The 53,342-nt window shown below is 37.9% G+C and carries 46 protein-coding genes, 5 tRNA genes and 1 other annotated feature (1 of these 52 only partly in view); of the genes, 40 read left to right on the forward strand and 11 right to left on the reverse strand.

Features of this window, described 5'->3' with window-relative positions; translation table 11 throughout:
• From DK866_RS14320 to nqrM, 8 genes are all read left to right on the forward strand, one after another.
• Positions 1–130, forward strand: partial view of a Na(+)-translocating NADH-quinone reductase subunit A gene (locus tag DK866_RS14320; protein WP_109409448.1) — the 3' end only. It extends 1,211 nt beyond the left edge of the window; 130 of the gene's 1,341 nt are visible here — the last part of the coding sequence; the start codon falls outside the window, past its left edge; it ends in the stop codon at positions 128–130.
• Between the two features lie 3 nt (positions 131–133).
• A complete protein-coding gene (locus DK866_RS14325) occupies positions 134–1,372 on the forward strand; it encodes an NADH:ubiquinone reductase (Na(+)-transporting) subunit B (protein ID WP_109409449.1) in 1,239 nt (412 codons plus the stop codon).
• Positions 1,365–2,153, forward strand: a complete 789-nt coding sequence (locus DK866_RS14330) for a Na(+)-translocating NADH-quinone reductase subunit C (protein WP_109409450.1) — start codon at positions 1,365–1,367, stop codon at positions 2,151–2,153. Before DK866_RS14325 ends, DK866_RS14330 begins: the two co-directional genes overlap by 8 nt.
• A complete protein-coding gene (locus DK866_RS14335) occupies positions 2,146–2,775 on the forward strand; it encodes an NADH:ubiquinone reductase (Na(+)-transporting) subunit D (protein WP_072070899.1) in 630 nt (209 codons plus the stop codon). Before DK866_RS14330 ends, DK866_RS14335 begins: the two co-directional genes overlap by 8 nt.
• A gap of 5 nt (positions 2,776–2,780) precedes the next feature.
• Positions 2,781–3,377 carry an NADH:ubiquinone reductase (Na(+)-transporting) subunit E gene (gene nqrE, locus DK866_RS14340; protein WP_006534792.1) on the forward strand — a complete coding sequence of 199 codons (597 nt, stop codon included), beginning with the start codon at positions 2,781–2,783 and terminating at the stop codon, positions 3,375–3,377.
• A 16-nt stretch (positions 3,378–3,393) separates the two neighbouring features.
• Positions 3,394–4,620, forward strand: a complete 1,227-nt coding sequence (gene nqrF, locus DK866_RS14345; protein ID WP_072070898.1) for an NADH:ubiquinone reductase (Na(+)-transporting) subunit F — start codon at positions 3,394–3,396, stop codon at positions 4,618–4,620.
• A gap of 80 nt (positions 4,621–4,700) precedes the next feature.
• Positions 4,701–5,723 carry an FAD:protein FMN transferase gene (locus DK866_RS14350; RefSeq protein ID WP_109409451.1) on the forward strand — a complete coding sequence of 341 codons (1,023 nt, stop codon included), beginning with the start codon at positions 4,701–4,703 and terminating at the stop codon, positions 5,721–5,723.
• Between the two features lie 19 nt (positions 5,724–5,742).
• Positions 5,743–5,970 (forward strand): (Na+)-NQR maturation NqrM, encoded by a 228-nt coding sequence (gene nqrM, locus DK866_RS14355; RefSeq protein WP_036932601.1) that lies wholly within the window; start codon positions 5,743–5,745, stop codon positions 5,968–5,970.
• Between the two features lie 153 nt (positions 5,971–6,123).
• Here the strand turns inward: nqrM and DK866_RS14360 are convergent, their stop codons facing one another.
• Both DK866_RS14360 and DK866_RS14365 read right to left on the reverse strand, forming a co-directional pair.
• Positions 6,124–6,336 carry a CsbD family protein gene (locus DK866_RS14360; RefSeq protein ID WP_072070896.1) on the reverse strand — a complete coding sequence of 71 codons (213 nt, stop codon included), beginning with the start codon at positions 6,334–6,336 and terminating at the stop codon, positions 6,124–6,126.
• Between the two features lie 92 nt (positions 6,337–6,428).
• Positions 6,429–7,301, reverse strand: coding sequence for a glycerophosphodiester phosphodiesterase family protein (locus DK866_RS14365; protein WP_109409452.1), 873 nt, complete (start codon positions 7,299–7,301; stop codon positions 6,429–6,431).
• A gap of 233 nt (positions 7,302–7,534) precedes the next feature.
• Between DK866_RS14365 and dinB the strand changes: the two genes are divergently transcribed.
• Positions 7,535–8,590 (forward strand): DNA polymerase IV, encoded by a 1,056-nt coding sequence (gene dinB, locus DK866_RS14370; RefSeq protein WP_109409453.1) that lies wholly within the window; start codon positions 7,535–7,537, stop codon positions 8,588–8,590.
• A gap of 67 nt (positions 8,591–8,657) precedes the next feature.
• Here dinB and DK866_RS14375 read toward each other — a convergent pair whose 3' ends face one another.
• Both DK866_RS14375 and pepD read right to left on the reverse strand, forming a co-directional pair.
• Positions 8,658–10,820 carry a TonB-dependent siderophore receptor gene (locus DK866_RS14375; protein WP_109409454.1) on the reverse strand — a complete coding sequence of 721 codons (2,163 nt, stop codon included), beginning with the start codon at positions 10,818–10,820 and terminating at the stop codon, positions 8,658–8,660.
• 295 nt (positions 10,821–11,115) lie between these two features.
• Entirely contained in the window at positions 11,116–12,573 is a 1,458-nt protein-coding gene (gene pepD, locus DK866_RS14380) for a beta-Ala-His dipeptidase (RefSeq protein WP_109409455.1), read from the reverse strand.
• 352 nt (positions 12,574–12,925) lie between these two features.
• Here pepD and gpt point away from each other — a divergent pair, with 352 nt between their 5' ends.
• The 20 genes from gpt (at position 12,926) to DK866_RS14480 (ending at position 32,023) form a co-directional block, all read left to right on the forward strand.
• A complete protein-coding gene (gpt, locus tag DK866_RS14385) occupies positions 12,926–13,387 on the forward strand; it encodes a xanthine phosphoribosyltransferase (RefSeq protein WP_006534780.1) in 462 nt (153 codons plus the stop codon).
• A gap of 201 nt (positions 13,388–13,588) precedes the next feature.
• Positions 13,589–14,839 (forward strand): esterase FrsA, encoded by a 1,251-nt coding sequence (gene frsA, locus DK866_RS14390; RefSeq protein WP_109409456.1) that lies wholly within the window; start codon positions 13,589–13,591, stop codon positions 14,837–14,839.
• 71 nt (positions 14,840–14,910) lie between these two features.
• Positions 14,911–15,312 (forward strand): sigma factor-binding protein Crl, encoded by a 402-nt coding sequence (gene crl / locus DK866_RS14395; protein ID WP_109409457.1) that lies wholly within the window; start codon positions 14,911–14,913, stop codon positions 15,310–15,312.
• A 115-nt stretch (positions 15,313–15,427) separates the two neighbouring features.
• On the forward strand, positions 15,428–16,531 hold the full coding sequence (proB, locus tag DK866_RS14400; RefSeq protein WP_072070889.1) for a glutamate 5-kinase: 1,104 nt from the start codon (positions 15,428–15,430) through the stop codon (positions 16,529–16,531).
• A gap of 10 nt (positions 16,532–16,541) precedes the next feature.
• Positions 16,542–17,795 (forward strand): glutamate-5-semialdehyde dehydrogenase, encoded by a 1,254-nt coding sequence (locus DK866_RS14405; protein ID WP_109409458.1) that lies wholly within the window; start codon positions 16,542–16,544, stop codon positions 17,793–17,795.
• A 142-nt stretch (positions 17,796–17,937) separates the two neighbouring features.
• Positions 17,938–18,450, forward strand: coding sequence for a shikimate kinase AroL (gene aroL, locus DK866_RS14410; RefSeq protein ID WP_109409459.1), 513 nt, complete (start codon positions 17,938–17,940; stop codon positions 18,448–18,450).
• A gap of 103 nt (positions 18,451–18,553) precedes the next feature.
• Positions 18,554–20,713, forward strand: a complete 2,160-nt coding sequence (gene aas, locus DK866_RS14415; protein ID WP_109409460.1) for a bifunctional acyl-ACP--phospholipid O-acyltransferase/long-chain-fatty-acid--ACP ligase — start codon at positions 18,554–18,556, stop codon at positions 20,711–20,713.
• Complete coding sequence (gene lplT / locus DK866_RS14420; protein WP_109409461.1) at positions 20,713–21,912, forward strand: lysophospholipid transporter LplT; 1,200 nt, start codon at positions 20,713–20,715, stop codon at positions 21,910–21,912. The genes aas and lplT overlap by 1 nt, the downstream gene beginning before the upstream one ends.
• A gap of 36 nt (positions 21,913–21,948) precedes the next feature.
• Complete coding sequence (pncC, locus tag DK866_RS14425) at positions 21,949–22,455, forward strand: nicotinamide-nucleotide amidase (protein WP_109409462.1); 507 nt, start codon at positions 21,949–21,951, stop codon at positions 22,453–22,455.
• Positions 22,456–22,562: 107 nt separating this feature from the next.
• A complete protein-coding gene (gene recA / locus DK866_RS14430; RefSeq protein WP_109409463.1) occupies positions 22,563–23,630 on the forward strand; it encodes a recombinase RecA in 1,068 nt (355 codons plus the stop codon).
• A 902-nt stretch (positions 23,631–24,532) separates the two neighbouring features.
• Complete coding sequence (gene alaS / locus DK866_RS14435; RefSeq protein WP_109409464.1) at positions 24,533–27,160, forward strand: alanine--tRNA ligase; 2,628 nt, start codon at positions 24,533–24,535, stop codon at positions 27,158–27,160.
• A gap of 220 nt (positions 27,161–27,380) precedes the next feature.
• Positions 27,381–27,569 carry a carbon storage regulator CsrA gene (csrA, locus tag DK866_RS14440; RefSeq protein ID WP_004244778.1) on the forward strand — a complete coding sequence of 63 codons (189 nt, stop codon included), beginning with the start codon at positions 27,381–27,383 and terminating at the stop codon, positions 27,567–27,569.
• Between the two features lie 465 nt (positions 27,570–28,034).
• Positions 28,035–28,127 (forward strand) — tRNA-Ser (locus DK866_RS14445).
• 8 nt (positions 28,128–28,135) lie between these two features.
• Positions 28,136–28,212 (forward strand) — tRNA-Arg (locus DK866_RS14450).
• A gap of 88 nt (positions 28,213–28,300) precedes the next feature.
• Positions 28,301–28,377 (forward strand) — tRNA-Arg (locus DK866_RS14455).
• A 56-nt stretch (positions 28,378–28,433) separates the two neighbouring features.
• A tRNA-Arg gene (locus DK866_RS14460) sits at positions 28,434–28,510 on the forward strand.
• A 50-nt stretch (positions 28,511–28,560) separates the two neighbouring features.
• Positions 28,561–28,637, forward strand: a tRNA-Arg gene (locus DK866_RS14465).
• Between the two features lie 184 nt (positions 28,638–28,821).
• Positions 28,822–30,405 carry a glutamate--cysteine ligase gene (gene gshA / locus DK866_RS14470; protein WP_109409465.1) on the forward strand — a complete coding sequence of 528 codons (1,584 nt, stop codon included), beginning with the start codon at positions 28,822–28,824 and terminating at the stop codon, positions 30,403–30,405.
• Positions 30,406–30,567: 162 nt separating this feature from the next.
• The gene (gene luxS / locus DK866_RS14475; RefSeq protein ID WP_109409466.1) at positions 30,568–31,083 is read left to right on the forward strand and encodes an S-ribosylhomocysteine lyase; all 516 of its coding nucleotides are present in this window, start codon (positions 30,568–30,570) and stop codon (positions 31,081–31,083) included.
• 190 nt (positions 31,084–31,273) lie between these two features.
• The gene (locus DK866_RS14480) at positions 31,274–32,023 is read left to right on the forward strand and encodes a hypothetical protein (protein WP_109409467.1); all 750 of its coding nucleotides are present in this window, start codon (positions 31,274–31,276) and stop codon (positions 32,021–32,023) included.
• Between the two features lie 45 nt (positions 32,024–32,068).
• On the opposite strand, the gene DK866_RS14485 is transcribed toward DK866_RS14480, so the two are convergent.
• Positions 32,069–33,343, reverse strand: coding sequence for a CNNM domain-containing protein (locus DK866_RS14485; RefSeq protein WP_109409468.1), 1,275 nt, complete (start codon positions 33,341–33,343; stop codon positions 32,069–32,071).
• Positions 33,344–33,376: 33 nt separating this feature from the next.
• A complete protein-coding gene (locus tag DK866_RS14490; protein ID WP_109409469.1) occupies positions 33,377–34,177 on the reverse strand; it encodes a cytochrome C assembly family protein in 801 nt (266 codons plus the stop codon).
• Between the two features lie 172 nt (positions 34,178–34,349).
• On the opposite strand from DK866_RS14490, the gene ffh reads away from it, so the two are divergent.
• The 8 genes from ffh to DK866_RS14530 all read left to right on the forward strand — a co-directional run bounded on the left by ffh (position 34,350) and on the right by DK866_RS14530 (position 42,728).
• Positions 34,350–35,711, forward strand: a complete 1,362-nt coding sequence (ffh, locus tag DK866_RS14495; protein ID WP_109409470.1) for a signal recognition particle protein — start codon at positions 34,350–34,352, stop codon at positions 35,709–35,711.
• A gap of 137 nt (positions 35,712–35,848) precedes the next feature.
• Positions 35,849–36,097 (forward strand): 30S ribosomal protein S16, encoded by a 249-nt coding sequence (gene rpsP, locus DK866_RS14500; RefSeq protein ID WP_004244772.1) that lies wholly within the window; start codon positions 35,849–35,851, stop codon positions 36,095–36,097.
• Positions 36,098–36,115: 18 nt separating this feature from the next.
• Entirely contained in the window at positions 36,116–36,661 is a 546-nt protein-coding gene (gene rimM, locus DK866_RS14505; protein WP_036932577.1) for a ribosome maturation factor RimM, read from the forward strand.
• A 38-nt stretch (positions 36,662–36,699) separates the two neighbouring features.
• Positions 36,700–37,452, forward strand: a complete 753-nt coding sequence (gene trmD, locus DK866_RS14510) for a tRNA (guanosine(37)-N1)-methyltransferase TrmD (protein WP_072070877.1) — start codon at positions 36,700–36,702, stop codon at positions 37,450–37,452.
• Positions 37,453–37,504: 52 nt separating this feature from the next.
• Positions 37,505–37,858: a 50S ribosomal protein L19 gene (gene rplS, locus DK866_RS14515; RefSeq protein ID WP_036932575.1), complete on the forward strand. Its 354-nt coding sequence runs from the start codon at positions 37,505–37,507 to the stop codon at positions 37,856–37,858.
• 388 nt (positions 37,859–38,246) lie between these two features.
• Positions 38,247–39,341 carry a 3-deoxy-7-phosphoheptulonate synthase gene (locus tag DK866_RS14520; RefSeq protein WP_109409471.1) on the forward strand — a complete coding sequence of 365 codons (1,095 nt, stop codon included), beginning with the start codon at positions 38,247–38,249 and terminating at the stop codon, positions 39,339–39,341.
• 35 nt (positions 39,342–39,376) lie between these two features.
• Complete coding sequence (tyrA, locus tag DK866_RS14525) at positions 39,377–40,501, forward strand: bifunctional chorismate mutase/prephenate dehydrogenase (protein WP_109409472.1); 1,125 nt, start codon at positions 39,377–39,379, stop codon at positions 40,499–40,501.
• 886 nt (positions 40,502–41,387) lie between these two features.
• Complete coding sequence (locus DK866_RS14530) at positions 41,388–42,728, forward strand: anaerobic C4-dicarboxylate transporter (RefSeq protein WP_109409473.1); 1,341 nt, start codon at positions 41,388–41,390, stop codon at positions 42,726–42,728.
• Between the two features lie 88 nt (positions 42,729–42,816).
• Here the strand turns inward: DK866_RS14530 and pheA are convergent, their stop codons facing one another.
• From pheA to bamD, 3 genes are all read right to left on the reverse strand, one after another.
• On the reverse strand, positions 42,817–43,974 hold the full coding sequence (gene pheA / locus DK866_RS14535; protein ID WP_109409474.1) for a bifunctional chorismate mutase/prephenate dehydratase: 1,158 nt from the start codon (positions 43,972–43,974) through the stop codon (positions 42,817–42,819).
• A 35-nt stretch (positions 43,975–44,009) separates the two neighbouring features.
• Positions 44,010–44,126, reverse strand: a sequence feature (Phe leader region).
• Positions 44,127–44,281: 155 nt separating this feature from the next.
• Entirely contained in the window at positions 44,282–44,617 is a 336-nt protein-coding gene (gene raiA / locus DK866_RS14540) for a ribosome-associated translation inhibitor RaiA (protein WP_109409475.1), read from the reverse strand.
• 271 nt (positions 44,618–44,888) lie between these two features.
• Entirely contained in the window at positions 44,889–45,623 is a 735-nt protein-coding gene (gene bamD, locus DK866_RS14545) for an outer membrane protein assembly factor BamD (RefSeq protein WP_072070872.1), read from the reverse strand.
• A gap of 135 nt (positions 45,624–45,758) precedes the next feature.
• Between bamD and rluD the strand changes: the two genes are divergently transcribed.
• The 3 genes from rluD to clpB all read left to right on the forward strand — a co-directional run bounded on the left by rluD (position 45,759) and on the right by clpB (position 50,187).
• Positions 45,759–46,736: a 23S rRNA pseudouridine(1911/1915/1917) synthase RluD gene (rluD, locus tag DK866_RS14550; RefSeq protein ID WP_072070871.1), complete on the forward strand. Its 978-nt coding sequence runs from the start codon at positions 45,759–45,761 to the stop codon at positions 46,734–46,736.
• Positions 46,737–47,468, forward strand: a complete 732-nt coding sequence (gene yfiH / locus DK866_RS14555; protein WP_109409476.1) for a purine nucleoside phosphorylase YfiH — start codon at positions 46,737–46,739, stop codon at positions 47,466–47,468.
• 145 nt (positions 47,469–47,613) lie between these two features.
• Positions 47,614–50,187: an ATP-dependent chaperone ClpB gene (clpB, locus tag DK866_RS14560; protein WP_109409477.1), complete on the forward strand. Its 2,574-nt coding sequence runs from the start codon at positions 47,614–47,616 to the stop codon at positions 50,185–50,187.
• 70 nt (positions 50,188–50,257) lie between these two features.
• Here the strand turns inward: clpB and DK866_RS14565 are convergent, their stop codons facing one another.
• Both DK866_RS14565 and DK866_RS14570 read right to left on the reverse strand, forming a co-directional pair.
• Positions 50,258–51,847, reverse strand: coding sequence for an amidohydrolase family protein (locus DK866_RS14565; RefSeq protein WP_109409478.1), 1,590 nt, complete (start codon positions 51,845–51,847; stop codon positions 50,258–50,260).
• A 282-nt stretch (positions 51,848–52,129) separates the two neighbouring features.
• Positions 52,130–52,768, reverse strand: a complete 639-nt coding sequence (locus DK866_RS14570) for a TetR/AcrR family transcriptional regulator (RefSeq protein WP_109409479.1) — start codon at positions 52,766–52,768, stop codon at positions 52,130–52,132.
• Positions 52,769–53,342 lie beyond the last annotated feature (574 nt).

Raw genomic sequence — 53,342 nt, forward strand, 5'->3', positions numbered from 1 at the left:
TTCACAAGCATTAGGTTGTTTGGAATTGGATGAAGAAGATTTGGGATTATGTACTTATGTTTGCCCAAGCAAATATGAGTATGGCCCAGCACTGCGCCAAGTATTGACCAAAATTGAGCAGGAAGGGTAACTCATGGGTTTGAAAAATTTATTTGAAAAAGTAGAGCACCATTTTGAGCCCGGTGGCAAATTAGCAAAATGGTACGTACTTTATGAAGCTGTGACCACGGTATTTTATACACCGGGCACAGTAACGCGTAATGGTGGTCATGTTCGTGACACTATTGACCTAAAACGTATGATGATCTTGGTTTGGTTAGCCGTTTTCCCAGCAATGTTTTGGGGAATGTATAATGTCGGTCACCAAGCGATCCCTGCACTTAATCAGTTATACAGTGGTGCTGAATTACAGCAAATCATTGCTTCAGATTGGCATTATCGCCTTGCTGAATTCCTCGGCGCATCATTAACTACAGATGCTGGATGGGCAAGTAAGATGCTACTTGGTGCAACTTACTTTTTACCTATTTATCTTGTGGTTTTTGCGGTTGGTGGATTTTGGGAAGTTCTTTTTGCCTTTATTCGTGGCCATGAAATTAACGAAGGCTTCTTTGTTACATCAATCTTATTTGCCTTGATCGTACCGCCAACATTACCACTTTGGCAGGCTGCATTAGGTATTACGTTTGGTGTTGTTATCGCAAAAGAAATCTTTGGTGGTACAGGTCGTAACTTCTTGAACCCAGCATTAGCAGGTCGTGCATTCCTGTTCTTTGCTTATCCAGCTCAAATTTCAGGTGATCTGGTTTGGACTGCTGCTGATGGTTTCTCAGGTGCAACACCATTGTCACAATGGTCTGTATCAGGCGAAAGCGCATTATTGAATACAGTTACCCAACAACCTATCTCTTGGATGGATGCTTTCCTGGGATATATTCCAGGTTCGATTGGTGAAGTTTCAACACTGATGATCTTAATTGGTGGTGCTGTCATTCTCTTTGCTCGTATCGCTTCATGGCGTATCGTTGCAGGGGTAATGGTAGGCATGATTGCAATGTCATACCTGTTTAATTTTATCGGTTCAGACACCAATCCTCTCTTCTCAATGCCTTGGCACTGGCACTTAGTATTAGGTGGTTTTGCTTTCGGTATGATGTTTATGGCAACAGATCCAGTATCCGCATCGTTTACTGATAAAGGTAAATGGGCTTACGGTATTTTGATTGGCGTAATGGCTGTGCTTATTCGTGTCGTCAATCCGGCTTACCCTGAAGGTATGATGCTGGCAATCTTATTCGCAAACTTATTTGCACCACTGTTCGATTATGTGGTTGTTCAGGCGAATATTAAGCGGAGAATAGCTCGTGGCTAAAGAGAAAAACAAAGATAGCGTCGCAAGAACGTTCCTCGTTGTATTTATTCTATGTCTAGTGTGTTCCGTGGTAGTAGCAGGAGCGGCTGTTGGACTGAAGTCTAAACAAGAAGAACAAAAGCTTCTTGATAAACAACGTAATATTCTTGATGTTGCGGGTCTGCTCGTACCTAAAATGAGTGCGACAGATGTACTGAAAGTATACAACACTCGTATTAAAGCAAAAATTGTTAATTTCCAGACAGGTGAACTGACTGATAGTAAAGGCAATTTTGATTTAAATACTGCATTACGTAGTGATGATACTTCAATTGCATTATCACCAGCAGATGATTTGGCCAAAATTCGTCGACGTTCAAATACAGCTGAAGTGTATTTTGTCCTTGATGAGCAAGGTAAAACAACAGAAGTCGTACTACCTGTTTATGGTTCAGGTTTATGGTCTGTGATGTATGCCTTTATTGCGGTTGATATTGATGGCGTAACCTCCCAAGGCATTACTTATTATGCTCATGGTGAAACACCAGGCTTAGGTGGTGAGGTTGACAATCCTCAGTGGAAAGCACAATGGAAAGGTAAGCGTCTAATCAATGAAGAAGGCGTACCTGCTATCAAGATTGTGCGTAGTGGCGCTGCTTCTGGCAATCCTTATGGCATTGATGGACTTTCTGGTGCAACACTGACCTCAAATGGCATCCAGCATATGTTCGACTTCTGGTTAGGTGAAAAAGGTTTCGGCCCATTCCTGAAAAAAGTACGTGAAGGAGAAATCAATGGCTGATACAAAAGAAATTAAACGCGTTTTACTTGGGCCATTGTTAGATAACAACCCTATTGCTTTACAGGTATTGGGTGTGTGTTCTGCACTGGCTGTAACAACAAAACTTGAAACTGCATTCGTGATGACAATTGCTGTAACACTGGTTACTGCATTCTCAAGTTTCTTTATTTCACTAATTCGTAATTACATACCAAGTAGCGTTCGTATTATTGTTCAAATGGCGATTATTGCTTCATTAGTTATCGTTGTTGACCAAATTTTGCAAGCTTATGCGTATGAAATCTCTAAGCAACTTTCTGTTTTCGTTGGCCTTATCATTACTAACTGTATTGTTATGGGGCGAGCAGAAGCCTATGCAATGAAATCACCACCGATTGAAAGTTTTATGGATGGTATTGGTAATGGCTTAGGGTATGGCGCTATCTTGATCCTTGTCGGATTTTTACGTGAACTTTTCGGTTCTGGTAAATTATTTGGCATTACCGTGATGGAATCTATCCAGAATGGTGGCTGGTATCAGCCTAACGGTTTATTCCTGTTAGCACCAAGTGCATTCTTTATTATTGGCTTGCTAATTTGGGGATTACGTACATTAAAACCTGCACAGGTTGAAGAGGACTAATCGCCATGGAACATTATATAAGCCTGTTTGTTCGTGCTGTTTTTATTGAGAATATGGCGCTCGCGTTCTTCTTAGGGATGTGTACATTCCTCGCTGTATCTAAAAATGTAAAAACAGCATTTGGATTAGGTATCGCTGTTACCGTTGTTCTAGGTCTTTCTGTGCCATTGAATAACTTGGTTTACAACTATGTGTTACGTGATAATGCGTTAATGGAAGGTGTCGATTTAAGTTTCTTAAACTTTATCACTTTCATTGGCGTGATAGCGGCACTGGTACAAATCCTAGAAATGATTTTAGACCGTTATTTCCCTGCGCTGTATAACGCATTAGGGATCTTCTTGCCTCTTATTACCGTTAACTGCGCCATTTTCGGTGGTGTGTCATTTATGGCACAACGTGACTATAACTTTAGTGAGTCTATTGTTTATGGTTTCGGCTCTGGAATTGGTTGGATGTTAGCCATCGTATTGTTGGCTTCTATCCGTGAGAAAATGAAGTACGCGGATGTACCGGCAGGTATGAAAGGATTAGGCGTTACTTTTGTCACCACAGGGTTGATGGCATTAGGTTTCATGTCCTTCTCTGGTGTTCAGCTATAAAGGGTGAGAAGAACTCATGGATATAATTATTCTAGGTGTCGTGATGTTTACCCTGATTGTATTGGTATTAACAGCATTGATTTTGTTCGCAAAATCAAAACTGGTCAATACAGGGGATATTTCAGTTGAGGTCAATGGAGACCCAGACAAAAGCTTTAATGCACCAGCAGGTGATAAATTACTAAACGTATTATCAAACGAAGGTATTTTTATTTCATCGGCTTGTGGTGGCGGTGGCTCTTGTGGTCAGTGTCGCGTTAAAGTGCTAGAGGGTGGCGGTGATATTCTGCCAACAGAACTTTCGCATATTAACAAGCGTGAAGCTAAAGAGGGTTGTCGTTTAGCCTGTCAGGTCAACGTAAAAAACAACCTGAAATTAGAATTACCAGAAGAAATCTTTGGTGTTAAAAAATGGGAATGTGAAGTTATCTCAAACGATAACAAAGCAACTTTCATTAAAGAATTAGTATTAAAAATTCCTGAAGGTGAAGTTGTACCTTTCCGTGCTGGTGGATTTATTCAGATCGAATGTCCACCTCATACCGTGCGTTATGAAGATTTTGATGTGCCTGAAGAGTATCGTGAAGACTGGGATAAATTTAACTTATTCCGCTACGTTTCTGATGTAAAAGAAACCACAGTACGTGCTTACTCAATGGCAAACTATCCTGAAGAGCATGGCATCATCATGTTAAACGTGCGTATTGCAACACCACCACCACGTAATCCTGATGTACCACCAGGCATAATGTCATCGTACATTTGGTCATTAAAACCAGGTGATAAAGTGACAATTTCAGGGCCATTTGGTGAATTCTTCGCTAAAGAAACTGATGCAGAGATGATCTTCATTGGTGGTGGTGCAGGTATGGCGCCAATGCGCTCACATATTTTTGATCAGTTAAAACGCTTACATTCTAAACGTAAAATCAGCTTCTGGTATGGTGCTCGTTCTGTGCGTGAAATGTTCTACACTGAAGACTTCGATATGCTTGCAAAAGAAAACGAAAACTTCACATGGAATGTCGCACTTTCGGACGCCTTACCTGAAGATAACTGGACAGGATATACAGGATTTATTCACAATGTGTTGTTTGAGAATTACCTCAAAAATCATCCAGCACCAGAAGATTGTGAATTCTATATGTGTGGACCGCCAGTCATGAACGCAGCTGTTATTAAAATGCTCAAAGACTTAGGCGTTGAAGATGAAAACATTATGCTGGATGACTTTGGCGGTTGATCCTAACCTCCCATTAAGCATAAATGAATGAAATGACAAGCGCCCACTTATGTGGGCGCTCATGATCAGAAGAGAGAGTTATGTTAAAAAGAAAGATGATAAATTGGATAGTGATGCTGTCTGCTTTAGTTCTATTGTCTGCATGTGGTGAAAAACAGCAGGTATTAGAAGGCGAAACAATGGGAACTTATTACTCGATTAAATATGTCCCTGATAGTAATTCACCTCCACAAAACGTCTTACAAACAGAGATCGATCGTATTCTTGAAGAAGTGAACGATCAAATGTCAACATATCGTCCTCATTCTGAATTGAGTCGTTTCAATCAAAGTCGTGAAATTAATACACCATTCCCTGTTTCGCCTGCTACCGCTAAAGTAGTGAGTGAAGCCATTCGTATTAATAAAATCACGGACGGTGCTTTAGATGTGACTGTTGGACCGTTAGTAAATTTATGGGGATTTGGCCCAGAAGGTCGATTTACTCACCAGCCTTCTGAAGATGAATTAGAAAAACGTAAACAGTGGATTGGCATTGATTACTTAGCTGTTGAAGGGAATACACTGTTCAAGAAGATCCCTGAGCTTTATGTCGATCTCTCTTCTATTGCTAAAGGCTATGGTGTTGATGCTGTTGCTGAGTATTTAATATCACAGAATATCACTAACTATATGGTTGATATTGGTGGTGAAGTAAGAACACAAGGTGTAAATGGTAATGACAAGCTTTGGCGTATAGCAATTGAGAAACCAGCTAATGATGGTACAAAACAGAGCGTTCAGTTAATTATTGAACCAGGTGATAATTCAATTGCAACCTCTGGTGATTACCGTAACTACTTTGAAGAAGACGGTATCCGCTATTCCCATACTATTGATCCAACTACAGGTCATCCTATTAAACATAACCTCGTTTCTATTACTGTGATTGTCCCCACTTGCATGAGTGCTGATGGCCTTTCTACTGGATTGAATGTTTTAGGGCCTGAAAAGGGGTTAGAAGTAGCAAATAAACTAAATATTCCTGTCTTTATGATAGTGAAAACTGAAAATGGGTTTGAAGAGCGTTATAGTAAAGCGTTCGCCCCGTTCTTGAAAAAATAGAATTTAAGGAGAGAAGGTTATGTTAAAAATATTTCTTTTTGCCTTCATCTTATTCTTGATTGCCTTCTTTGGAATGGCGTTAGGATATATTGTAAAACGTAAAAGCCTTCAAGGCAGTTGTGGTGGTTTAGGGGCTATGGGGATAGAAAAAGAGTGTGATTGCCCTGAACCTTGTGACGCACGTAAAAAACGTATGGCAAAAGAGTCCGCACGAGAAGAGTTACTGAAAAAGAATCGAATTCTTTAATAGTAAAAAAGATATTTAGATAAAAAAAGAGTGATGGCTTTAATTACCATCACTCTTTTTTATTTCATTCATTCTAAAAATATAAGCATTCTAAAAAAAGTTTTTAATAGAATAGAAGTAGGATAATAAAAAGCGTATCCTTGCGTTAAAGATTCACTTCCATGGATAAGGGTTTTGCCCCTCCCACTCTAAAACTTCTTTTTTGGCTTCTTCATAGGAATAGTCATAATGTTCTTGAAGTTTACCAATGAGTTGCTCTCGTGTACCTTCAATAATATCAAGTTCATCATGGGTGATCTTTCCCCATTTTTCTTTTACTTTTCCTTTGAATAAATTCCAATCACCAGAAATTTTATTGTTTAACATTTTATTCCTCCTTACTTATTTCTATCGGATAACACTATTAAGTGTAGAAGAGAATAAAGTGAATATAAAAATGAAAACCTAAATAGAATTATTTACTCTTTCCTAAATACTTTCATTTTAGCTGGAGAGTCAACCATGACGGCATCAGCACCTAATTCTGTAGCTTGAATATAATCTTTTTCGGTGTTGATACCAAAAAGAACAATATGGGCATTGCCACCAGCACGAAAACAGGACATTGCATCCTTATCCCAACTCAGAACGGAAACTGATCGCGCTTCGCCTAAAGTATATTTTTCAACAACTTCTACTTTTCTATGTAATTCAAGCCCATACCAACGAGTAATATCTAAATTTTCAGGCAATAAGCAAACGTGGCTCATAGTAATATTGGCGAGGATATCGCGGGTAATATCACGATTTTCAAAACGCTCTACATTAGTCGGGAGTGCATCAAGAAAGGCGGTATTAGTGGAATAAATACGGGTTCTATCAAGTGCATTATGCTTACTGAGAACTGTAGCTAATGCTTCACCTTGAATAATGGGATCAGCATCAGGTGATTTTAAATCAAGATAAAATTGAGTGGTGGGAAATTGAGTTAAGATTTCATCTAAGGTAGGAATAGTGATCCCTTTATTGCGGTAAGGGTATTGCTGTGCTTCTGCAAATTTATAGCCAGCATCCCATTGTTTAAGTTCCTGTGCAGTAAACTCAGAAATCATGCCTTGCCCATTAGTTAGGTTTTTTAAGTCACTAGGGCGGTAAAGTACAGGAATGTTATCTTTTGATAATTGAATAGTGATCCAAATTGCATCAGCTTGATTAGAGAGTGCTGTTTTTATAGCAATTTCAGTATTTTCTGGGGCATCAGCTGTGCCACCACGATGTGCGATAATTTTAGGGGATGCCATAAGAATTACAGAATAAAAAAAGAGAGAAATAGCAATGAATAATTTGATCATGAAAAATTATTTCCTTGTTTTATATGTAGTTACAAAACAATTGTTAAGGTGAATGTAATTAATCAACAAGCAAAAATAATCTAACATCACTTTGTGACAATTCTATAAATAAACAGACTAATTCAGATTTTTATGAGAAATACACCTCGTTAGAGGGAGCCAAGAGTGAATAAAAATTGTAGTTAATATTTATTTACTGTATATTTAAACAGTGATCTAGATGAGGAAATTGTATGCGTAAAATTATTCATGTTGATATGGATTGTTTTTATGCTGCGATTGAAATGCGTGATAATCCAGCACTAAAAGAGATCCCAATTGCGGTTGGTGGAAATGCCTCTAGCCGAGGAGTTGTCTGTACTGCAAATTATCCTGCACGTCGTTTTGGTGTCCGTAGTGCAATGTCAACCGCGACAGCCTTGAAGCTGTGTCCTCATTTAAAAGTATTGCCTGGCAGAATGGCTCTGTATAAAGAAACTTCAGCGAAGATCAGGCAGATATTTTCTCGATATACTCACCTTATTGAATCTCTTTCACTTGATGAAGCTTATCTTGATGTCTCTGAAAGTAAGCATTGCCATGGCTCTGCAACGCTGATGGCTCAAGAAATTCGCCAACAAATTTTTGATGAATTAAATCTCACTGCATCCGCAGGCATTGCACCAATTAAATTTCTGGCAAAAATTGCTTCTGATATTAATAAGCCTAACGGGCAATTTGTTATTACTCCTGATCAAGTTGATGATTTTATTCTGAAATTACCGCTTAATAAAATACCAGGAGTAGGTAAGGTAACATTTGCTCGTTTGCAAGAAATGGGGCTAGAAACTTGTGCTGATATTCGTCGAACAGATGTTATTTCTTTAGTAAAAGCATTAGGAAAATTTGGACAAAACCTTTGGGAGCGTAGCCATGGTATTGATGAGCGAGAAATTAACCCTGATAGACTTAGAAAATCGGTAGGTGTTGAACGGACGTTTGCCCACGATATTAATTCATGGGATGACTGCTTAGCATTATTAGATGGATTGTATAACGAATTAGAAAAACGACTCACAAAGGTTAAACCCGATCTAAGGATCGCAAGGCAAGGCGTTAAGTTAAAATTTGATGATTTTCAGTTAACGACGCAAGAGCATACACATCCTATTTTAGAAAAAGCTGATTTAATAAATATCGCTTATCAAGCATGGCATGAACGCCGAAATGGCCGAGGTGTGCGATTAATCGGATTTCATGTCACCTTGCAAGATCCACAAATAGAACGGCAACTTCTTTTGGCGTTATAAGAATTAAAAACCATAGCCGATCAATAGATTGGCTATGGTCAATGTAGTTAATTTATTCTATATGATCTTACCAGCGATAATTCATCGTTGCTGTCATTGTTCTACCTATCCCATAAAAGCATGCGGTATCACCAGCACAAGATGCAACATAATGTTTGTTCGCAATATTATTCATATTAAGCTGAATTTCAGCACCTTTTAAAGAAGGTGATAACTCACCTAATGAATAACCAATCATTGCATCATATAAGGTTACCGCAGGAACACTGATTGTATTTTTAGTATCACCTTGAGATACACCTACATATCTCACACCAAAGCCCGCTTTAGCCCCATTAAATAACCCTGAGGTTTCATCATATTGACCCCAAAATGATGCCATATGCTTAGGAACTCTAGGTAACTCTTTTCCTTGTGTTCCTGCAATAATGGTTTTTCTGACCTCTGTATCGGTGTAAGCATAGCTACTAATGAAGGAAATATTTTCAGTTAATTGGCTATTAATTTGAGCTTCAATACCACGGCTTCTAATTTCACCAACAGGCTCAAAATAGGCTTTCTCAGCATTATAGTTAGTAACATTACGTTGTTGTAACTGATAAATAGAGAGCGTTGCTAATGTTTGCTGATTTGGTGTGAGGTATTTAATACCCGCTTCTAATTGGCGTCCTTCACTTGGCTCAAATGGCGCACTACCTGGTGCTCTACGGGTTTGTAAATTAGGCTCAAAAGAGGTGCTGTAACTTAGATAAGGTGAAATACCATTATCAAAAGCATATAAAAGACCAGCACGACCCGTTAGTTTATTATCATCTTGCTGATCATATGTGGTTGCTAAGAAATCATGAGTTCGTACTTGCGCCCAGTCTTGACGTAAACCTGCAAGTAATATCCAATTTTTCCATTGGATCTGATCTTGTAGATACAACCCGATTTGATCGCGTTTTTGTAACTGATCTGTTGCAGGTTTTTGTAAGCTCATATTAATCGGATGATTATAATTAGGATCACGCCAATCCAGATCGTACTCTGAGCCCGTAGCCCGGCGTAAATTGTCTTGATCTTTACTCCACTGATAATCAATACCTGCAATCACTGTATGATTAAGTTTTGAAGTAGTAAAATCAGCTTGTAAACGTGTATCTATTCCTAAAGTATCTGTTTCACGTTGTTCTTGCTGGGCTCTACGTTCAAGCACATAAGGATTGTCTTTTCTTAATGAGCCGAAAACAAGGTATTTGTATTTTTGATTAATATGACTATAACGAGCATTTTGTACTATTTTGAGTGAGTCACTAAATTCATGCTCAAATTCATAGCCTACGCCATATTGTTGACGCCATGATTGGTGATAATCAGGGTTGTTTACGTCAAAATCAAAAGGAATAGTGCCTTCAGGTGTTTTTTTCACCGTACCATAAGCGGGTAAAAAGTTACGATAACCAGCCTCAGGCTCTTGCTGAATAAAGCTTAATAACGTTAAACGTGTTTGTTCATTAGGTAAAAAAGTAATAGCGGGAGCGAGGGCAAAACGCTCTTCTTTATAGTTTTTTATTTGAGTGTGTTGTGTTTTGGCAATACCATTTAGGCGATAAAGAATACGATTGTCATCACTTAATGCACCTGAAAAATCGAATGCAGTTTCTGCCAATTTATCATTACCAGCTCGTACTTGAATGTGGCGAATAGGCGTTGCAGTGGGTCTTTTACTTGTCATTGCAACAAGGCCACCTGGATTTACTTGGCCATAAAGCACAGATGCTGGTCCTCTAACAACCTCAACGCGCTCTAATAACCATGGGTCAAGTGCCCCTGTTGATGATGAAGCTCCCATACCATAGCTTAAACCATCTAAAAAACGAGGTGCATAACTGTATCCACGAATAAAAACCTCGTCATTACGATTAGAACTTCCTCGATATTCGGTGAACACGCCGGGTGTATAACGTAGCGCTTGAGAAACGGAACTGACATCTTGAGCATCCATCTGATCACGAGTAATTACCGTAATAGATTGTGGCGTTTTTTCAATTTCAGTTGGTGTTTTATTTGTTGATAGTGTTTTTGTGGCAATAATGCCTGAAACAGGAGATTGTGGATCTTGTGATGGAGCCGCGGTGACAATTATCTTTTCAGATGTATTTTGATTAACTGCCGCTTGAATTTGAACAGAGAGTAAACTTAAAGGTAAGGCGAGAATGATGCTAGCAACGCAATTTTTGTTAGACACAATAGGACCCTTTGAATTTTTATTTTTTAACTTTAAATGCGGAAGGCATGAAAATATCATCCAATAAACATTAATGCTAATGATAATAATTAGCATTCTATAAATTATTTTCATTAAGATTATTTGTTTATTCCAAAATGGAATAAGGTGGTTTGGTATTTGTTCTGTAAGGAATAAATTATGATACTTAAGAGAAATAGAGCGTATATAGAGGGATAAATTATTTCTTTATGGTAGCGTTAGTAACAAAAAACCCGCCAATTAAGCGGGTTTCATTATGATGTTTAAAGCAAGATTATTTAGCAGGGATGGCTTTTAAAATTGCTGTTAATAATTGCCAGTATTGACCAACACTTTTAATATGAACACGTTCATCTGGTGAGTGAGCACCACGGATTGTTGGTCCAATAGAAACCATATCCATATCTGGATAAGGTTTTTTGAACAGACCACATTCAAGACCTGCGTGGATTACCATGATGTTTGGCACTTTATCAAACAGTTGTTGATAGGTATCACGAACTAAATGCATAACAGGTGAGTCAGCATCAGGTTTCCAACCAGGGTAACCGCCTTTTGTTTCGATATCAGCTTTAGCTAGTTTTGCTAATGCAGTCAGCATACTGACAACATAAGTTTTTCCGCTATCAATCAGAGAACGGATTAGGCAAAGTATTTCCACTTTATCGTCAACAATGCTAACAACACCAACGTTTAATGATGTTTCAACAACACCTTCAACGTCGTCACTCATACGAATAACGCCATTTGGCATTGCATTAAGTAGGTTGATTAAGCGTTCTTGGCAGTCTGCCTCAAATACTTTCTTATCTGTTGTTGTATCAAGTAACTCAATTTTCAGATTTTTTTCAGCAATGGCTAATTCGCTTTTTAATAATGCTTCAAATTTCGCTTTTACTGTTTCTAATTGGCTTACTTTATCTGCTGGAATTGCAAATACGATATTTGCTTCACGAGGAATAGCATTACGCAGTGTACCACCATGGAAATCAATTAATTTCAGTGATAATTCTTCTGCATGACCAGCTAAGAAACGTGCTAATAATTTATTTGCATTACCTAAACCTAAATGGATATCACCACCAGAGTGACCACCATTTAATCCTTTTAGTACTAGTTGCTTAACAACATGACCTGTAGGAATTGCTTCATAGGATAGGCTTACTGTGGTTTTAACATCAATACCACCCGCACAACCCATGTAGATTTCACCTTCTTCTTCAGAGTCTGTGTTGATAAGAATATCAGCTTGTAACCAACCTGGTTGTAAACCAAAAGCACCGTCCATGCCTGTTTCTTCAGTCATGGTTAATAGAACTTCTAATGGGCCATGTTTTACGGTGTCATCAGCTAAAACCGCTAATGCAGACGCCATACCAACACCGTTATCAGCACCTAATGTTGTGCCTTTTGCTTTGATCCATTCTCCGTCAACATAAGGTTGGATAGGATCTTTAGTGAAATCGTGAACCGTGTCGTTATTTTTTTGTGGCACCATATCTAAGTGTGCTTGTAAAACAACTGTTTTACGATCTTCCATGCCTTTAGTTGCTGGCTTGCGAATTAAAATATTGCCGACAGCATCGCGTTGCGCGAAAAGACCTTTTTCACTTGCCCATGAAAGAATGTGAGAAGCTAAGGCTTCTTCATGATGTGATGGATGTGGAATCGAACAAATTTTTGCGAAAATATCCCATAGTGGTTGTGGGGATAGAGTAGATAGTTCAGACACGATGGATCTCCTCTAACAGCATCTGTGTTATTAATAGCCTACCGCTTTTTTAAGGGTTAGCTTTATTATTCTGAGCGTTATACGCCAATATAATTGAGAATATCACTTTCTTCTGATGAATGCGTCATTCTATTCACATCTCTATCTAAGAAAGTAGATCTCTATTTGTATTCATTTTTTTATATGGTTCATTTTTTAATCACAAAAAGAAAATACAGAAAAAAATGAGGATAATCTCATCTCTTTGCATGTTTTCTCTGGTTTTTAGGTGCTCAAATCACTATAATCTCGCGCAACCTTTTTTTCCGCAAAAAAGCTTCTCTCGCATTCAAGTAGCTAGGATCACAATATTATGAGCGAAAAATATGTTGTAACGTGGGATATGTTGCAAATACATGCCCGTCAATTGGCGCAACGTTTACTACCAGTCGAACAATGGACAGGCATTATTGCTGTCAGCCGTGGGGGATTAGTTCCCGCTGCATTACTTGCTCGTGAATTAGGTATCCGTCATGTGGATACAGTCTGCATTTCTAGCTATGACCATGATCATCAGCGTGACCTCAAAATCTTAAAAAAAGCAGAAGGTGATGGTGAAGGCTTTATCGTTGTTGACGATTTAGTTGATACTGGTGGTACTGCTAAAGTTATCCGTGAAATGTATCCAAAAGCTCACTTTGTGACTATTTTCGCAAAACCAGAAGGGCGCCCATTAGTGGATGATTTTGTGGTTGATATTCCACAAAATACTTGGATTGAACAGCCTTGGGATATGGGGGTTGCCTTTATTCCACCAGTTTGCGATCAAAAATAATTTGATAGCATTTATTTGGCTGTTTTAATTGAGATCCTCGCCTTGGCGGGGATTTTTGTTTTTATGCTTTTATTCTTCCTTGGCGTTATACCTTCGTGCTATCACTTGTGGTGATACACACCGTTCATGTTGATTTCATGCTATGATAAAGCCAGACTTTTTAGCCCCTTTTATTCGATATCGACTGATTTGAAGAGTGATATGGCAAATAATACAAACCTTTCTGAAACTCTATTTAAACCTAGAGCAAAACACGCTGAAACCTCAACACTAATTCAGTACACTCATCCAAAATCGAATATTAATACGTATACTGTGCTTAATGGTACAAGTCAGCAAAATTGGTATCGTACTATTCAGCGTTTACTGTGGATTTGGCGTGGTATTTCACCCATCGAAATAGAAGAAGTTTTGAGCCGAATTGCTGTACATGATGCCCCTCGTAGTGATGATAAATTTATTGATACCGTTGTAGGTTACCGTAAAGGTGGCTGGTCATATGAATGGTCACATCAAGCTATGATTTGGCAACAAAAAGCATTGAGAAAAGAGTCAGGAGATGCGGCCGCTGATTGTTGGCTGCGGGCTGCACATCTGTATAGTATTGCTGCCTATCCTTTTATTAATGGCGATTTTTTAGCAGATCAAGCCGTTACTTTGTCGATGAAAGCATTTGAGAATGCGACAAAATTTTCCTCTTTTGAGGTGAAAAAACTCACATTTAAATTAGAAGGAAAGGGAACTACAACTGGTTTTCTGCATTTACCTAAAGATTGTAGAGGCCCATATCCCACAGTATTGTTTTGCGGTGGGTTAGATGGGCTTCAAAGCGATTATGTCAGCTTCTTCAGGGATTATTTATCACCGAAAGGCATTGCAATGTTAACGCTAGATATGCCTTCAATCGGTTATTCGGTAAAACAAAAATTGACTGAAGATACCTGCCAGTTACAAGGCGAAGTCCTCAAGCAACTTTCTGAAGTACCTTGGGTTGATCATACTCGTGTGGGCGTAATGGGCTTTCGTTTTGGGGGAAATATTGCTGTACGTTTAGCTTATATTTATCCTAAATTAATTAAAGGTGTTGTTGCCTTAGGGCCTTTAATTCATACATTCTTCACGCAATCTGAGCTACAGAAAAAAATTCCTGTGATGTATCTTGATGTATTAGCGAGTCGCTTAGGTTTATGGAATATTGATGAAAATAATCTTCGATTATCATTAAGCAGTTATTCACTGAAAAACCAGGGGCTGATTGGACGACGAATTCCAGTTCCTATGATGGGGGTTTACTGGAAAGGTGATGAAATGAGCCCTAAAGAGGATTCTCAGTTAATTGCTCGTTCTTCTATGGATGGCGATATCTTAGCAATCAATGAAAAACCGCTTTATGAAGGCTTGGAGCTAGCGTTACAAAAAAGTGCTGATTGGATCTATGACAAATTAATATAATTAATCATGAACAATAACTTGCTAATTACATTAGATTATATAACAGTAGAGTTTCTAAGGAGACTGAATTTATGACTTCATCTTTGAACCCTACCCGAGGTAAGTTATTAAAGCGTTTTGCTCAAATCGGCCCTTATATCCGAGAGCAACAATGCCAAGAGAACCAGTTCTTTTTTGACTGTTTAGCTGTTTGTGTAAATAAGAAAGTCGTACCAGAAAAACGTGAGTTTTGGGGCTGGTGGATGGAATTAGAACGCAACAATGAACAGCTCATTTATCATTATCAGATTGGGCTATTCGATAAAAATGGTGATTGGATACATCAGAATATAAGTAAAAATGATGTTACTGAATCAATCAATGAAACACTGATCCGTTTTCATCAATTTCTTAAAACGGCAGCGAGTGAATTAGATATGACACTTATGCCAGATGAAAAAATGAACAAATTTCCGCTTCCCATCCAGCCCTAATTTTGTGTTAGGGCAACTTTTCATAGATTTTGCGTTATGTCGGTTGGCATAACGCTTCTCTCCTGATAAAACTGTGTATTATCTTTTTAAATAATCAACAAGAATGGTAAATGTTATGAGTAGCAGCCAAACACTGGTTGTTAAATTAGGGACAAGTGTACTTACTGGTGGTTCACGACGTCTGGATCAGTCTCATATTGTTGAGCTGGTTCGCCAATGCGCTAAACAACACGAAAAAGGTCACCGGATTATTATTGTTACTTCTGGTGCAATTGCAGCAGGGCGTGAATATTTGAATTATCCTGATTTACCCGCAACTATTGCTTCTAAGCAGTTGCTTGCCGCGGTAGGCCAAAGCGCATTAATTCAAGTATGGAAACAATTATTTGCCATCTATGGTATTCATATTGGTCAGATGTTGTTAACTCGAGCGGATATTGAAGATAGAGAACGCTTCCTGAATGCACGCGATACATTACATGCTTTATTAGATAATCGCATTATTCCCGTTATTAATGAAAACGATGCCGTTGCAACCGCAGAAATTAAAGTAGGCGATAACGATAATCTGTCTGCATTAGCCGCTATTTTAGGAAGTGCTGACAAACTGTTATTATTGACTGATATTGAAGGACTGTATACGGCTGATCCTCGTAGTAATCCTGAAGCAAAACTTATCCCAGAAGTCTTTGATATCAATGATGAATTACGTGAAATGGCGGGCGATAGCGTATCTGGCTTAGGTACGGGGGGCATGGCAACAAAATTACAAGCAGCTACTGTTGCTGGGCGCGCAGGTATTGATGTTGTCATTGCCGCCGGTGTACAACCTGAAGTTATTGCTAAAGTTATCAATAATGAACCTGTAGGAACGTTATTCCACGGATTAGAAAGCCCACTTGAAGCACGTAAAAGATGGATTTTTGGTGCACCAATTGCGGGTGTGATTATTGTTGATGAAGGGGCTGAAAAAGCAATTAAAGAAAAAGGTAGCTCCCTCTTACCAAAAGGCATTAAAGAGATAAAAGGCGATTTTTCTCGTGGATGTGTTATTCGCATTCAAAGTTTACAGGGTAAAGATCTCGCTCATGGTGTTGCCCATTATAATAGTGATGCACTGCGTTTAATTGCAGGACACCATTCACAAGAAATTAGTCAAATTTTAGGTTACGAGTATGGCAGTGTTGCTGTGCACCGTGACGATATGATTGTTAGCTAAGGAGCCTTCGATGTTAGAACAAATGGGTAAATCAGCAAGAGAAGCATCTTGGCATTTAGCTCAATTATCGACAGAGCAAAAAAATCGGGCATTACTGGTTATGGCTGATTTATTAGAGCAACAAGAAGCTTCAATTCTTGCAGCCAATGAAAAAGATATGCAAGCAGCTCGTGAAGCCAATATTAATGCTGCTATGCTTGACCGTTTATTACTGACTTCTGAACGTTTAAAAGCTATTGCTGATGATGTTCGACAAGTATGTCGCTTAGAAGATCCAGTGGGACAAGTTATTGATGGCCGTATGTTAGACAGCGGTTTACGTTTAGAACGTCGCCGTGTGCCACTAGGTGTTGTTGGTGTTATTTATGAAGCTCGCCCTAATGTCACGATTGATGTTGCTTCATTATGTTTAAAAACGGGCAATGCAGCCATTCTTCGTGGTGGTAAAGAGACACACCATACCAATCAAGCCGTGGTTGCCGTTATTCAACAAGCTTTAGAAAAATGTGGTATTCCTGCGGGGGCAATTCAGGCGATTGATAAACCTGATCGTGAGTTAGTCGCTAAAATGCTAAAAATGGATGAGTATATTGATATGCTTATTCCTCGTGGCGGAGCTGGATTACATAAATTATGTCGTGAACAATCAACGATCCCTGTTATCACTGGTGGGATTGGTGTTTGCCATACATTTGTTGATGAAAGTGCTGATTTAGAAAAAGCATTAACCGTTATTGTTAATGCTAAAGTACAACGGCCAAGTGCATGTAATTCATTAGAAACACTCTTAGTACATGAAAATATTGCTGATGTATTTTTACCACAGCTAAGTAATGCCATGGCTGCTCAAAAGGTCACTTTGCACTCAAGTGAAAAAGCATTAGCTGGGCTGAAAAAAGGTGGAGCAACTGTTGTTGATGTAAAAGATGCAGATTATTGTGATGAATGGTTATCACTTGATCTAAATGTAGAAGTGGTGGGTGGCTTAACTGAAGCTATTAGCCATATTCGCCGTTATGGCACAGCGCATTCGGATGCTATTTTAACGCAATCTATTTCTAATGCTGATCGTTTTGTTCGTCAAGTTGATTCTGCCGCAGTGTATGTCAATGCAAGTACACGTTTTACGGATGGCGGACAATTCGGCTTAGGTGCGGAAGTTGCTGTTAGTACGCAGAAATTACATGCCAGAGGCCCAATGGGATTAGATGCCTTAACGACCTACAAATGGATTGGTTACGGTGATAATACAATTCGTCGCTAATTATTGAGAATATTAAATAAGCCATACTTTTCTAAAGTGTGGCTTTATTTTTTTGTTACATCAGGTATGATGTTTACACTTTACAGCATGTAAATTTTTAATTACACCCTAATGGGGACACACTATGGAGATAGTGCATTTTATGGAAAGTACAATTTACCTTATCGGACCTCGAGGTGCAGGGAAAACAACAGTAGGTAAGGCACTTTCTCTCTCTTTAAATTATAGATTTATTGATACGGATTATTGGATAACCCAAAAATATCAACAAACTATATCTTCTATGGTGGAAGAGAAGGGTTGGGATTTCTTTCGTCAAATTGAGTCGGACGCTCTTATTCAAGTAAGCCAACCTAACCAAGTTATTTCAACTGGTGGGGGGATGGTTTTAGCAGATAAAAATCGTGCTTATATGAAAACCTCAGGTGTTACAATTTATTTACAGGCCTCGCTTGAAACATTAGTTGAACGCTTATCCCAAGATCCGAATGAAGCACAAAGACCTAGTTTGACAGGAAAAACATTAGTTTCAGAAATGCATGATGTTTTAATTAAGCGTGAACCTTTATACATGCAATGTGCAGATATTATTGTTGATGCTGGGTTATCTATTAATGAAATTATTACAGTAATTCTCGCAAAACTTGCCAAATAATTAGGAAGTCGTCTGATATAAAGGACAAAACAGAGGCCATCTATTTTATTTTCATCACATCCTATTTATAGTAAGGCTAATTATAGCAAAATGAGATATGGATATGATGTTAATAGCGTTTTTTAAAACACTATTTAAATTCTTATTTAGAATAAGAATTGAAGGACTTGTTAATCAGTTTTCCCAATATGAAAAATGTATAATTACACCAAATCATACTTCTTTTATTGACGGTATATTATTACGTTTATTCCTACCTATTAATCCTGTGTTTGCTGTTTATACCTCTGTGGCTTCTGCAAAAACGACAAGATGGTTAGGTCGTTATGCTGATATTGTGCCTTTAGATCCCGCAAACCCAATGGCGGTGCGTCAATTAGTAAAAGAAGTCGATAAAGGTCGTCCTGTGGTGATTTTTCCAGAAGGAAGGATCACAGTAACGAATGGATTAATGAAGATTTATGAAGGGGCTGCTTTTATTGCTGCTAAATCAGGCGCTAAAGTTGTTCCTGTTAGGATTGAAGGTGCTGAATTTAGCTACTTTTCACGAGTACGCAAAAGTCTGCGTGTGAAATCTCATTTCTTTCCTAAAATCACAATCAAGGTACTTCCAGCCGTTGATTTACCGATGCCAAAAGCAGAAAAATCAGCTGAGCGTCGTCGATTAGCTGGGGAAGCAATGCGTGATATCATGATGAATGCCATCATGGATACACGCCCTAAAATTACACTGTATGAGGCATTTTTACAGGCTATGTCTCAATATGGTCGATTTAGCCCGTTAATTTCAGATATCAATCTAAAAGAAGATTCTTACCAAGGATTGCTGAAAAAAACATTAGGGATCAGCCGACTAATTGAACGCTACACAGAGCCTAATGAACGCATTGGTTTGTTACTTCCAAATACAACAGTAACAGCAGCTGCATTATTAGGTGCAACAATGCGTCAACGTGTTGTTGCTATGCTTAATTACACTGCGGGTAGCTTAGGTGTACAAAATGCGATGAAAGCAGCTTCAATCAAAACCATTTTTACATCACGCCAATTTTTAGAAAAAGGGAATTTATTACATATTCCTGAACAAACCCCAGAAGCGAATTGGATTTACCTTGAAGATCTCAAAGATAGTGTGACGAGTGAAGATAAGCGTTGGGTCCTCAAACACCTTATTACGCCACATAAAGCGATGTTACCGCAAAAATCGACTGATGCTGCGGTTATTCTATTTACGTCAGGATCTGAAGGTACACCTAAAGGTGTTGTTCATAGTCATTCGAGTTTACTGGCTAACGTAGATCAAATTCGTGCTATTGCTGACTTTTCACCTAAAGATAAATTTATGTCAGCATTACCGTTATTCCATGCATTCGGCCTAACTGCTTGTCTATTAACGCCGATTTGCTTGGGTGCTCGTGTTTTTCTTTATCCAAGTCCATTACACTATCGTGTTGTGCCTGAATTAGTGTATGACCAAAATTGTACTGTGTTATTTGGTACATCAACCTTTCTAGGTAATTACGGAAAGTTTGCTCATCCTTACGATTTTGCCAGGGTTAGGTATGTGGTTGCTGGTGCTGAAAAACTATCAGAATCAACCCGTATTTTATGGCAAGAAAAGTTCGGTATCCGCATATTAGAAGGTTATGGTGTTACCGAGTGTGCGCCTGTTGTGTCAATTAACGTACCTATGAGCGCTAAAACACATACAGTAGGTCGTTTATTACCGGGTATGGAAGGCCGACTTATCCCAATGAATGGGATCGCGGAAGGGGGACGATTACAATTACGTGGCCCGAATGTAATGATGGGGTATTTACGCGTTGAATCACCAGAAAAACTAGAAATCCCTGTAGCTACAAATGCGGACGGTATTGACGAAGAAGGTTGGTACGATACTGGTGATATTGTTGCTATCGATAGCGAAGGCTTTTGTACTATTAAAGGACGGGTAAAACGTTTTGCTAAAATTGCTGGCGAGATGGTCTCTCTTGAAGGTGTCGAGCAGCTTGCACGTAAAGCATCCACTGGCGAGCATGCTGTTGTGACAATCAGTGATAAACGTAGAGGTGAATCATTGGTACTATTTACAACCGATAAGCAATTGGATCGTAGCGCGTTATCAACATTGGCTAAAGCTGAAGGTGTTGCTGAAATAGCCGTACCGAAGGATATTCGTTTTATCAAAGAAATTCCTGTTCTTGGGAGTGGGAAAACGGATTTTGTCTCATTGAAAAAACTAGCTGAACAGGAAAATAACTAATGTCAGAGAATATTAGCCAGCCTCCATTAATGAGTAGGGGAATGAAAGCAGTATTGTTATCGCAATTTCTTTCTGCTTTTGCTGATAACGCACTACTTTTTGCCATTTTAGCCCAGTTTAAATCGGCTCTTTACCCTGAATGGAGCCAACCTGTTTTACAAATGGTCTTTGTGCTGGCTTTTATTCTCTTAGCACCTTTCGTTGGGCAAGTTGCTGATCGTAACCCTAAAGGTAGGGTTATGCTCAGTGGTAATATCTTAAAATTCGTGGGTGCTTTTCTTATTTGTGTTGGCTCTGATCCATTCTTAGGTTACGCCTTAGTTGGAATTGGTGCTGCAGTTTATTCACCAGCCAAATATGGTATTTTAGGAGAATTAACCGATGGTGAACGCTTAGTAAAAGCAAATGGTTTAATGGAAGCATCAACCATAGCGGCTATTTTATTAGGTTCAGTAATTGGTGGTTTACTCTCTGATTGGAGTATTGTTTTTGCATTAGGTGTCTGTGCTGCAATGTACGCTTTTGCAGTTTTTGTTAACTTTGGTATACCTAAATTATCTGCTGCTCAAATAGGTCGAGGTTGGAACATAAAAAAAATGTTCGCTCAATTTATCGAGGCAACACGTACTTTATGGGCAGATAAGGAAAGTCGCTTTTCTTTAGTAGGAACAAGTATGTTTTGGGGCGCCGGGGTAACTTTGCGTTTTCTGCTTGTTCAATGGGTGCCTATTGCATTGGGCATGACTGACAACACCACTCCAACGATATTAAATGCAATGGTGGCTATTGGCATTGTTGTAGGGGCTGGATTAGCCGCTAAATTTGTGACACTGAAAACAGTACGTCGCTGTATGCCAGCAGGCATTTTAATTGGTCTTGGGGTAGTTTATTTTTCACTGCAAACCTCAATTATTCCATCCTATCTAATTCTTATCGTTATTGGTGTTTTTGGTGGCTTCTTTGTGGTGCCATTAAATGCGCTATTACAAGATAAAGGCAAACACAGTGTGGGAGCTGGTAATGCTATCGCAGTACAAAACTTAGGTGAAAATACAGCGATGCTATTAATGTTAGGCTTGTTCTCACTAGTCACTAGCATTGGTATTTCTGTTGTTGCCATCGGAATTGGTTTTGGTGCCATCTTTGCACTCGCAATTGGTGGTCTATGGTTATGGGACTGCACCAGAAAGAAATCTTAAACAGTAGAATTTAGAATAGAGGTTAGATGAGCCTTAATGATAAATTACGATGAAATGACTCGCCTAAGTATTGAGGTGGGTAAAGCGTTAATTGAAAAGAAGAGCACGATAACAACGGCAGAGTCTTGCACTGGTGGATGGATTGCAAAAATCATCACGGATATTGCAGGAAGTTCTGATTATTATCACCGTGGCTTTGTGACCTACAGTAACGAAGCAAAGCATGAAATGATAGGCGTTGATGAACAAACCTTGGTTAAATACGGCGCTGTTAGCGAAGAAGTTGTTCTTCAAATGGCAAAAGGCGCACTTAGTGCTGCAAATGCAGATTTTGCTGTTTCAGTTAGCGGTATTGCTGGTCCTGGTGGAGGCAGTAAAGAAAAACCAGTGGGGTTAGTTTGGTTTGGCTTTGCTGTTAAAACAACAACAGGTGTTCAGGTAACAGCAAAACACTGTATATTCAGTGGTTCACGAGAGCAAGTAAGAGCGGAATCTGTTATTTTTTCTTTAAAATCAATACTTAGAGAAATTATAAATAATTAACTTGATACTGTATGATTATACAGTATAATAAATTTCAACAAGCAAAATCATACACGTTTTAATGGTAGTGACCCATCCTTATGCTTCACTGCCCAGAGGGAGATAACATGGCTATTGATGAAAACAAACAAAAAGCATTGGCCGCAGCACTTGGTCAAATTGAAAAGCAATTTGGTAAAGGGTCTATCATGCGTCTGGGCGAAGATCGTTCCATGAACGTTGAAACCATCTCTACAGGTTCTTTATCATTAGACGTTGCTTTAGGTGCTGGTGGTTTACCACGTGGTCGTATTGTTGAAATCTATGGCCCAGAATCTTCAGGTAAAACAACTTTAACACTACAAGTTATCGCTTCAGCTCAACGTGAAGGTAAAATATGTGCGTTTATCGATGCTGAGCACGCATTAGATCCAATTTATGCAAAAAAATTAGGCGTAGATATTGATAATCTGCTGTGTTCTCAGCCTGATACCGGTGAGCAAGCCTTAGAAATTTGTGATGCATTATCTCGCTCTGGTGCTGTTGATGTTATCGTTGTTGACTCAGTTGCTGCGTTAACGCCAAAAGCTGAAATTGAAGGTGAAATCGGTGATTCTCACGTAGGTCTTGCTGCTCGTATGATGAGCCAAGCTATGCGCAAATTAGCGGGTAACTTGAAAAACTCAAATACATTACTTATTTTCATCAACCAAATTCGTATGAAAATCGGTGTTATGTTTGGTAACCCAGAAACCACAACTGGTGGTAATGCGCTTAAGTTCTACGCATCTGTGCGTTTAGATATTCGTCGTATCGGTTCTGTTAAAAACGGCGATGAAGTTGTGGGTAGTGAAACCCGCGTTAAAGTCGTAAAAAATAAGATTGCAGCACCATTTAAACAAGCCGAATTCCAAATAATGTATGGCGAAGGTATTAATACTTTTGGTGAGCTTATCGATTTAGGTGTTAAACATAAATTGGTAGAAAAAGCTGGTGCATGGTACAGCTATAATGGTGAGAAGATTGGTCAAGGTAAAGCCAATGCAACAACTTACCTAAAAGAGCATCCAGAAATGTACGATGATTTAAATACCAAACTACGTGAAATGTTATTAAACCACGCAGGTGAGTTTACAAGCGCAGCTGATTTCACGAATGAAGGTGATGCGGCCGATCTCGGAGAGGCGGAAGAATAATCTCTTAGCTTGTGATAAAACAACTAACTGATTCCATATTTAGACAAATTATTATCATTATAATGATAAATGGTTAGTCAATTAATGTGATTTAACTCACTTAAAAAAGGAAGCTCTAAAAAAGCTTCCTTTTTGTTGTATGCAGTATTATTTATCCAATTTAGGGTTCATATCGAGTTTATTCTATTTTCTATCCATCAAAATCAGCCTTTAACACTATTTTATTTGATATAACGATATTTTTTACTAACTATTTTTTATAGTTGTATGAAAGTTTATATAGTGAAGTTTTGATGATATATTCTCATAAATTACAAATCTAAATAAGAATTATTACTACTATCTGGTTGAACCAGATAGTAAATAATTGACATATAGTGATAAATACCTTCAAGATATTTGAATCTAATTTAGATAGTATTTTAGAGATTATTTAGTGATGAGATAGGTTTTGTACTGAGAAACACTTTTATTTTAGCAAGTTATCGTGAGTTTATTATTTGTTTTAAGTGATAATGCTTATGTGTTTATTATTGATTGCTATAAGAAAAAGAAATTATTTAAGAAAAAAACACATATAGTATGTGATGAGATAAAAAACTAATAATAACAAATAGTTTTTAATAATTACAAAATGAAAATACTTTAAACTACTTACATTTCTTAGAATAATCTCTCTTAAATAGAGAAAAGTCCCATTCTCAGATAACAATCCCACTTTCAGAAAAAAACTAGACGATTTACAATGTCAACACGAATAAGTTTATCGGGGGTTTTACTTCTGACAGAAGAAATTCTATCTTATCCCTACTTATGTATTCGTTGGCTAAGTAGAGGTAACAATAAACCTCCTCTAACTAGATTTCTAATTTCTGTTTTTCCAGCTTGATTTCGGGATAATTATGAGCAAAAGCACCGCTGAGATCCGTCAGGCGTTTCTCGACTTTTTTCATACTAAAGGACATCAAATAGTACCTAGCAGTTCTTTGGTTCCAAATAACGATCCAACATTGCTGTTTACAAACGCAGGGATGAACCAATTCAAAGATGTATTTCTTGGATTGGACAATAGACCTTATTCCCGAGCGACAACTGCACAACGTTGTGTGCGTGCAGGTGGTAAACATAACGATTTAGAAAATGTGGGTTATACTGCTCGTCACCATACTTTTTTTGAAATGCTAGGTAATTTCAGTTTTGGTGACTATTTCAAACATGACGCAATCAATTTTGCTTGGGAATTATTAACCAGCAAAGAGTGGTTTAACTTACCTAAAGAAAGACTTTGGGTAACGGTATATGCCACAGATGATGAAGCTTATGATATTTGGAATAAAGAAATTGGTATTCCTGCCGAAAGAATAATCCGCATTGGTGATAATAAAGGCGCACCATTTGCATCAGATAACTTCTGGCAAATGGGTGACACTGGCCCTTGTGGACCTTGTACCGAAATATTTTATGATCATGGTGACCACATTTGGGGCGGACCTCCAGGATCACCAGAAGAAGACGGCGATCGCTATATTGAGATCTGGAACATCGTTTTCATGCAATTTAATCGTCAGTCAGATGGCACTATGGACCCACTGCCGAAACCATCTGTTGATACGGGAATGGGGTTAGAGCGTATTACCGCTGTTTTACAACATGTAAACTCTAACTATGACATTGATTTATTCCGTTCTTTAATTAAATCTGTTGCACAAGTGACTAATGCAACGGATTTAGAAAATAAATCATTACGCGTTATTGCCGATCATATTCGTTCTTGTTCATTCCTTATTTGCGATGGCGTTATCCCTTCTAATGAAGGCCGTGGCTATGTTCTGCGTCGTATTATTCGTCGAGCAGTACGTCATGGTTATATGCTTGGTGCCAAAGATACCTTCTTCTATAAATTAGTCGCTCCATTAATTGAAGTGATGGCTGAAGCAGGTGAAGAATTAAAACGCCAACAAGCTATCGTTGAAAAAGTATTAAAAACGGAAGAAGAGCAGTTTGCTCGTACATTAGAACGTGGTCTTCAACTATTAGATGAAGAGCTTGCTCAATTAAAAGATGACGTTCTTCCGGGTGAAACCGCTTTCCGCCTTTATGATACATATGGTTTCCCTCTTGATTTAACTGCTGATGTTTGTCGTGAAAGAAATATCAAAGTTGATGAGAAAGGCTTTGAAGTCGCGATGGAAGAGCAACGTAAACGAGCTCGTGAATCCAGCGGTTTCGGTACTGACTATAATAGTCTTATTAAAGTTGATAGTCGCAGTGATTTCTCTGGTTATGATCATAATGAACAGCAGGGTACAATTACTGCCATTTTCCATAACGGACAATCAGTCACTGAATTAAAAGCAGGCGAAGAAGGGATTATCTTCTTAAATAAAACGGCATTCTATGCCGAGTCTGGTGGACAGGTTGGCGATAAAGGTGTTCTGATAGGCAAAGATAGTCAGTTTGAAGTCACAGATACGCAAAAATACGGTAAAGCGATTGGCCATATTGGTAAAGTTAACGTAGGGTCATTTATTGTTAACCATAAAATCAATGCTAACATTGATATTGCTCGCCGTGATGCCATTCGCTTAAATCACTCTGCGACTCACTTATTACATGCTGCATTACGCCAAGTACTGGGTACGCATGTTACGCAAAAAGGTTCTTTGGTTAACGATAAATACCTGCGTTTTGACTTCTCTCATTTTGAAGCAGTTAAACCAGAACAATTGCGCGAAATCGAAGACATTGTAAACGCACAAATCCGTCTTAACTCACCCGTTGTCACTGAGTTAATGGATCTTGAAGACGCTAAAGAGAAAGGTGCTATGGCACTGTTTGGTGAGAAATACGATGAACGTGTTCGTGTTTTAACCATGGGTGATTTTTCTACTGAGCTTTGCGGTGGTACTCACGCTTCTAGAACGGGTGATATTGGTTTGTTCCGTATTATCAGTGAGTCAGGCACTGCTGCTGGTATTCGTCGTATTGAGGCAATTACAGGTATTACAGCAATTGAGAGTGTTCATGAGCAATCAGACCTTATCTCTCTTGTTGCACAAGTTCTAAAAAGTGACGGTACAAACTTGGTTGAAAGAATTAAGACAGTCCAAGAAAAATACCGCTTATTAGAAAAAGAACTCCAACAACTAAAAGATCAGCAAGCTGCCCAAGAAAGTTCTTCTTTAGGTGGACAAGCTAAAAACGTGAAAGGTATCAAACTTTTAGTTCGTGAGCTTAATGGTGTTGAGCCAAAAATGTTAAGAACGATGGTTGACGATTTAAAAAATCAATTGGGTTCAGCAATTATTGTGCTTTCTACTATTTCTGATGGTAAAGTGAGCTTAATTGTTGGGGTCACTAAAGATTTGACTGCTAAAGTTAAAGCAGGTGAGTTAATTAGTTTTGTAGCACAGCAAATCGGCGGTAAAGGTGGCGGTCGCCCTGATATGGCTCAAGCTGGTGGTACTGATATTGATGCTTTACCTGTGGCTTTGGCAAGTGTTGACGAGTGGGTTGAATCGCATCTGTAAGCGATAATAACCTGAAAAAAGGCGTTATTCCTTACTTATAGGGATAACGCCTTATAGAGATATTGATGATCCGTTAAATAATCAGTCACTAAATTTATATTTTGTTATGAAGTATGAGTTACTTGTGATAAATAATGATTATACGAATTGACAATGTATGATGGATAATGGCCGGGAAATTCTAGAGACCCGACTCTTGTAAATTTTCAAGGAGCAAAGAATGCTTATTCTAACTCGTCGAGTTGGTGAAACGCTTATGATAGGCGATGATGTAACCGTAACCGTTTTAGGGGTTAAAGGTAATCAGGTACGGATTGGCGTAAATGCACCCAAAGAAGTATCTGTCCATCGTGAAGAGATCTATCAACGAATTCAGGCCGAGAAAACTCAGCCTACCGATAACTACTAAACAAATTCCCATTTTTAGTTAGTTACAATTCATTCGTAAGCGTCCACACTTTTGCCGGGTCTGGGCGCTTTTCTCTTTCTAAGACTTTTTATTCCCTTTTTGGTTCCTATCTTCACTCTCCTTGAGTTGCATTTATTATTACACTATCCGTTTATTCTGATTGACAGAATTGAAACTCTTTTTACCTCTAATCATTCGCTTCACAATTATTTGTTTTGAGAATAAATATATTTGTTATGAGAATAAAATACTTGAATGATTTTTCATCAGAGATATCATTGTGTTTAGGACTTTTTTAGCCAATCTTGCTGATAAACGCATCAGTTTGTTTGTGAAGTGTTCAAACAAACATATATTCGTAAAAAGTTGAGAAAAATTGTTTGACTTCTTAGGCTGAGAAAGTAATATGTGCGCCACACAGAGACGAGATGTTCAGTAAGAACTTCTTCGAGTGGTTCTAAATATGGTGAGATGGCCGAGAGGCTGAAGGCGCTCCCCTGCTAAGGGAGTATGCGGTCAAAAGCTGCATCGAGGGTTCGAATCCCTCTCTCACCGCCATTTAGATTGCATCCTTAGCTCAGCTGGATAGAGTACTCGGCTACGAACCGAGCGGTCGGAGGTTCGAATCCTCCAGGATGCACCAATTCCAACCCCATGATTAATGTATGGGGTTTTTATTTTGGTGCAAATGGTGAATAATTTGCATTAAAAGAGTAAAGTATAAAAACGGCGCATCCTTAGCTCAGCTGGATAGAGTACTCGGCTACGAACCGAGCGGTCGGAGGTTCGAATCCTCCAGGATGCACCATCTCATTACTCATTATTGCCAATTGCAATATGAGCAGCTAGAAAGATTACTACGACGCATCCTTAGCTCAGCTGGATAGAGTACTCGGCTACGAACCGAGCGGTCGGAGGTTCGAATCCTCCAGGATGCACCATCTTTTATCAGATATCGTATAAATTATTTCTAGAATAATTCGTTAGACCTGCATCCTTAGCTCAGCTGGATAGAGTACTCGGCTACGAACCGAGCGGTCGGAGGTTCGAATCCTCCAGGATGCACCATCTTTTAAGCCTCGCAATAGCGAGGCTTTTTGCTTTCTATAATTCGCTTATTTCTTATGATGTTAATCTTTTGTTTAGCATCAACTAACAATGCTAACATCATCTAATCAGCGACAATTTAGTGACTTTACGATAAAGTAACTCCTATCTATTTACTTACATTAATCAACGCGGGAGGTCACCTTTGATCCCGGACGTATCCAAAGCGCTTTCTTGGCTGGAAGCACACCCTAAAGTTTTATGTGGCATCCATCGTGGTATTGAGCGCGAAACCTTAAGAGTAACGCCAGAAGGCAATTTAGCATCAACAGAACACCCTATTTCATTGGGTAAATCATTAACTCATAAATGGATCACAACGGATTTCGCTGAGTCTCTGTTAGAGTTTATTACGCCTGTTGATGACAATATTTCACATACCTTGCATTTTTTAGGCGATTTACATCGCTATACGGCACGTCACTTAGACAATGAACGTATGTGGCCTATGAGTATGCCTTGCTTTATTGAAGCGGAAGATAAGATTACGCTTGCTCAATTTGGCACATCCAATGTAGGGCGTTTTAAAACGTTATATCGTGAAGGCTTGAAAAATCGTTATGGTGCTTTAATGCAAACCATTTCAGGTGTGCATTATAACTTTTCATTACCTATTGAATTTTGGCAAGCATGGGCGAATGTAAAAGATGAGGAGAGTGGTAAAGAAGCGATTTCAGACGGTTATCTGCGTTTGATCCGTAACTATTATCGCTTTGGTTGGGTTATTCCATTCTTTTTTGGTGCATCGCCAGCAATTTGTGGATCTTTCTTGAAGGGAAGAGAGACAAACTTACCATTTGAAAGTACGCCAAAAGGTGCGAAATATTTACCTTATGCAACGTCATTACGTTTAAGTGACTTGGGATATACCAATAAATCACAAAGTGATTTAGATATTACCTTTAATCACCTTGGAACCTACGTTAAAGGGCTGAAAAAAGCGATTCATAAACCATCTGACGAATTTGCTAAACTGGGTGTTAAGAATAAAGATGGTGAGTACATTCAATTAAACACCAATGTACTGCAGATTGAAAATGAGCTTTATGCACCTATTCGTCCTAAGCGTGTCGTTAAAGGGGATGAATCGCCTTCTGATGCTTTATTACGTGGTGGTATTGAATATATTGAAGTTCGCTCACTCGATATCAACCCATTTACGCCAATTGGTGTCGATGAAACACAAATTCGTTTCCTTGATTTATTCTTAATTTGGTGTGTTTTAGCTGATGCTCCTGAAATGAGTGCTTCTGAATTAGCGTGTTGTCGTGCAAATTGGAATAACGTTATTCTAGAAGGGCGTAAGCCTGGTCAAGTTATTGGAATGGGTTGTGGTGAAAGAAAAGAACCATTAGCACAAGTAGGTAAAGCGTTATTTGCGGATTTAAAACGTGTGGCAAATGTTCTTGATTGTTGTTCTGGCACAAAATACATGGAAGTTTGTGTTAAGTTAGAAGAAATGTTTGATAATCCAGAGCTAACCTTCTCTGGTAGACTGTTAGAGAAAATCAAAACACAAGGCATTGGCAGTTATGGTTTATCTTTAGCGGAAGAATATTACCAAGAATTAATTAAAACACCTTATGAAACGTTGACTGATGAAGCTTTTGATCATGAGAGAATTTCATCCATAAAACGTCAAGAAGAGTTAGAAAAGAGTGATACCATTTCTTTTGATGAGTATTTGAAGATCCATGCAGGGGCAAATGCCGATAACGTGGCTTCCTAAACTTAGATAGAAAAAAGCCACACTAAGATTTGTGTGGCTGAAAAATTCTATAGAGAAATAGGGATGATAACATTTTGCGCGTATTCATTACTAAGACCGAGCTACTTGCAGAAAGTTTCATTTTTTCTTAAAAATATTTAAATTTTTCTTAGGAGGTTTTTTATGCCTTTATTGGATAGCTTTACTGTTGACCATACACGTATGTCTGCACCAGCTGTACGCGTTGCTAAAACAATGAAAACGCCATCTGGTGATACCATCACGGTATTTGATTTGCGTTTTACTGTGCCAAATAAAAAAGCCATGCCTGAGAAAGGAATTCACACATTAGAGCATTTGTTCGCAGGCTTCATGCGTAACCATCTTAATGGTAATGGTGTTGAGATTATTGATATCTCGCCAATGGGATGCCGTACCGGATTCTATATGAGCTTAATTGGGCAACCAGAAGAACAGCGAGTTGCTAATGCATGGAAAGCAGCAATGGAAGATGTTTTGAAAGTAAAAGATCAAAATCATATCCCTGAGTTAAATGTGTATCAATGCGGCACTTATGAAATGCATTCTCTGACTGAAGCGCAAGATATTGCACGAGACATTTTAGCTCATAATATTGGTATTAATCATAACGACGAATTAGCACTTCCTGAAGAGACATTAAAAGAGCTACATATCTAGATTTAGCTACTTTATAAAACTAGGGGACAATAGATCAAGAAATTCGCATCCTGATTTATTGTCTCTTTTTATTCTAATATCCTTCCTCTTTTTCTTTTCGTTATCCCATTGTTTTATTTTCTTATCTTCTTATATTGTTATCACAATAATGGATTAAATTTATGCTTAATACACGGAGTACACTTTTGTTATGGAAAATCACCAATTCTTATCACCTAAATTGGTTTTAGAGTTTTTTGTTCGAGAATTTTATTTTTTTGGTAAAAGTACGTTGCGTACTCAATTTCCTAAAGATGTTTTTTTCTATCAGGGCCTCTCTAAAGCACAAGAATATCGTTATTTTGAGCGTGTACATAAACAGTATGTTAGGCGGTTTCACTCTGAGCCTGAGCTCATTATCAAGCCTGAACATTTGTTATTTTCCTCAGAAATAGAGACTCAACAATTTGAAAAAATAACTAAAGCTGAAACTAATACGATAATCAAAATCGGTGGGGATTATCTCTACAAAGAAAAAGAAGATGAAGAATATCATTGGTATTTTCAGGAGGATAGAATTAAAACCAATAGTTATTCTGGTGAAAGTTTAGATTTAAAATATGAAAATATTCAGACTTTAGCACCTCATAATTTCAATATTGAATCAGTAAAAGATGATGGCTCTATCATTACTAATTTTCCACGCAAGTCTCTTTCTCTTACTTTAAGCAAAGGCGAAACAGCGTGTTTTATTTGCCGACGAGAAGAGTACGGTTATTCTTATTCTCATGAGCCTGCACTTAATTTAGTGATGTGGATAAAGAATCATGGTTTTTATTCTGATTATCAACAAGTAAGATCCACTCAACTTAAGACAGAACAAGTGATAGATCCTTTCTATTTGAAACCTGCGAGAGAATTTGATTTTCGTAATAGTAAATTACGATTTGAACTCGGATAAACAGCAAAAATAAAGCGCTTAAATAAGCGCTTTATTTTGTATTCGTTAAAGATGAGGTAGCACGTGATGGCGAATTAAAGCCTTTTTGATGACGTTGTCTTGAACATCAAGTATTTCAAATTCATAATCACTGACTTTTATCTTATTACCGACAACGGGTAAATCGCCAAGCTCTTCAATAATGACGCCATTAATAGTTCTGGCTTCATCTTCAGGTAAATGCCAACCAAATGCTTTATTGATATCTCGAATATTTGTTGTACCGTCAACGAGCAATGAACCATCTTTTTGAGGGATAACTTCTTCTGCTAATGAAGGTGACATTGAGGTGGTAAAGTCACCCACAATTTCTTCTAGAATATCTTCAACGGTGACTAAACCTTGAATTTCACCGTATTCATCAACCACAATACCCGCTTTTTCATTATTCCGCTGAAAATTGACAAGCTGTAAATTTAAAGGTGTGCTTTCAGGAATAAAATAGACTTTATCTGCCGCTTTTATCAAAATTTGTTTGGTGAATTCTTTTTTCTCAGTCATTAAGCGATAGGCTTCTCGTACTCGTAGCATACCAATGGCATCATCAAGTGTATCGCGATAAAGCACTATTCGACCATGAGGAGAATGGGTTAACTGTCTTACGATGGATTTCCATTCATCATTGACATCAATACCAAAAATCTCATTTCTTGGTACCATAATATCGCCAATAGTCACTTTTTCTAAATCAAGAATAGAAAGCAACATATTTTGATTTCTTTGGGAAAGCTTTGATTTTGACTCATTTACAATTGTTCGTAGCTCTTCTTTTGAAACAGCATTACCTTGTATTATTGGCGATTTGATCCCTAAAATTCGCATCAGTATTAATGTGATTTTATTAAAAAACCAAACAATAGGTAGCATCAGTTTTTGCAAAGGAGAGAGAATAACACTACTTGGATAGGCTATCCGTTCTGGATACAGTGCTGCGATTGATTTTGGTAATACTTCAGCAAAAATAAGGATCACAAAAGTTAATATACCTGTGGCTATAGCAACACCAGCATTACCATATAAACGCATACCCACAATTGTCGCTAATGCAGATGCGACGATATTAATCAGATTATTGCCAATCAATACCAAACTGATCAATCTGTCCGGACGTTGTAATAGTTTTTCAACACGTTTTGCAGAGCGATTTCCTTGTTTTGCCGCATGACGAAGACGATAACGATTAATCGTCATCATGCTGGTTTCTGTTCCAGAAAAATAAGCTGAGGCAATAATCATCGCTATTAGTATGATAATGAGCGTAGTTGTCGACACATGCTCCAAAATTGAGATCCTTTTGCTACCCTAAAATAAAAATTAATTAAGCACTAACTCTTGTAATAAACGATTACCAAAAAAAGCTAATGTCAAAATAATGGCGCCAATCAAGTTAAAAACAATGACTTTTTTTCCTCTCCACCCTTCGCGGAAATGTCCCCATAATAAAATGACGTAAACAAACCAAGCGATGATAGAAAAAATCGATTTATGGATATTTTCTTTACCAAAAATATTATCCATATACACCAAACCTGTACACAATGTTAGTGTTAGTAACACAACACCCACCTGTGTAATGTGAAACATTTTTCGCTCAATTGTCATTAATGGTGGCATTTGAGGTGAAAATTTTAGTTTCTTATTCTTTAGTTGATAGTCTAGCCAACTCAGTTGTAATGCATATAACGCTGCAATCAATAATGTGGCATAACTTAATAATGCAAGCCCAATATGAATAAAGAGTGATGTGCTACTTTCAAGATGTGTAACAAATTCACCCGGCATGAGTGCCGCAATGACAAGATTGACTATTGCAAAACAATAAACAATAGGCAGTAAAAACCATGCTCGGCCACGAGAAGCCACAATCGTCATAATAACGCAGACCATCAGGCTTACAACGGCACCTAGATTGGTGAGTGAAAGATCCTGCCCGCTGTGAGGACGGAAAATTAAAAATTTTAATGAAATAGCATGCGCAACAAGCGCAATAACCGCGAAGAGGAGTGCTAATCCACGGTATCCATTCTGCTCTTTTCGTAACAGGCCCGGTAAAATGAGCACCAGACTGAGTAAATAAGCGCAGACAGCGACGATAGAGATTGATATAACGGGCATAGTTTCGCTTACATATATTGTTTGAATAACTTCCTAGTATAGCGCTAGGAGCATTCGGCTCCAACTATTGAAGTCATTAAGCTTAAATCTCTATGCAGAGATCCGCGAGTCATCGTGATATAATCGATGACATACATACTGATAAGCCCAACTTTAACACTGAGCTAAGATAATGTTTGAGAATTTAAGTGACAGATTATCGCGCACGCTGCGCAATATAAGCGGTCGAGGAAGACTGACCGAAGAAAACATTAAAGAGACACTGCGTGAAGTGCGTATGGCGTTATTAGAAGCCGACGTTGCCTTACCAGTGGTTCGTGATTTTATTGCGCGAATTAAAGAAAGCGCAGTAGGACATGAAGTTAACAAAAGCCTGACACCGGGTCAGGAGTTTGTGAAGATAGTTCAAAATGAACTCGTCAATGCGATGGGGGAAGTCAATACTGACCTTGATCTTTCTGCTCAGCCACCTGCTGTTGTTTTAATGGCAGGCTTGCAAGGTGCTGGTAAAACAACCAGTGTTGCAAAATTAGGTAAATTCTTAAAAGAGAAAAAGAAGAAAAAGGTTCTGGTTGTTTCTGCTGATGTTTATCGCCCAGCGGCGATTAAACAACTTGAAACATTGGCTGAAACAGTTGGTATTGATTTCTTCCCATCAACAGTGCAAGAAAACCCAGTGACGATTGCAAGTAATGCATTAAAACATGCACAGCTTCAATTTTATGATGTGTTACTGGTGGATACCGCGGGACGCTTGCACGTAGATGAAGGCATGATGGAGGAGATCCAGCTTCTTCATAAAGCCATTAACCCGGTTGAAACTTTATTTGTTGTTGATGCTATGACGGGTCAAGATGCAGCAAATACAGCAAAAGCGTTTAACGAAGCATTACCATTAACAGGGGTTGTTTTAACAAAAGTTGATGGTGATGCGCGTGGTGGTGCGGCGTTATCAATTCGTCATATCACAGGTAAACCTATCAAATTCCTCGGTGTTGGGGAAAAAACAGAAGCTTTAGAACCTTTCCACCCAGATCGTATTGCCTCTCGTATTTTAGGCATGGGTGATGTTCTGTCTTTAATTGAAGATATTGAAAGCAAAGTTGATAGAGCGCAAGCTGAAAAGCTGGCGACGAAGCTTAAAAAAGGTGATGGCTTTGATCTAAATGATTTCTTAGATCAATTAAAGCAAATGAAAAACATGGGCGGCATGGCGAGTATGTTAAGCAAAATGCCGGGTATGTCTCAGGTGCCAGATGCTGTAAAATCACAAATGGATGATTCAATTTTAGTGAAAATGGAAGCCATTATTAATTCCATGACTAAAAAAGAGCGCCAAAAACCCGAAATCATCAAAGGGTCTCGAAAACGCCGTATTGCAACGGGTTCAGGAACGCAAGTGCAAGACGTCAACCGTTTGTTAAAACAGTTTGATGATATGCAACGCATGATGAAAAAAATGAAAAAAGGTGGCATGGCTAAGATGATGCGTAGCATGAAAGGTATGATGCCACCTGGATTTCCAGGCCGTTAAAATCAAAAAGCCGGAAAAAAAACGTGCTTTGGATTGCTTTTTTCCCCAAAGTGAGTAAACTTTTCGGGCTTTTTATATGACAACCGGACTCCGTTCCTCGATGGCGTCTGGTTGTTTTATTAACTAATGAGGATGTTATGGTAACAATTCGTTTAGCTCGTGGCGGCGCAAAAAAGCGTCCGTTTTACCAAGTAGTAGTAACCGATAGCCGCAATGCGCGTGATGGTCGTTTCATTGAACGCGTAGGCTTTTATAACCCACTGGCAACCGGTAATGCAGAAGAATTACGTTTAGACGTAGACCGTGTTGAACACTGGGTTGCTCAAGGCGCAACTGTTTCAGAACGTGTTGCTGGCCTGATCAAATCAGCGAAGAAAAGCGCTTAATCTGTCGCGGTGGTAACAATGAGCGAACAAAAAACCTTAAAAGAGCCTGTAGAACCTATTGTTATGGGGAAGTTGGGCTCACCTTACGGGATCCGTGGTTGGCTCAGAGTTTTTTCCTCCACCGAACATGCCGAAAACATTTTTGAATATCAACCGTGGTTTATTCAACGACATGGACAATGGGAAACCATTGAAATTGAAAGTTGGAAACATCACAACCAAGATATTATCGTCAAGCTAAAAGGTATTGACGACAGAGATGCAGCTAATTTCCTAACTAATGTTGAAATTGTCGTGAATGCATCGCAACTGCCTGAACTTGAAGGTGAGTATTACTGGAAAGATCTGATGGGTTGCCATGTTGAAACTGACAAGGGTTACGATTTAGGTGTCATTACTGACATGATGGAAACTGGCTCAAATGACGTAATGGTCATTAAAGCTAATCTGAAAGATGCATTCGGTGTTGGGGAACGGTTAGTTCCGTTTCTTGATGGGCAGGTTATCAAGAAAGTCGATCTCTCAGCGAAAAAAATTATCGTTGATTGGGATCCTGGTTTTTAGATTATCCGGTTAACGGTTCTCAATAGTGGGACACGAAAATGTGGATTGGGGTAATTAGCCTATTTCCAGAAATGTTCCGCTCTATAACCGAGTACGGGGTGACTGGTCGGGCAGTTAAGCATGGTTTGCTTAATGTAGAATGTTGGAATCCCCGAGATTTTACATACGACAGACACAATACCGTTGATGATCGCCCTTATGGCGGTGGTCCTGGTATGTTGATGATGGTGCAGCCCTTAAGGGAAGCTATTCATCAAGCGAAAGCTGCGGCAGGTGATGGAGCAAAGGTGATTTATTTATCACCTCAGGGACGCAAACTCGATCAACAAGGAGTTTGTGAGCTGGCAACAAATGAGAAGCTAATTCTAGTTTGTGGTCGGTATGAAGGTATAGATGAGCGTGTCATTCAGACTGAAATCGATGAAGAATGGTCTGTAGGTGATTACGTATTAAGTGGTGGGGAATTACCTGCCATGATAATGATAGATGCTGTAGCTCGTTTTGTTCCGGGGGTTCTTGGGCATGCGGCCTCAGCAAAAGAAGATTCTTTTGCTGAAGGTTTACTGGATCATCCTCACTATACTCGCCCAGAGGTATTAGATGGTATGGAAGTTCCGGCAGTTCTACTGTCAGGTAACCATGCACATATTAATCGCTGGCGTATGAAACAATCACTGGGTCGAACCTGGCTAAGAAGACCTGAGCTTCTGGAAAGCCTAGCTCTGACTGACGAGCAAAGAGTGCTGTTAACAGAGTTCCAACGGGAATATCTGGAAAGTACAGCAGAGTAAGTCTGACACAAGGTGTCATTAATATCAGTTTACCTAGGGTAAGAGAGTTATTATGAGCAATATTATTAAGCAAATCGAACAAGAACAAATGAAGCAAGATGTACCTTCATTTCGTCCAGGCGATAATGTAGAAGTTAAGGTATGGGTTGTTGAAGGTTCTAAAAAACGTCTGCAGGCATTCGAGGGCGTGGTTATCGCTATTCGTAACCGCGGTCTGCACTCTGCATTTACTGTTCGTAAAATTTCTAATGGCGAAGGTGTTGAGCGTGTATTCCAAACTCACTCTCCAGTCGTAGATAGCATCACTGTGAAACGTCGTGGTGCGGTTCGCCAAGCTAAACTGTACTACCTGCGTGAGCGTTCAGGTAAGGCTGCTCGTATCAAAGAGCGTCTTAACGCTAAATAATACGCTTTCGCACATCCGAAAGTTATTGTTAAAAGGTCAGCGTTTGCTGACCTTTTTTTATGTTGAATTTTTATTATATTGTTACTTATTTTTATATTCCTCTCTTTTTAACTCCTCTTATTCCAAGATACGTTAAAAGATAATGTGTAAATATTTAATTACACTTTATTGTTTTAATTTAATCAATATCACAAAATTATTATTTTTTAATGATGCTTTAACTCATTGTAATTTAATAATTATATTTAACTTTTTTATCTAGTGTAAACTATAAATTACAATTATATCATTTTTATTAAAAATACGGATTGATTTCTTTACATTGCGTGTTATCTTATCTTTCAGACAGACAACAAATCACAATGACAGATATAAAAAGGTAAAAATTATGATCATGCAAAAAGACGCACTCAATAATGTGAATATCAGCGAAGAGCTGGTTTTAATTACGCCTGAAGAGTTAAAACAAAAATACCCATTGAGTCGCAATGATCTGCATGCCATTGCTCAATCACGTCAAACAATCTCTGAAATTGTTCAACGTCGTGATCCTCGTTTACTTGTGGTATGTGGGCCTTGTTCCATTCATGACGTTGATGTTGCTATCGATTACGCGAAACGTTTGAAGGTATTAGCGTCTGAATTAAGTGATAGTCTGTACATTGTGATGCGTGTCTACTTTGAAAAACCTCGTACAACAGTGGGTTGGAAGGGTTTAATTAGCGATCCATTTATGGATGGTAGCTTTGAAATGGAAAAAGGGTTACATATTGCCCGTAAACTATTAACTGAACTTGTACAATTAGGTTTGCCTTTGGCAACTGAAGCATTAGATCCTAATAATCCACAATACTTAGGGGATTTATTTAGTTGGTCTGCAATTGGTGCAAGGACAACAGAATCTCAGACTCACCGTGAAATGGCATCAGGACTTTCAATGCCGGTGGGTTTTAAAAACGGAACTGATGGTAATCTTGATACAGCGATTAATGCAATGAAGGCTGCCTCTATGCCACATCGTTTTATGGGAATTAATCAATCAGGGCAGGTGTGTTTATTACAAACGCAAGGTAATCCTGATGGACATGTTATTTTACGTGGTGGTAAAACGCCAAATTACCATGAAGAAGATGTGGCGCAATGTGAAGCCCATATGGTAAAAGCAGGCTTAAAACCGTCATTAATGATCGATTGTAGCCACGGTAATTCGAATAAAGATTTTCGTCGTCAAACCGCCGTGGTGGATTCAGTGATTGAACAGATCACTAAAGGTAATCAATCTATCACTGGTATTATGTTAGAAAGTCATATTAATGAAGGCAACCAATCATCAGAACAGCCTCGTAACGAAATGAAATATGGTGTTTCAGTCACCGATGCGTGCATTAGCTGGGAAACAACAGAATCTGTATTAAGAAATTTACATGCGCAAATTTCACCTATTTTAGCTCAGCGTGAAGAGCAATTTAAAAAAGTAAGCTAAGTTAGATAATCATAAAGAAAAAGAGGCAAGCATAGATGGCTGAAGAATTAAAAAATTTGCGTGAGCAAATCGATCAGGTAGATAAATCACTGCTTTCTTTATTTGCGAAAAGAATGCAATTGGTAGCTGAAGTTGGTGAAGTTAAGAATCGCCATGGTTTACCGATTTATGCTCCTGATAGAGAAGCCTCAATGCTTGCTTCTCGGCGTAATGATGCGCAGAAAATGGGAATATCCCCAGATTTGATTGAAGATGTGTTACGCCGAGTAATGCGTGAATCTTATACCAAAGAGAATGACAAAGGCTTTAAAACGCTAAATCCTCAACTGGGTAAAATTGTGATTGTGGGGGGGAATGGAAAAATGGGAAAACTATTTTCCCGTTTATTTACCCTTTCTGGTTATCAAGTTGAAAGTTTAGAAGCAAATGAATGGCAAATAAAATCACCTGCTATTTTTGATAATGCTGGGATGGTTATTATTAGTGTACCTATCCATTTAACCGTTGAGGTTATTGGGAAGCTTCCTCCTTTACCTGAAAGTTGTTTGTTAGTGGATCTCGCTTCTATTAAAAAAGAACCTCTAGACGCAATGTTAAAAGCACATAGTGGGCCTGTTTTAGGTCTTCATCCTATGTTTGGACCTGATGTGCCTAGCTTAGCAAAACAGGTTGTGGCTTATTGTGAAGGTCGTAACCATCAAGAGTTTGAATGGTTGTTAGAGCAATTGATGGTATGGGGCGCTAGAATTGAGGCAATTACACCAGAAGAGCATGATAAAAACATGAGTTTTATTCAAGCTCTTCGACATTTTACTACCTTTGCTTATGGTCAGCATTTAGCAAAAGAAAAAGTCGATCTGGCGAGTTTACTGCGACTTTCATCTCCTATTTATCGCTTAGAACTGGCAATGATAGGGCGATTATTTGCTCAAGATCCTCAACTGTATGCAGATATTATTTTATCATCGAAAGAGAATATTGAATTAATTCGTAGATATCATCACTCATTAGGTCAAGCTATCGATCTATTAGATATAAATGCAAAGAATGAGTTTATCCATTCATTTAATAACGTGAGTGATTGGTTTGGTGATTATGCTTCTCAATTTATGAAAGAGAGTGGCGTATTATTACAAAAAGCGAATGATAGCCGTATATAACTATATATAGTATTTAGCTACCTATATAAAGGTATAAAGGAATAACAGTATAAAAAGCCGAACAGTGATTGTTCGGCTTTTATTTTGCTAATTATTTATTGTTTTTTTAGTTTATTACCACTCATCATCACAAGGTGGCCAAACGCAACCACTAGGATCAGTTGTATTAGTCTCATTATGTGAATGCTCATTAATTGATGATTTTTTTTGTATGTTTTCATTATGATATTGAGCACTTATATAACTAGAAAATAGAGATGAAAGTATTAAAATATATAGTTTAAGCATGGAAATTCCCTTTAAAATAATATAGTTATAAATTAATAGTCCTTAGGATCTGGACATGGACTTACTGTACAACGCTGTAAATGTGATTGATTACTCAAAGAATAAGCGTAATAACCCTCCTTGGGATCAACTCTATCTGCATTATTATTAAAAAATACACTTAAAATCAGTAAGATAAAAGTATTCATATTATTCCCCTGTCTTTTTCAAATTTGATAATCAATAGGATCTCCTACTCTTATTTAGAAAATAAGGGTAGGTAAACTTAAATATATATTTAAAAACAACAAGATAAATATTTGTTTTTATTAATCCCCTAATATTTTTTATATTCATTGTTATTCAATTGTTATTATTGGGTTTAATTAAATAACTATTAATGTTCGATATTGTCTTTTATTAAAAATAATTTGTTGATGAGTTCTTAAAATTGAATGAAATAGAAAAGTATTATTGAAAATATAACAATGATCAAAAAAATAGGTATAACAGTTATCGTAAATTACATTTTATAAACTATGTTTTTTACAAGAAGTGCTAAAAAATCAATTGTATTATTTTTTATTTGTATTCCGACGTGTTTTTCAAGGGGTAAACTATGGATTTTATAATACAACTCGCCATTATATTAGTGTGTCTATTTTATGGAGCTAGGAAAGGGGGAATAGCATTAGGTCTGCTCGGTGGTGTCGGTTTAGTTATTTTAGTTTTCATTTTTAACTTACCACCAGGAAAGCCACCAGTTGATGTAATGTTAGTTATTATTGCTGTTGTTTCTGCATCTGCGACATTACAAGCATCAGGTGGATTAGATGTTATGTTGCAAATAGCAGAAAAATTATTACGTAAAAATCCAAAATATATTTCTATTGTTGCACCACTTGTAACTTGTACACTCACAATCCTGTGTGGTACGGGACACGTTGTTTATACCATTTTGCCAATTATCTATGATGTGTCGATTAAAAATAATATCCGACCAGAAAGGCCAATGGCAGCAAGTACTATAGGCTCGCAAATGGGGATTATTGCAAGCCCTGTTTCTGTTGCAGTTGTAACCTTAGTGGCAATGTTAGGTGATGTCACTTTTAATGGTAAGCATCTTGAGTTTTTAGATTTATTAGCAATTACTATTCCTTCTACTTTTATTGGTATTTTAGCGATTGGTATTTTTAGTTGGTTTAGAGGTAAGGATTTAGATAAAGATCAACGCTTCCAAGAGTTTATTTCAGTTCCTGAAAACCATGATTATGTTTATGGTGATACAGCAACACTTTTAGATAAAAAGTTGCCAATGAAAAATTGGGTGGCAATGTGGATATTTTTAGGTGCTATTGCCGTTGTTGCGATATTAGGTGCTTTTTCTGAAATACGTCCTGTATTTAATGGTAAACCGTTATCTATGGTGCTCGTTATTCAGATGTTTATGTTATTAGCGGGCGCATCAATTATTATTATTTGTAAAACCAATCCGTCTCTTATATCTAAAAATGAAGTATTCCGTTCAGGGATGATAGCAATTGTTGCTGTATATGGTATTGCTTGGATGGCAGAAACCATGTTCTCTGCACATATGAAAGAAATAGAAGCAGCATTAGGACAATTAGTACGAGAATATCCTTGGGCTTATGCTGTGGTTTTATTATTGGTATCTAAGTTTGTTAACTCTCAAGCAGCAGCTTTAGCCGCAATTGTTCCTTTAGCATTAGGTATTGGTGTTGATCCTGCTTATATCATTGCATCTGCACCCGCTTGTTATGGTTACTATATTTTGCCAACTTATCCTAGTGACTTAGCGGCTATTCAATTTGACCGTTCTGGTACAACTCGAATAGGGCGTTTTGTTATAAACCATAGTTTTATCCTACCAGGATTAATTGGTGTAACAGTTTCCTGTGTCTTTGGTTGGGTGTTTGCAGCGATGTATGGTTTCTTATAATTAGAGATAACGTAAAAATATGAGATAAAAAGAGAAGCCAGATAGTGATGCACTATCTGGCTTATTTATTCATGAATGTGTTTTTTTATTATTTTACTTCAACAGGCACTACGTTCTCTGAAGGATAACATCCTAATATTTTTAAAGATCGTGTTGTTTGTGATAAATCATGTAAAGCCTTTTGCATATTTATATCACGCAAGTTAGCTTGAACATCAATATAAAACATCTCTTCCCAAGGCGTACCATTAATAGGGCGAGATTCTAATTTTGTCATAATAATGTCGTATTTTTTTAAAATCATTAGAGCATCGACTAAAGCCCCCGCTTGTTGCCCTGTAGCCATTAAGAACGTTGTTTTTGCAGGAACTTGCTCTGACACATCAATCGCTTTACGTGCGATAACAATAAAGCGTGTTACGTTTATTTGCTGGTTTGCTAAATTATTCGCTAAGGGTTTTAAGCCATAAAGAGATCCACCCGCTTCACTACCAATAGCGGCAACATGTGGTGATTGTGCAAGAGCTACTTTTTCCATTGCAGCGGCCGTACTTTCGCAATATTCAATTTTCCAGTTTGGATACTGATTTAAATAATGGCTACATTGTTGGAAAGGTTGAGGATGGCTATAAATAGTTTGTAATTCTTCTGTCGAACTATCAACGCTGGTTAAAAGTGCATGATTAATAGGAATACGAATTTCACCCACAATAGACAGTGATGTTGTTTGCAGTAAATCGTAAACATCATTAATTGCGCCAGAGCTGGTATTCTCAATAGGCAATAAACCGTAATCAGCTTGCCCTGTATCAACCAGTGTGAAAATATCGTCAAACTTGTGACAAGTACAATCTATAATTGTATCAAAATGACGAGCCGCATATTGGCGAGCAGCAATATGTGAATAAGAGCCTTTAGGGCCTAAATAAGCAATCCTTGCCGATTCATTTGGTGTCGCATTTAGGTGTTGCTGTAAAATAGCTTGCTGGGTTAATACGGAATCTTCAATAATCATTTGAAAAATGCGGCTGATATAAAAACCATCTAGACCAACTTTTTTTCCTTTCTCAATTAATAAATCAAGTAATTCACGCTCACGATTTTTATCTCTAATAGGGCGATGTGTATTCAATTTAAATTGAGCGACATCAGCAGATAATTGGCGTCTATTTGCTAACAACGTGAGTAATTCTGAATCTAACGTTGTGATTTTATCTCTGATTGCTAATAAATCGAGTTTTTCCATGTTTTAGCCCTATACTTTTGCGTCATACCATTATAAATAAAAAAGCCTCCATTTTTGGAGGCTATTGTCGTTCTTACTTTTCTTTCTGAAATGACAAAGCCTCTTAATGAAAGAGTAAAAAGAAAAAGAAGAAAGACAAAAACGAATGCATCGTCATTATATTGTTTGGTAAATTATTTAACATATAGCTATCAAACATGATGATGTGAAAGGAGTCAAGAAAAATACAATAAAAAGCGCATCACGAGGATGCGCAGAGGCGTTTTGAGTCAGTGATTTATTCTAATTTTTAATCTAGCTTTACTATTTACATTTCATCGACAAGTAAATTTTCTTCTTTCAAGCTGTTATCAGCCCGACGAGATTCATTTTTATGCTGAACTTTGTTTAATTGGCGCTCAAGTTTTGCTAACAAATCATTAATAGCGACATACATATCTGTGTGTTGTGCATTAGCGACCAATTGCCCATTTGGTATGTGAATGCTGGCATCAACACTAAAACCTTTAGGATCTTTTGTCAGAATAATACGAGGATTGATTAAATTCACCTGCCATTTATTAAGTTTAGTTAGACGGCTTTCAATGTGTTCACGTAGTGCTGGGGTAATTTCCATTTGTTTGCTAGTAATATTTATAATCATATAGTTACCTCTTAATTACTCCGTCTTCGATAACTTCAGAATATCGTGATACACAATTAAAAACATGATCAAAATCACTTTTTGTTGGTTGTATGTGTAACAAGTAATAGAAACGTGACAAATGATAAATAGCTGAAAAAGAGCGCTTGTTAAGTTGCATTTATTCAGTCATATTAGGAAGGTTGGGCTGATGAAAAGTAAAGACAATTTAGCTAAAAAAGAATAAAAAAACAGCAGCGATAAGCTGCTGTTTTTGATAGTAATGCTTGGGTTAAGCTGGATTTGCTGCAATCAATGAAGCCACTTTATCTGCTTCTTGTGTCAGACCTAACTCTTTATAGGCGTTTTCCATGTATTCAAGCGCATCACGAGTAGCTTGTGTATCAGGATAATCACGCATCATTTGCTCTACTCTATTAATAACCGCGACATAAGCCCCTCGTTTAGTATAGAATTTCGCAACTGAAAGTTCATACTTCGCTAAACGGTTTTTAAGAAAGACAAGGCGCTTGGTTGCATCAGCGACGTAAAGGCTATCAGGGTAATAACGTACTAATTGACTGAAGTCTTTAAATGCCACAATTGCATGTTGAGGATCACGGTCTGAACGATCAATACCAAAGAATCCTTGTAATGCACTATCATCTAATGCTTGAGCTGTTAAGCCTCGCATATAAAGAACATAGTCAATATTAGGATGGGTTGGGTTTAATCGCATAAAACGGTCGATTGCAGTAATCGCCATTGGCAGTTCCGCTGATTTATAATAAGCATAAATCAAGTCGAGCTGAACTTGTTGCGAGTAAGGGCCAAAAGGATAGCGATTATCGAGAGACTCTAATTGTTTGATAGCCGCTCCATAATTGCCATCTAGCAATTTTTCCTGACTGGTTGTGTAAAGCTCAGAAGGCGACATATCGGCAGTAGCGTCTTTGTCTGAACTCGAACAGCCAGAAAGTAACAGGCTTACAGTGGCCGCTGCCACCAGGTATTTAATGCGTCTCATCACGTATTGATTATCCTCTGAATAGGTTTGGGGAGTCTCTCCGTGAAGCTCCCCTAAAATCGGTTACACTATAACTCATTTTAAATGAAACGGCTGTGCCGTCAAAACACTAACTTAATTAATAGAAAACTATTTATGTCTCAACAAATACGACTTAATGCTACAGTCGCAGATTCACAGCTGGGTCAACGCTTAGATCAGGCTTTGGCCGAAATGTTCCCTGATTATTCAAGATCTCGTATAAAAGAGTGGATCTTAGACAATAGAGTGCAGGTTAACGATAAAATCATCAATAAGCCAAAGGAAAAAATGCTTGGCGGTGAAAAAATTGAAGTCGATGCCTTAATTGAAGAGGAAGTTCGCTGGGAGCCTCAGAATATTCCGTTAAATATCGTTTATGAAGATGACGATATTTTAGTTATCAATAAACCAAGGGATCTCGTTGTTCATCCTGGTGCTGGTAACCCTGATGGTACCGTATTAAATGCATTACTTTATCGTTATCCTGAAATTGCTAATGTACCTCGCGCAGGTATTGTCCATCGTTTGGATAAAGATACAACAGGTTTAATGGTTGTTGCAAAAACAGTTCCGGCTCAAACTCATTTAGTTGAAGCTTTACAACGTCGTGAAATCACGCGTGAGTATGAAGCAGTTGCGACCGGAAGGATGACTGCGGGTGGATTAGTCAATGAACCCATTTCTCGACATCCGACTAAGCGTACGCATATGGCTGTACACCCAATGGGTAAACCAGCAGTAACGCATTATCGCGTCATGGAGCATTTCCGTGCTCATACACGTTTACGTTTACGCTTAGAAACGGGGCGTACCCATCAAATTCGTGTTCATATGGCACATATTCATCATGCATTAATTGGTGATCAGCTTTATGCAGGAAGACCACGCCCTTTAAAAGGTGCATCAGAAGAGTTGCGTGAAACGCTACGTTTATTTGATAGACAAGCATTACACGCAACAATGTTACGTCTTTATCATCCGATCACGGGTATTGAAATGGAATGGCATGCGCCGTTACCTGATGATATGGTTAAGCTTATCGATGTATTAAAAGATGATGCTGAACAATTTAAAGATGAAATGGATTGGTAAATGACTTCATTGATTTTTCCAGATTGGCCACAACCTGAGAATATTGGGGCTTGCAGTACGCTCAGAGAAGGCGGTATCAGTTTACCGCCTTATCACAGCCTTAATTTAGGTACACATGTTGGTGATGAATTGTCTTGCGTTGAAGAAAATAGGCGTAGACTCTGCCAACAAGCGCAGTTACCTGAAATGCCATTATGGCTTGAACAAGTTCATGGCACTCACGTTGTTACGTTAAAAGCTGAGAAAAATAATGAAGTAGAAGGTGATGCCCTTTATACCGCTACCGAGAAAAAAGTTTGTGCAATTATGACGGCAGATTGCCTACCTGTTCTTTTTACAACGCTTGATGGAACAGAAGTTGGTGCAGCACATGGTGGATGGAGAGGGCTTTGCCATGGTGTATTACAAAATACACTTGCACAGTTTAAAGCACCCAAACATCAAATAATGGCATGGTTGGGACCTGCAATTGGCCCCAATGCTTTTGAAGTTGGGGCTGAAGTACGTTTGGCCTTTATTGAAAAAAATAAGGCCTTTGATCCTGCATTTATTCCTCATAATGGTAAATATTTAGCTAATATCTATATGTTAGCGAGAATAATTTTACAGGAAAATGGGGTAACTCAGATTTACGGTGGTGATTTCTGTACTGTGACAGAGAAATCGCGTTTCTTTTCGTATAGACGTGAACAGATAACAGGTCGAATGGCATCATTAATCTGGATTAAATAAACTTCTCTCAACCGTTTTTCTCACTTATCTCAAATATTGATAAATATTTTTGCTCAAAATTTTTATTTTGAGCTTGAATATTGTCAAAATGACCTCATCTATTCTCCAGTTACGAATTTTACTTTAAATTTTACTTGGAGGTGTTATGCGTCTGGATAAATTAACCAATAAATTCCAGCAAGCTCTCGCAGACGCCCAGTCATTGGCACTTGGGAACGATAATCAATTTATAGAACCCATACATTTACTGAGTGCGTTATTTAATCAACAAGGCGGCTCAATTCGCCCTCTATTAACATCAACAGGTGTTAATGCATCGCAATTTAATGAGCGAATTAATGAAGCTTTGTCTCGATTACCTAAAGTTGAAGGTGCTGGTGGAGAGGTTCATCCCTCTAATGATCTTATTAAGCATCTTAATTTGTGCGATAAGTTAGCACAGAAAAAAGGTGATGAATTTATTTCCTCAGAGCTTTTCCTTTTAGCTGCAATGGAAACCGGTGGTCAAGTTGCTGATATGCTAAAAGCTGCGGGTGCTAATAAAGCAAGTCTTGAGATAGCGATTGAAAAAATACGTGGTGGAGAAACAGTGAACGATCAAAATGCAGAAGACCAACGTCAGGCATTGAAAAAATATACTGTGGATTTAACGGAAAGAGCAGAACAAGGCAAACTTGATCCTGTCATTGGTCGTGATGAAGAAATCAGAAGAACCATTCAGGTTTTACAACGTCGTACTAAAAATAACCCAGTGCTTATTGGTGAACCGGGTGTCGGTAAAACGGCGATTGTTGAAGGATTAGCTCAACGTATTGTTAACGGCGAAGTACCAGAAGGTTTAAAAAATAAACGTGTGCTTTCTCTTGATATGGGCTCTTTATTAGCTGGCGCTAAATATCGCGGTGAATTTGAAGAGCGTTTAAAAGCAGTTTTAAATGATTTATCTAAACAGGAAGGTAGTGTCATTCTGTTTATTGATGAATTACATACAATGGTTGGTGCAGGTAAAGCCGATGGTGCTATGGATGCGGGTAATATGTTAAAACCAGCCTTAGCACGTGGTGAGTTACACTGTGTTGGTGCAACAACACTTGATGAATATCGTCAATATATTGAGAAAGATGCTGCTTTAGAGCGTCGTTTCCAAAAAGTGTATGTAGCAGAGCCAACAGTAGAAGATACCATTGCTATTTTACGTGGTCTGAAAGAACGTTATGAACTTCATCATCATGTTCAAATTACAGACCCAGCTATCGTTGCAGCTGCGACTTTATCACATCGCTATATATCTGACCGTATGTTACCAGATAAAGCGATTGACTTAATTGATGAAGCAGGTGCAAGCCTACGTATGCAAATGGATTCAAAACCAGAAGCATTAGATAGACTTGATAGACGTATTATTCAGCTGAAACTTGAACAACAAGCCCTGCAAAAAGAGTCTGATGATGCAAGTAAAAAGCGTTTAGAAATGCTAAATGAAGAGCTTGCTGAAAAAGAGAAAGAATATTCTGCTTTAGAAGAAGAGTGGAAAGCAGAAAAAGCAGAGTTGACAGGAACTCAACATATTAAATCAGAATTAGAGCAAGCTCGTATTGCATTAGAGCAAGCTCGCCGTAGTGGTGATTTGGCAAAAATGTCAGAAATCCAATATGGGCAAATTCCAACGTTAGAAAAACAGCTTGCTGAAGCGAATAAAGCTGAAGATAAACATATGAAGCTGTTACGTAATAAAGTCACTGATGCTGAAATTGCTGAAATCTTAGCGCGTTGGACCGGTATTCCTGTTTCTAGAATGCTAGAAGGGGAGCGTGAAAAACTGCTAAGAATGGAACAAGAATTACATAGACGTGTTATTGGTCAGGCAGAGGCCGTAAGCGCAGTATCAAATGCGATCCGCCGTAGTCGTGCTGGGTTGTCTGATCCTAATCGCCCAATTGGTTCGTTCTTATTTTTAGGACCAACAGGGGTGGGTAAAACAGAATTATGTAAAGCACTAGCAAATTTCTTGTTTGATAGTGATGATGCAATGGTTCGTATCGATATGTCTGAGTTTATGGAAAAACACTCCGTTTCTCGTTTAGTGGGGGCGCCTCCAGGATATGTTGGTTACGAAGAAGGTGGATATTTAACAGAAGCAGTTCGTCGTCGTCCTTATTCAGTCATCTTATTAGATGAAGTTGAAAAAGCGCACCCTGATGTATTCAATATCTTATTACAAGTATTGGATGATGGTCGTTTAACCGATGGACAAGGTAGAACCGTAGATTTTCGTAATACTGTTGTGATTATGACATCAAACTTAGGTTCTGATTTAATTCAGGAACGTTTCGGGACACTTGATTATCCTGAAATGAAAACAATAGTGATGGATGTAGTTGGCCATCATTTCAGACCAGAGTTTATTAACCGTATTGATGAAGTTGTGGTATTCCACCCATTAGGCAAAGAAAACATTGCAGCGATTGCACAAATTCAGTTACGTCGTTTATACCAACGTTTAGAAGAGCGTGGTTATCACGTCACTATTACAGGTGCGGCATTAGAAAAATTGAGTGAAGTTGGTTTTGATCCAATTTATGGTGCTCGTCCACTGAAACGAGCTATCCAACAAGAGGTTGAAAACCCATTGGCTCAAGATATTTTGTCAGGTAAGTTATTGCCAGGCAAAGAGATTATCTTAGATTTAGATGATAATAAGATAATTGCAAAACAATAATAGATGTTTTATTTATTTGATAGCAAAGCCTACAAACTGAAATTTGTAGGCTTTTTTTATTAAAATAAACTTATTTTTTATATGCTTGAGCAAAGTTTTCTCTTGCTTGCTCTTGTGCTACATCAAAAAATTGAGCGATTTCTTCAGGTGAGACATTCGGGATGCTTTTTGCTTTTTCTTGAATATGTTTTAATGTTGCTGTTGCCTCTGCTCTGATTTTTTCAACATCATGATGAAGCAATTTACCAAAGCGTTTTTTAACTTCACCATTAATAATGACAGTATCGACATCAGAAGCGGTAGTTTGTAATACAATTGAACCAGCAGGGTAACTCGAAGGAACAAAGGCTTTACTTTGAGATACTATAATAATGTCTGCTTTTTTATTTGGCGTAAGAGTACCTATCTGTTTTTCCATTCCTAATGCTTCAGCACTACCTTGAGTTGCCCAAGCCAATGCATCTCTAACACTTAAGTCAATGTGAGTCGTTGTTTTACCCGTCCGATTAGCTGTAGCTTCATTATCCATGCAACGTTGGAATTGTAATCCTAAACGCATTTGTGAAAATAAATCACCAGAACCAACACAAACAATATCTGTACTTAATCCGGGTTTAAATCCATGGTCAATGCTTGCACGGAAAGGAGGCCTCCCCATTCCCATTTGCATTTCTGTTTCTGGTGCGATAGAAACTTTCCCACCAGTTTGGGATAAAATATCCCATTCACTACGATCTAGGGAGGTACAGTGAATATGTAGGTGACCAGGATGGAGAAGATTGTTTTGTTTTAGTTCATGTAATCCTTTTAATAAAATAGATTTTTCTGCCGCCCCTGTATGTGAAGCAATAAAAATTCCCATTTTTTTAGCTTGTTCAATTTCTTGGCGTGTATGTTCAAACGGAATAGTGCCAAAATCACTCAGCAATACTCCCATTTTGTTTATAGTATTGTTATTTTTATAAAATTTCTGATAAATCTCTTTTGCTGTCTCAATACGTTGTGAATGTGTTTTAAATCTATTTTCACCTTTATAATCATAAGATTGCATTCCATAGGCATAAATACTACGGATACCTGACTCACGTAAAGATCCAATAGCTGCTTCGGCATGTTGAGGAGTGTTTACACAATCACAGCAATCTAAAATCGTTGTTACTCCAGCGTCTAGGGCTTCTAAAGAGCCGACTAAGGTTGCCATTTTTAAATCTTCAGCTTCCATTAATGCACCGATACCATAGAAAACAGAGTTTAAAAAATGCGCTAATGACATATCGGCAGAGATGCTTCTTAAAAGAGACATCCATGTATGTCGATGGCTATCAATTATACCAGGAAGAATAATGCCACCTTCAGCATCAATTAATTCTGCATTGATGTGGGCAAATTTAGAAATATCCCCGATATCAATGATAGTGTCATTTTCAACTAGAATGGCTCCATTCTCTAAATCACCATATTTTTCGTCCATTGTTATGACATAGCCGTTATATATGATCTTTTTGGATTTTTTGGTCGCAATATAGTCTCTATTTTCTTTATTTACAGAAGAGGATATTGCTGAAGCATTATTCGGTGTGGTAAGTGCTAAGCCCAAAGAGCCTACACCAGCAGCTTTTATAAAAGAGCGTCTTGAAATTGTATTTTTATTATCTGTCATGATGTTATCTCAATTAATAAAAAAAAAAGTGTATTGTTCAGTACGGAATTATTCTAGCAGTATTTTTTTGTGTATTGAATAGTACATAATTTTTTTTAGTCTATTTTTTTAATGCTGTATACATTTTGATTGATGTAGAAATGAAAAATAAAGAAGGAGATTTATAGAGGGAAGTAAGATTAAGTCGATATAATTTAATGAAAAATAGTATTGAAGCCTGTCCTTTTTGTGAATACAAATAAGTAAACAGGCTAAGTCGTATGAATATAAAGAAAGGAGTAATTATTTTTCTTTTTTATCTACCAAAAGGTAATCACCAATAATTAAAGCGCACAATTTACATTGTTGACGTATTTCTTCGGTTGTTGGTGTGTAATTAGAGGTAATCAAAGCTTTCATAAAGAAGTTAGTTTTTAACATCTCAATAAAAAATCCAGCAATATGACGAAGTTGTTCAAAATCAAAGCTAATTTCTTCTAATTTTTCGAGTTCTTGTGCCAAATACTTATAGCTATTTTCTGGTGCAAGTTGATTAAATGCTTGTCCTAGCATTGGAAAATGTACTGATTCAGCAATAACTAAACGGTAAAGACCCATTGTTTTAGGTTCAAGTAGCTTATTGATGAATGAAAACCCAAAGTGTTCAAGTAGCTGGTATGCTGTTTTGTGTTCCAGCATCTTATTTTGTACTTCAAGAAAGATATCATTGATTAGACTTTCAATTACGGCAGAAAATAATCCCTCTTTGTTTTTAAAGTGATGGTAAAGCGTTGAGCGAGAGCCACCTGATTTTTGAATGATCATATCAAGAGATGTTTTTTCATAGCCATAGGTTAAAAAGCAGTCTATAGCGGCATTTATCATCGCTTGGGTTCGCTGTTGCCCTTTTGTCGTTAATTTAGGTTTTCTTCTATTTTCCATAGTATTTAAGAAAGTCGATTGTTAAATAAAGTAGCGTATGGCTTAGTATAACATTGAAAGTAGGTAGCTCTATGGGATAACTATATGAACGTAACTACCAGTGTATATAAACAAGGAAGGCCTGAAGCCGATTTGATATACGTATGTGAGAAAGCAGAATACGATTAAAATTAGTAAGATTGAGTAATAAGATTAAGTGCACCTATTAGAACACTTCTTATTGTTTGTCGTTTATTTAATGCAAATAAAGAAAGGAATAAAATCGAACTTACTATTTTTGTTTGTTTTGCAATCGATATGTGTCTATGATTTATCCATTAATTATCGAGTTGATTACAAAGTGCGCTATCGAAAAGTTTTTTGAAAATAATACTTGTCACATTCAGAAAACTCCCTATAATGCGCCCTCGTTGTCACGGCAAACCACGCTAAGTGAGTTAGCCGAGAGAACAAAGAAAAAAAGTGAAAAGCCTTGAAAATAAACGCTTGACACTGAATGAGGAAGATGTAGAATGCACCTCCTCGCAACAACGCAGAAGACCGGAAACGGCAGCGAATGTTGCACTGCTCTTTA

The organism is Proteus genomosp. 4 str. ATCC 51469 (assembly GCF_003144375.1).
Lineage (GTDB): Bacteria > Pseudomonadota > Gammaproteobacteria > Enterobacterales > Enterobacteriaceae > Proteus.

What these genes read in the sequence shown, in the direction of transcription:
- DK866_RS14325 (WP_109409449.1), top strand. Translation starts at nt 134, where the DNA reads ATGGGTTTGAAAAATTTATTTGAAAAAGTAGAGCACCATTTTGAGCCC.
- DK866_RS14335 (WP_072070899.1), top strand. Translation starts at nt 2,146, where the DNA reads ATGGCTGATACAAAAGAAATTAAACGCGTTTTACTTGGGCCATTGTTA.
- nqrE (WP_006534792.1), top strand. Translation starts at nt 2,781, where the DNA reads ATGGAACATTATATAAGCCTGTTTGTTCGTGCTGTTTTTATTGAGAAT.
- nqrF (WP_072070898.1), top strand. Translation starts at nt 3,394, where the DNA reads ATGGATATAATTATTCTAGGTGTCGTGATGTTTACCCTGATTGTATTG.
- DK866_RS14350 (WP_109409451.1), top strand. Translation starts at nt 4,701, where the DNA reads ATGTTAAAAAGAAAGATGATAAATTGGATAGTGATGCTGTCTGCTTTA.
- nqrM (WP_036932601.1), top strand. Translation starts at nt 5,743, where the DNA reads ATGTTAAAAATATTTCTTTTTGCCTTCATCTTATTCTTGATTGCCTTC.
- DK866_RS14360 (WP_072070896.1), bottom strand. Translation starts at nt 6,336, where the DNA reads ATGTTAAACAATAAAATTTCTGGTGATTGGAATTTATTCAAAGGAAAA.
- DK866_RS14365 (WP_109409452.1), bottom strand. Translation starts at nt 7,301, where the DNA reads ATGATCAAATTATTCATTGCTATTTCTCTCTTTTTTTATTCTGTAATT.
- dinB (WP_109409453.1), top strand. Translation starts at nt 7,535, where the DNA reads ATGCGTAAAATTATTCATGTTGATATGGATTGTTTTTATGCTGCGATT.
- gpt (WP_006534780.1), top strand. Translation starts at nt 12,926, where the DNA reads ATGAGCGAAAAATATGTTGTAACGTGGGATATGTTGCAAATACATGCC.
- frsA (WP_109409456.1), top strand. Translation starts at nt 13,589, where the DNA reads ATGGCAAATAATACAAACCTTTCTGAAACTCTATTTAAACCTAGAGCA.
- crl (WP_109409457.1), top strand. Translation starts at nt 14,911, where the DNA reads ATGACTTCATCTTTGAACCCTACCCGAGGTAAGTTATTAAAGCGTTTT.
- proB (WP_072070889.1), top strand. Translation starts at nt 15,428, where the DNA reads ATGAGTAGCAGCCAAACACTGGTTGTTAAATTAGGGACAAGTGTACTT.
- DK866_RS14405 (WP_109409458.1), top strand. Translation starts at nt 16,542, where the DNA reads ATGTTAGAACAAATGGGTAAATCAGCAAGAGAAGCATCTTGGCATTTA.
- aroL (WP_109409459.1), top strand. Translation starts at nt 17,938, where the DNA reads ATGGAAAGTACAATTTACCTTATCGGACCTCGAGGTGCAGGGAAAACA.
- aas (WP_109409460.1), top strand. Translation starts at nt 18,554, where the DNA reads ATGATGTTAATAGCGTTTTTTAAAACACTATTTAAATTCTTATTTAGA.
- lplT (WP_109409461.1), top strand. Translation starts at nt 20,713, where the DNA reads ATGTCAGAGAATATTAGCCAGCCTCCATTAATGAGTAGGGGAATGAAA.
- pncC (WP_109409462.1), top strand. Translation starts at nt 21,949, where the DNA reads ATGATAAATTACGATGAAATGACTCGCCTAAGTATTGAGGTGGGTAAA.
- recA (WP_109409463.1), top strand. Translation starts at nt 22,563, where the DNA reads ATGGCTATTGATGAAAACAAACAAAAAGCATTGGCCGCAGCACTTGGT.
- alaS (WP_109409464.1), top strand. Translation starts at nt 24,533, where the DNA reads ATGAGCAAAAGCACCGCTGAGATCCGTCAGGCGTTTCTCGACTTTTTT.
- csrA (WP_004244778.1), top strand. Translation starts at nt 27,381, where the DNA reads ATGCTTATTCTAACTCGTCGAGTTGGTGAAACGCTTATGATAGGCGAT.
- luxS (WP_109409466.1), top strand. Translation starts at nt 30,568, where the DNA reads ATGCCTTTATTGGATAGCTTTACTGTTGACCATACACGTATGTCTGCA.
- DK866_RS14480 (WP_109409467.1), top strand. Translation starts at nt 31,274, where the DNA reads ATGGAAAATCACCAATTCTTATCACCTAAATTGGTTTTAGAGTTTTTT.
- DK866_RS14490 (WP_109409469.1), bottom strand. Translation starts at nt 34,177, where the DNA reads ATGCCCGTTATATCAATCTCTATCGTCGCTGTCTGCGCTTATTTACTC.
- ffh (WP_109409470.1), top strand. Translation starts at nt 34,350, where the DNA reads ATGTTTGAGAATTTAAGTGACAGATTATCGCGCACGCTGCGCAATATA.
- rpsP (WP_004244772.1), top strand. Translation starts at nt 35,849, where the DNA reads ATGGTAACAATTCGTTTAGCTCGTGGCGGCGCAAAAAAGCGTCCGTTT.
- rimM (WP_036932577.1), top strand. Translation starts at nt 36,116, where the DNA reads ATGAGCGAACAAAAAACCTTAAAAGAGCCTGTAGAACCTATTGTTATG.
- trmD (WP_072070877.1), top strand. Translation starts at nt 36,700, where the DNA reads ATGTGGATTGGGGTAATTAGCCTATTTCCAGAAATGTTCCGCTCTATA.
- rplS (WP_036932575.1), top strand. Translation starts at nt 37,505, where the DNA reads ATGAGCAATATTATTAAGCAAATCGAACAAGAACAAATGAAGCAAGAT.
- DK866_RS14520 (WP_109409471.1), top strand. Translation starts at nt 38,247, where the DNA reads ATGATCATGCAAAAAGACGCACTCAATAATGTGAATATCAGCGAAGAG.
- tyrA (WP_109409472.1), top strand. Translation starts at nt 39,377, where the DNA reads ATGGCTGAAGAATTAAAAAATTTGCGTGAGCAAATCGATCAGGTAGAT.
- DK866_RS14530 (WP_109409473.1), top strand. Translation starts at nt 41,388, where the DNA reads ATGGATTTTATAATACAACTCGCCATTATATTAGTGTGTCTATTTTAT.
- pheA (WP_109409474.1), bottom strand. Translation starts at nt 43,974, where the DNA reads ATGGAAAAACTCGATTTATTAGCAATCAGAGATAAAATCACAACGTTA.
- raiA (WP_109409475.1), bottom strand. Translation starts at nt 44,617, where the DNA reads ATGATTATAAATATTACTAGCAAACAAATGGAAATTACCCCAGCACTA.
- bamD (WP_072070872.1), bottom strand. Translation starts at nt 45,623, where the DNA reads ATGAGACGCATTAAATACCTGGTGGCAGCGGCCACTGTAAGCCTGTTA.
- rluD (WP_072070871.1), top strand. Translation starts at nt 45,759, where the DNA reads ATGTCTCAACAAATACGACTTAATGCTACAGTCGCAGATTCACAGCTG.
- yfiH (WP_109409476.1), top strand. Translation starts at nt 46,737, where the DNA reads ATGACTTCATTGATTTTTCCAGATTGGCCACAACCTGAGAATATTGGG.
- clpB (WP_109409477.1), top strand. Translation starts at nt 47,614, where the DNA reads ATGCGTCTGGATAAATTAACCAATAAATTCCAGCAAGCTCTCGCAGAC.
- DK866_RS14565 (WP_109409478.1), bottom strand. Translation starts at nt 51,847, where the DNA reads ATGACAGATAATAAAAATACAATTTCAAGACGCTCTTTTATAAAAGCT.
- DK866_RS14570 (WP_109409479.1), bottom strand. Translation starts at nt 52,768, where the DNA reads ATGGAAAATAGAAGAAAACCTAAATTAACGACAAAAGGGCAACAGCGA.